This window comes from Chromobacterium haemolyticum, assembly GCF_002081825.1.
Taxonomy (GTDB): domain Bacteria; phylum Pseudomonadota; class Gammaproteobacteria; order Burkholderiales; family Chromobacteriaceae; genus Chromobacterium; species Chromobacterium fluminis.
The window spans coordinates 1-54,097 of sequence record NZ_MUKU01000013.1 but is presented as its reverse complement, the minus strand read 5'-3'; the positions used below and the strand labels follow the sequence as shown (position 1 = coordinate 54,097).

Annotated in this window: 55 protein-coding genes, 3 tRNA genes and 1 riboswitch (1 of these 59 cut by a window edge); of the genes, 35 read left to right on the top strand and 23 right to left on the bottom strand. The window is 62.3% G+C overall.

The window, feature by feature from the left end:
- From gshA to B0T39_RS12015, 6 genes are all read left to right on the top strand, one after another.
- On the top strand, nt 1-562 hold the end of the coding sequence (gene gshA / locus B0T39_RS12040; RefSeq protein WP_019103989.1) for a glutamate--cysteine ligase. It extends 728 nt beyond the left edge of the window; 562 of the gene's 1,290 nt are visible here — the last part of the coding sequence; the start codon falls outside the window, past its left edge; the stop codon is at nt 560-562.
- Nucleotides 559-1,176 (top strand): hypothetical protein, encoded by a 618-nt coding sequence (locus B0T39_RS12035; protein ID WP_019103988.1) that lies wholly within the window; start codon nt 559-561, stop codon nt 1,174-1,176. Before gshA ends, B0T39_RS12035 begins: the two co-directional genes overlap by 4 nt.
- A 2-nt stretch (nt 1,177-1,178) precedes the next feature.
- Entirely contained in the window at nt 1,179-2,138 is a 960-nt protein-coding gene (gene gshB / locus B0T39_RS12030) for a glutathione synthase (RefSeq protein ID WP_081546886.1), read from the top strand.
- 122 nt (nt 2,139-2,260) lie between these two features.
- On the top strand, nt 2,261-2,632 hold the full coding sequence (locus B0T39_RS12025) for a diacylglycerol kinase (RefSeq protein ID WP_081546884.1): 372 nt from the start codon (nt 2,261-2,263) through the stop codon (nt 2,630-2,632).
- A 42-nt stretch (nt 2,633-2,674) separates the two neighbouring features.
- Nucleotides 2,675-3,058 carry a DUF1622 domain-containing protein gene (locus tag B0T39_RS12020; RefSeq protein WP_019102176.1) on the top strand — a complete coding sequence of 128 codons (384 nt, stop codon included), beginning with the start codon at nt 2,675-2,677 and terminating at the stop codon, nt 3,056-3,058.
- Between the two features lie 263 nt (nt 3,059-3,321).
- A complete protein-coding gene (locus B0T39_RS12015; protein ID WP_043592349.1) occupies nt 3,322-4,608 on the top strand; it encodes a hypothetical protein in 1,287 nt (428 codons plus the stop codon).
- A 68-nt stretch (nt 4,609-4,676) separates the two neighbouring features.
- Here the strand turns inward: B0T39_RS12015 and topA are convergent, their stop codons facing one another.
- The 4 genes from topA to B0T39_RS11995 form a co-directional block, all read right to left on the bottom strand.
- On the bottom strand, nt 4,677-6,977 hold the full coding sequence (topA, locus tag B0T39_RS12010) for a type I DNA topoisomerase (RefSeq protein ID WP_081546882.1): 2,301 nt from the start codon (nt 6,975-6,977) through the stop codon (nt 4,677-4,679).
- Nucleotides 6,978-7,241: 264 nt separating this feature from the next.
- On the bottom strand, nt 7,242-7,700 hold the full coding sequence (locus B0T39_RS12005; protein ID WP_019103374.1) for a DUF494 family protein: 459 nt from the start codon (nt 7,698-7,700) through the stop codon (nt 7,242-7,244).
- 34 nt (nt 7,701-7,734) lie between these two features.
- Nucleotides 7,735-8,814, bottom strand: a complete 1,080-nt coding sequence (dprA, locus tag B0T39_RS12000) for a DNA-processing protein DprA (RefSeq protein ID WP_081546880.1) — start codon at nt 8,812-8,814, stop codon at nt 7,735-7,737.
- Nucleotides 8,811-9,845, bottom strand: coding sequence for a LysM peptidoglycan-binding domain-containing protein (locus B0T39_RS11995; protein WP_081546878.1), 1,035 nt, complete (start codon nt 9,843-9,845; stop codon nt 8,811-8,813). Before B0T39_RS11995 ends, dprA begins: the two co-directional genes overlap by 4 nt.
- Nucleotides 9,846-9,994: 149 nt before the next feature.
- Between B0T39_RS11995 and def the strand changes: the two genes are divergently transcribed.
- The 8 genes from def (at nt 9,995) to B0T39_RS11955 (ending at nt 18,486) form a co-directional block, all read left to right on the top strand.
- Nucleotides 9,995-10,498 carry a peptide deformylase gene (gene def / locus B0T39_RS11990; RefSeq protein WP_081546876.1) on the top strand — a complete coding sequence of 168 codons (504 nt, stop codon included), beginning with the start codon at nt 9,995-9,997 and terminating at the stop codon, nt 10,496-10,498.
- 37 nt (nt 10,499-10,535) lie between these two features.
- Nucleotides 10,536-11,456 carry a methionyl-tRNA formyltransferase gene (fmt, locus tag B0T39_RS11985; protein WP_081546874.1) on the top strand — a complete coding sequence of 307 codons (921 nt, stop codon included), beginning with the start codon at nt 10,536-10,538 and terminating at the stop codon, nt 11,454-11,456.
- 34 nt (nt 11,457-11,490) lie between these two features.
- Nucleotides 11,491-12,348: a zinc metalloprotease HtpX gene (htpX, locus tag B0T39_RS11980; RefSeq protein ID WP_081546872.1), complete on the top strand. Its 858-nt coding sequence runs from the start codon at nt 11,491-11,493 to the stop codon at nt 12,346-12,348.
- A gap of 97 nt (nt 12,349-12,445) precedes the next feature.
- On the top strand, nt 12,446-13,696 hold the full coding sequence (gene rsmB / locus B0T39_RS11975) for a 16S rRNA (cytosine(967)-C(5))-methyltransferase RsmB (protein WP_081546870.1): 1,251 nt from the start codon (nt 12,446-12,448) through the stop codon (nt 13,694-13,696).
- The gene (locus B0T39_RS11970) at nt 13,659-14,255 is read left to right on the top strand and encodes a DUF4390 domain-containing protein (protein WP_141111200.1); all 597 of its coding nucleotides are present in this window, start codon (nt 13,659-13,661) and stop codon (nt 14,253-14,255) included. The genes rsmB and B0T39_RS11970 overlap by 38 nt, the downstream gene beginning before the upstream one ends.
- Entirely contained in the window at nt 14,255-16,363 is a 2,109-nt protein-coding gene (locus tag B0T39_RS11965; RefSeq protein WP_081546868.1) for a sensor histidine kinase, read from the top strand. Before B0T39_RS11970 ends, B0T39_RS11965 begins: the two co-directional genes overlap by 1 nt.
- Nucleotides 16,363-17,631, top strand: a complete 1,269-nt coding sequence (locus tag B0T39_RS11960) for a sigma-54-dependent transcriptional regulator (RefSeq protein WP_019100015.1) — start codon at nt 16,363-16,365, stop codon at nt 17,629-17,631. The genes B0T39_RS11965 and B0T39_RS11960 overlap by 1 nt, the downstream gene beginning before the upstream one ends.
- Before the next feature lie 99 nt (nt 17,632-17,730).
- Nucleotides 17,731-18,486, top strand: coding sequence for a HesA/MoeB/ThiF family protein (locus B0T39_RS11955; protein WP_081546866.1), 756 nt, complete (start codon nt 17,731-17,733; stop codon nt 18,484-18,486).
- A 45-nt stretch (nt 18,487-18,531) separates the two neighbouring features.
- Here B0T39_RS11955 and B0T39_RS11950 read toward each other — a convergent pair whose 3' ends face one another.
- From B0T39_RS11950 to B0T39_RS11930, 5 genes are all read right to left on the bottom strand, one after another.
- Nucleotides 18,532-19,017: a TlpA disulfide reductase family protein gene (locus tag B0T39_RS11950; protein ID WP_081547007.1), complete on the bottom strand. Its 486-nt coding sequence runs from the start codon at nt 19,015-19,017 to the stop codon at nt 18,532-18,534.
- Between the two features lie 55 nt (nt 19,018-19,072).
- Entirely contained in the window at nt 19,073-19,486 is a 414-nt protein-coding gene (locus tag B0T39_RS11945) for an acyl-CoA thioesterase (protein ID WP_081546864.1), read from the bottom strand.
- A 68-nt stretch (nt 19,487-19,554) separates the two neighbouring features.
- Entirely contained in the window at nt 19,555-19,923 is a 369-nt protein-coding gene (locus tag B0T39_RS11940; protein WP_081546862.1) for a VacJ, read from the bottom strand.
- Between the two features lie 20 nt (nt 19,924-19,943).
- Entirely contained in the window at nt 19,944-20,807 is an 864-nt protein-coding gene (locus B0T39_RS11935; protein ID WP_081546860.1) for an energy transducer TonB, read from the bottom strand.
- Nucleotides 20,808-20,954: 147 nt separating this feature from the next.
- Nucleotides 20,955-21,422 carry a Dps family protein gene (locus B0T39_RS11930; RefSeq protein WP_081546858.1) on the bottom strand — a complete coding sequence of 156 codons (468 nt, stop codon included), beginning with the start codon at nt 21,420-21,422 and terminating at the stop codon, nt 20,955-20,957.
- 100 nt (nt 21,423-21,522) lie between these two features.
- Between B0T39_RS11930 and B0T39_RS11925 the strand changes: the two genes are divergently transcribed.
- Nucleotides 21,523-21,816 (top strand): DUF167 domain-containing protein, encoded by a 294-nt coding sequence (locus tag B0T39_RS11925; RefSeq protein WP_081546856.1) that lies wholly within the window; start codon nt 21,523-21,525, stop codon nt 21,814-21,816.
- Here B0T39_RS11925 and B0T39_RS11920 read toward each other — a convergent pair.
- The gene (locus tag B0T39_RS11920) at nt 21,813-22,250 is read right to left on the bottom strand and encodes an FxsA family protein (RefSeq protein WP_081546854.1); all 438 of its coding nucleotides are present in this window, start codon (nt 22,248-22,250) and stop codon (nt 21,813-21,815) included. The genes B0T39_RS11925 and B0T39_RS11920 overlap by 4 nt on opposite strands.
- Before the next feature lie 257 nt (nt 22,251-22,507).
- On the opposite strand from B0T39_RS11920, the gene B0T39_RS11915 reads away from it, so the two are divergent.
- From B0T39_RS11915 to B0T39_RS11890, 6 genes are all read left to right on the top strand, one after another.
- A tRNA-Lys gene (locus B0T39_RS11915) sits at nt 22,508-22,583 on the top strand.
- 37 nt (nt 22,584-22,620) lie between these two features.
- Nucleotides 22,621-22,696 (top strand) — tRNA-Lys (locus B0T39_RS11910).
- A 25-nt stretch (nt 22,697-22,721) separates the two neighbouring features.
- Nucleotides 22,722-22,797: transfer RNA gene (locus B0T39_RS11905), tRNA-Lys, on the top strand.
- Between the two features lie 254 nt (nt 22,798-23,051).
- Entirely contained in the window at nt 23,052-23,633 is a 582-nt protein-coding gene (locus tag B0T39_RS11900; protein WP_081546852.1) for a biliverdin-producing heme oxygenase, read from the top strand.
- On the top strand, nt 23,630-24,067 hold the full coding sequence (locus B0T39_RS11895) for a YbaN family protein (protein WP_254894544.1): 438 nt from the start codon (nt 23,630-23,632) through the stop codon (nt 24,065-24,067). The genes B0T39_RS11900 and B0T39_RS11895 overlap by 4 nt, the downstream gene beginning before the upstream one ends.
- A gap of 35 nt (nt 24,068-24,102) precedes the next feature.
- Nucleotides 24,103-24,432 (top strand): hypothetical protein, encoded by a 330-nt coding sequence (locus tag B0T39_RS11890; protein ID WP_081546850.1) that lies wholly within the window; start codon nt 24,103-24,105, stop codon nt 24,430-24,432.
- Between the two features lie 14 nt (nt 24,433-24,446).
- On the opposite strand, the gene B0T39_RS11885 is transcribed toward B0T39_RS11890, so the two are convergent.
- Both B0T39_RS11885 and pyrE read right to left on the bottom strand, forming a co-directional pair.
- Nucleotides 24,447-25,040, bottom strand: a complete 594-nt coding sequence (locus B0T39_RS11885; RefSeq protein WP_081546848.1) for a DUF4124 domain-containing protein — start codon at nt 25,038-25,040, stop codon at nt 24,447-24,449.
- The gene (pyrE, locus tag B0T39_RS11880; RefSeq protein WP_081546846.1) at nt 25,040-25,684 is read right to left on the bottom strand and encodes an orotate phosphoribosyltransferase; all 645 of its coding nucleotides are present in this window, start codon (nt 25,682-25,684) and stop codon (nt 25,040-25,042) included. The genes B0T39_RS11885 and pyrE overlap by 1 nt, the downstream gene beginning before the upstream one ends.
- Before the next feature lie 74 nt (nt 25,685-25,758).
- On the opposite strand from pyrE, the gene B0T39_RS11875 reads away from it, so the two are divergent.
- Together B0T39_RS11875 and B0T39_RS11870 are read left to right on the top strand one after the other, a co-directional pair.
- Nucleotides 25,759-26,535, top strand: a complete 777-nt coding sequence (locus B0T39_RS11875) for an exodeoxyribonuclease III (protein WP_081546844.1) — start codon at nt 25,759-25,761, stop codon at nt 26,533-26,535.
- Nucleotides 26,535-27,128: an RBBP9/YdeN family alpha/beta hydrolase gene (locus B0T39_RS11870; protein WP_081546842.1), complete on the top strand. Its 594-nt coding sequence runs from the start codon at nt 26,535-26,537 to the stop codon at nt 27,126-27,128. Before B0T39_RS11875 ends, B0T39_RS11870 begins: the two co-directional genes overlap by 1 nt.
- 2 nt (nt 27,129-27,130) lie before the next feature.
- Here B0T39_RS11870 and B0T39_RS11865 read toward each other — a convergent pair whose 3' ends face one another.
- Nucleotides 27,131-27,967 (bottom strand): sulfurtransferase, encoded by an 837-nt coding sequence (locus B0T39_RS11865; protein ID WP_081546840.1) that lies wholly within the window; start codon nt 27,965-27,967, stop codon nt 27,131-27,133.
- 125 nt (nt 27,968-28,092) lie between these two features.
- On the bottom strand, nt 28,093-28,758 hold the full coding sequence (locus B0T39_RS26485) for an HIT family protein (protein WP_081547003.1): 666 nt from the start codon (nt 28,756-28,758) through the stop codon (nt 28,093-28,095).
- 179 nt (nt 28,759-28,937) lie between these two features.
- On the opposite strand from B0T39_RS26485, the gene B0T39_RS11855 reads away from it, so the two are divergent.
- The 3 genes from B0T39_RS11855 to B0T39_RS11845 all read left to right on the top strand — a co-directional run bounded on the left by B0T39_RS11855 (nt 28,938) and on the right by B0T39_RS11845 (nt 32,770).
- On the top strand, nt 28,938-30,236 hold the full coding sequence (locus B0T39_RS11855; RefSeq protein ID WP_254894543.1) for a hemolysin family protein: 1,299 nt from the start codon (nt 28,938-28,940) through the stop codon (nt 30,234-30,236).
- 135 nt (nt 30,237-30,371) lie between these two features.
- Complete coding sequence (locus tag B0T39_RS11850) at nt 30,372-30,629, top strand: hypothetical protein (RefSeq protein WP_081546838.1); 258 nt, start codon at nt 30,372-30,374, stop codon at nt 30,627-30,629.
- Nucleotides 30,630-31,159: 530 nt separating this feature from the next.
- Nucleotides 31,160-32,770, top strand: coding sequence for a glycosyl hydrolase family 18 protein (locus tag B0T39_RS11845; protein ID WP_081546836.1), 1,611 nt, complete (start codon nt 31,160-31,162; stop codon nt 32,768-32,770).
- 98 nt (nt 32,771-32,868) lie between these two features.
- On the opposite strand, the gene B0T39_RS11840 is transcribed toward B0T39_RS11845, so the two are convergent.
- Complete coding sequence (locus tag B0T39_RS11840; protein ID WP_081546834.1) at nt 32,869-36,720, bottom strand: DUF3683 domain-containing protein; 3,852 nt, start codon at nt 36,718-36,720, stop codon at nt 32,869-32,871.
- A 306-nt stretch (nt 36,721-37,026) separates the two neighbouring features.
- Between B0T39_RS11840 and B0T39_RS11835 the strand changes: the two genes are divergently transcribed.
- The 3 genes from B0T39_RS11835 to B0T39_RS11825 are packed head-to-tail and all read left to right on the top strand — an operon-like array spanning nt 37,027 to nt 38,985.
- Nucleotides 37,027-37,629, top strand: a complete 603-nt coding sequence (locus tag B0T39_RS11835; RefSeq protein WP_141111203.1) for a LemA family protein — start codon at nt 37,027-37,029, stop codon at nt 37,627-37,629.
- Nucleotide 37,630: 1 nt separating this feature from the next.
- A complete protein-coding gene (locus B0T39_RS11830; RefSeq protein ID WP_081546830.1) occupies nt 37,631-38,479 on the top strand; it encodes a TPM domain-containing protein in 849 nt (282 codons plus the stop codon).
- Nucleotides 38,479-38,985, top strand: a complete 507-nt coding sequence (locus B0T39_RS11825; protein ID WP_081546828.1) for a TPM domain-containing protein — start codon at nt 38,479-38,481, stop codon at nt 38,983-38,985. The genes B0T39_RS11830 and B0T39_RS11825 overlap by 1 nt, the downstream gene beginning before the upstream one ends.
- A gap of 1 nt (nt 38,986) precedes the next feature.
- On the opposite strand, the gene pdxA is transcribed toward B0T39_RS11825, so the two are convergent.
- From pdxA to B0T39_RS11810, 3 genes are read right to left on the bottom strand one after another with little or no spacing between them, the layout of a single operon-like run.
- On the bottom strand, nt 38,987-39,967 hold the full coding sequence (pdxA, locus tag B0T39_RS11820) for a 4-hydroxythreonine-4-phosphate dehydrogenase PdxA (protein WP_081546826.1): 981 nt from the start codon (nt 39,965-39,967) through the stop codon (nt 38,987-38,989).
- A gap of 2 nt (nt 39,968-39,969) precedes the next feature.
- Nucleotides 39,970-41,259 carry a peptidylprolyl isomerase gene (locus B0T39_RS11815; protein WP_176219544.1) on the bottom strand — a complete coding sequence of 430 codons (1,290 nt, stop codon included), beginning with the start codon at nt 41,257-41,259 and terminating at the stop codon, nt 39,970-39,972.
- A 9-nt stretch (nt 41,260-41,268) separates the two neighbouring features.
- Nucleotides 41,269-43,542 carry an LPS-assembly protein LptD gene (locus B0T39_RS11810; protein ID WP_081546999.1) on the bottom strand — a complete coding sequence of 758 codons (2,274 nt, stop codon included), beginning with the start codon at nt 43,540-43,542 and terminating at the stop codon, nt 41,269-41,271.
- 74 nt (nt 43,543-43,616) lie between these two features.
- On the opposite strand from B0T39_RS11810, the gene amgK reads away from it, so the two are divergent.
- From amgK to ruvA, 4 genes are read left to right on the top strand one after another with little or no spacing between them, the layout of a single operon-like run.
- A complete protein-coding gene (gene amgK / locus B0T39_RS11805) occupies nt 43,617-44,648 on the top strand; it encodes an N-acetylmuramate/N-acetylglucosamine kinase AmgK (RefSeq protein WP_081546822.1) in 1,032 nt (343 codons plus the stop codon).
- 2 nt (nt 44,649-44,650) lie between these two features.
- Complete coding sequence (murU, locus tag B0T39_RS11800; RefSeq protein ID WP_217806227.1) at nt 44,651-45,358, top strand: N-acetylmuramate alpha-1-phosphate uridylyltransferase MurU; 708 nt, start codon at nt 44,651-44,653, stop codon at nt 45,356-45,358.
- Nucleotides 45,359-45,362: 4 nt separating this feature from the next.
- Complete coding sequence (ruvC, locus tag B0T39_RS11795) at nt 45,363-45,914, top strand: crossover junction endodeoxyribonuclease RuvC (protein WP_081546820.1); 552 nt, start codon at nt 45,363-45,365, stop codon at nt 45,912-45,914.
- A 38-nt stretch (nt 45,915-45,952) separates the two neighbouring features.
- Complete coding sequence (gene ruvA, locus B0T39_RS11790; RefSeq protein WP_081546818.1) at nt 45,953-46,546, top strand: Holliday junction branch migration protein RuvA; 594 nt, start codon at nt 45,953-45,955, stop codon at nt 46,544-46,546.
- A 495-nt stretch (nt 46,547-47,041) separates the two neighbouring features.
- Here ruvA and B0T39_RS11785 read toward each other — a convergent pair whose 3' ends face one another.
- The 5 genes from B0T39_RS11785 to ribB form a co-directional block, all read right to left on the bottom strand.
- Entirely contained in the window at nt 47,042-47,677 is a 636-nt protein-coding gene (locus B0T39_RS11785; protein ID WP_141111199.1) for a BON domain-containing protein, read from the bottom strand.
- 300 nt (nt 47,678-47,977) lie between these two features.
- Nucleotides 47,978-49,327: a sigma 54-interacting transcriptional regulator gene (locus B0T39_RS11780; RefSeq protein WP_081546814.1), complete on the bottom strand. Its 1,350-nt coding sequence runs from the start codon at nt 49,325-49,327 to the stop codon at nt 47,978-47,980.
- Nucleotides 49,324-49,854: a hypothetical protein gene (locus B0T39_RS11775; RefSeq protein ID WP_081546812.1), complete on the bottom strand. Its 531-nt coding sequence runs from the start codon at nt 49,852-49,854 to the stop codon at nt 49,324-49,326. The genes B0T39_RS11780 and B0T39_RS11775 overlap by 4 nt, the downstream gene beginning before the upstream one ends.
- Nucleotides 49,851-51,260, bottom strand: coding sequence for an ATP-binding protein (locus B0T39_RS11770; RefSeq protein WP_081546810.1), 1,410 nt, complete (start codon nt 51,258-51,260; stop codon nt 49,851-49,853). Before B0T39_RS11770 ends, B0T39_RS11775 begins: the two co-directional genes overlap by 4 nt.
- 52 nt (nt 51,261-51,312) lie before the next feature.
- Nucleotides 51,313-51,972 (bottom strand): 3,4-dihydroxy-2-butanone-4-phosphate synthase, encoded by a 660-nt coding sequence (gene ribB / locus B0T39_RS11765; RefSeq protein ID WP_176219543.1) that lies wholly within the window; start codon nt 51,970-51,972, stop codon nt 51,313-51,315.
- Nucleotides 51,973-52,097: 125 nt separating this feature from the next.
- Nucleotides 52,098-52,244: riboswitch (FMN riboswitch) on the bottom strand.
- A gap of 88 nt (nt 52,245-52,332) precedes the next feature.
- Between ribB and ruvB the strand changes: the two genes are divergently transcribed.
- Together ruvB and B0T39_RS11755 are read left to right on the top strand one after the other, a co-directional pair.
- Complete coding sequence (ruvB, locus tag B0T39_RS11760; RefSeq protein WP_081546808.1) at nt 52,333-53,367, top strand: Holliday junction branch migration DNA helicase RuvB; 1,035 nt, start codon at nt 52,333-52,335, stop codon at nt 53,365-53,367.
- 120 nt (nt 53,368-53,487) lie between these two features.
- Nucleotides 53,488-53,895 (top strand): hypothetical protein, encoded by a 408-nt coding sequence (locus B0T39_RS11755; protein ID WP_081546806.1) that lies wholly within the window; start codon nt 53,488-53,490, stop codon nt 53,893-53,895.
- The last annotated feature ends 202 nt before the right edge of the window (nt 53,896-54,097 follow it).

Genomic DNA, 54,097 nt, shown 5'->3' with positions numbered 1-54,097 from the left:
CCTGGACTTCCACGCCCGCACCGGCGAAGAGCAATTGGCGGACGAGGTGTCGCGGATGCTGGACAAGATCCGCGTCAAATACCGCGAGTACGGCATAGACAACGATCCCTTCGTCATCGTCAAGGCCGACGCCGGTACCTACGGCATGGGCGTGATGAGCGTGAAGAGCCCGGACGAAGTGCTGGGCCTGAACCGCAAGGCGCGCAACAAGATGTCGGTGGTCAAGGAGGGCCTGGAGGTGTCCGAGGTCATCGTGCAAGAGGGTGTGTACACCTTCGAGACGGTGGAGGACGCGGTGGCCGAGCCGGTGGTCTACATGATGGACCGCTATGTGACCGGCGGCTTCTACCGTGTGCACACCGGCCGCGGCATCGACGAAAACCTGAACGCGCCCGGCATGCATTTCGTGCCGCTGTCGTTCGAAACCGCCTGCCTGCCGGACAAGCAGGGCACGCCGGACTGCGCGCCCAACCGTTTCTACTCCTACGGCGTGATTTCGCGGCTGGCGCTGCTGGCTGCCTCGCTGGAGCTGGAAGCCACCGATCCGGACGCCGAGGAATGAAAGCCTGGCTGAGCATGGCGCTGCTGGCGGCTACGGCCCCCGCGCTCGCCGACGAAGCCTTGACGCCGCAGGCGCTGGAGGAACTGGTGCAGTGCGCATCCTTCGAGCGCTACCAGGCGCTGCAACCGGCCTTGCTGGACGTGGTGTTCGACAAGGGGCCGGACTGGATACGCAAGAACGAGCGGGCCAGCACCCTGGGGGTTTACGCCTACGATCTGAAGCGGCCGATCCGGGTGTTCGGCGCGGAGACGACGCGGCTGGCGCTGCACAAGGAGTACGTGTCGGTGCCGCTGCCGTCTGGCTGGACGATGGCCGAGGCCGCGTCGCGGTTGCGGCTCAAGCGGGCGCCGATCAAGGCGGCGGAGCAGCATTACCGCTTTGTCGGTAATGACGGCCCGATGTTGTCCGCCTACGAGATGCCGGCCAATCCTCTGGCGGCGCTGCTGGGCGCGCCGCAGGGCGAGCCGCTGCGCTATCTGGGCTGTTCCTATAATGGGGCCAGCGAAGAAACCTTTCTTTCCGTTGCCGCCCAGGCCGACGAGATGATGCAAAAAGCGCGCGGCGACATGGAGCGCATGTTGCGCGACGTCGCCAAGCCTAGCGAGGACCAATAAACATGCGCATCCTGTTCATTGCCGATCCCCTGGATCACTTCAAGCTTTACAAGGACACCACCTTTGCGATGATGCAGGAGGCCGCCGCGCGCGGCCACGCCTTGAGCTTCGCTCAGGCTCATCAACTGTCGGTGGAGGGCGGGCGCGTGTTGGTGGACGCGCGCGATCTAAGCCTGACTGGCCAGTACGAGGGCGAGCACCCGGCCTGGTTCAAGCTGGGCGAGGTGCATCGCCAGCCTTTGCAGTCTTTCAGCGCAACCGTGATGCGCAAGGATCCGCCGTTCGACATGGAATACCTGTACGCCTCGCAGCTGTTCACGCTGGCGGAGGCGCAGGGGGCCAAGGTGTTCACCAGCGGTCAGGCCCTGCGCGATTTCAACGAGAAGCTGGCTATCTTGCAGTTTCCGGAGTTGACCGCGCCCACGCTGATCACCGGCGAATCGCATCGCTTGCGCGCCTTCGTCAATCAGCATCAGGACGTGATCCTGAAGCCGCTGGACAGCATGGGCGGGGACAGCATCTTCCGGGTGCGTCCGGACGACGCCAACCTGTCGGTGATTATCGAAACCATCACGCTGCGCGGCAAGCGAACGGTGATGGCGCAGCGCTACATTCCGGAAATCCGCGACGGCGACAAACGCATTCTGGTGATAGACGGGGTGCCGGTGGACTGGTGCCTGGCGCGCATTCCGGCGGCGGGCGAGACGCGCGGCAATCTGGCCGCAGGCGGTCGCGGCGAGGCGCGGCCGCTGACCGAGCGCGATCGCGAAATCGCCGAGACGGTGGGGCCGGAGTTGAAGAAGCGCGGCATCCTGCTGGCGGGCCTGGACGTGATCGGCAATTATCTGACCGAGGTTAACGTTACCAGCCCGACCTGCTTCCGCGAAATCATGGACCAGACCGAGATCAACGTCGCCGGTCTATACATCGACGCGCTGGAGCGGCGCTGCCAGCCGCACTGACGCCGCTGTTTCTCCATTTCGTCACGGCCGGCCGCGTTGCCGGCCGTTTTGTTTTTTATTGGCGTCATCTTGGGCTGGCATGCTGAGGCGCCGGCCGCCGCGCCAATCTTACGGACTCCCCCATGAAAGAAAGTCCATTCAAAGGCAAAACCGGGATTACCCGCCTGATCAACGCTTTCAGCTATTCGCTGGACGGCCTCAAGGCGGCATTCCGGCATGAGGACGCCTTCCGCCAACTGGTGTTGCTGGCGGCGGTGCTGATCCCGCTGGCCTTCGTCATCCACGCTCAGCCGCTGGAGCGTGCCTTGCTGGTGGCCAGCTCGCTGGCGACCCTGATCATCGAATTGCTGAATTCCGCGATCGAGGCGGCGGTGGACCATACCTCGCTGGAGAGACACCCGCTAGCCAAGCGCGCCAAGGACATGGGCAGCGCCGCCCAGTTGCTGGGCCTGATCAATCTGACCGCGGTGTGGTGTCTGGTGTTGTTTGGCTGAAGCGGGTAAGGTGACGGCTGCCTGAAACAAGAGGAAGCCGTCATGATGATGTCGCCAGTAGAGTCCGGAGTCGAGGAGTGGGTGTTGAACATCGTGCTCTGGCTCAAGCTGGGCGTGGAGGCGCTGGGCGCGCTGGTGATAGGCGTAGGCATCCTGGCCCTGGGCGTTCGCTATGTTCGCCGCTGCCTCAGCGCCAACCATGACGATTACAACCAGGTGCGGCTTAGCTTTGCCCGCTTCCTGGCGCTGGCGCTGGAGTTGCAACTGGCGGCGGATATTCTGTCCACAGCGGTGGCGCCCAGTTGGGACCAGATCGGCAAGCTGGGTGCCATCGCGGTGCTGCGCACCGCGCTCAATTACTTTCTGGGCAGGGAAATTCGCGAAGCCGAGGCTGCGCGTCAGACTAGTGATCTCCCTATCCACTGAGTCAATCCCGGTTTGGTGGCGTCTGCTGCGTGCCTGGCGCTTCTGCGTTTCCCTAATGTCTTTCCTGATCGTTCGGTCAGTTTGATCTAAGCACAGTCAATTCTTGCTGGTGATATGTGGCGTAAGGTATATGCTTATGCCATACAAAAGCGAGGTCAAGGATGCCGCGGCTGGCTGGCGTGGTGAATCTACTTTGCCCGCGTGCCATGCCTGTTATCGGGTGAGTGTTTTCTCTTAAATCCGTGTGAATAGGAGTTTAACTCATGAACGATAAAGTAAACGAGGCAATAGTTTCTCCCCCCAATATCGGTGATATCGACGGGCTGTGGCAGGCGGCAATCAACTATCGCTTGAATGGCGTCAATGATGTTCAGGCGATGGATCATATCTATGATGCGCTGCCGGCAAGCCTAGGATTTCAGGATATGGCAAACGTCTTCAGCGGTGTTTACTGTGATGCTTACTGGGAAACCGACCGCGAGAAACCGGCCATCCTTGCTCAGCATATGACCCAGGCTTTGTCTATTGCCCTGACTTCGTCCACCCAGTACGCCAATAAGGCGATGCAACAGTGGCGAGGTGTTTTATGCCGTAAGAACTTTGGCGATAACGGGGTGATCCCAACCATAGGGGCTTATACCGACTCCCCTGATATTATTTGTAATCAGGACGTGGAGCTACCGCCGGCCAAGTTGATTGATAATTGGAATACTGAATTCTGGAAAGTGCCCAAGGTTGGGAAGAACTATATCTACACGCGGTGCCAGAATAAGTCATTCTTCGGCAAGATCAATGACTCCAAGGTGAGGATGTACTACGCCAATGGCGGCTTCAACCAGCCGCCGTCGTCTTGGATACAGTGTTTGACCGTGAGCGGCAAAAACAAGGATGGCAAGGTGTTGAACCGGGATGGTCGGAATGCGATTCTGACTGTGGGCGAGCGCGGCGCCTCTGAAGCCTTCATGCTGGATTTGAAGTCTACGCAGCATATTTGCCTGATTGCTACCGTCAGCTACCCCTTTTTCACTGAAAATAATCCCTTGCAATTTTCTGAGGGCAACTGGAATTCCGTGCAATGGATTCTTTATAACGGCGCCGGGGCATGGCGTAATGTGACACCTGTATCCAAGAGCGGGGGGGAGGAATCCCTGACGTTCCATAACCAGGATTCCACGCCTGAGCAGTTCAGCTTCAGCATGAGGTGTCGCCGGGTGCCGGAAGGCTCCACCTTGCGGATGTATTCCGACGATCCTGTGGCTTCTTTTGACACCCGACGAGTGAAAGTGCTGAGAAGCAGCCAGGAGCTCAATATTGCGGTTCAGTTGCCGCCGCACTACGCCGGTCATATCAAGGTGCAGTTGGAGGGGCCGGATGGCAAGCCATTGCCCAGCAGCGCTGCGGTGCAGATTTGCATGCATTGGTGCGTGCCGCATTCGAGTCCCCATTATCTGCGGGCGGCAGCGATGTTGGGGGCCTTGGAGGCGGTGCCGACCTTGCAGAGCCTGCAGTTGCCGGTGGGCTACTTCACGTTTGTCGGCGCAGGAGACTAGACTCGCGCAATAAACAACAGCCCTGCACGGAAAACCGTGCAGGGCTGTTGTCGCAAGCGCGGGCCGTGTTAGCCCGGTTCGGCTTCCTTGCCTTCCGGCGGCGCGATCACCTCGCTATAGCCGCATTCCTTCTGCGGGCAGACTTTTTCAGTGCCGCGGCGCTTGGTGGTCTTGATGGTCAGGATGGGCCAATTGCATTTCGGGCAGGGCTCGGCCACCGGCGGGTTCCAGGTGGCGTATTTGCACTTGGGATAGGTATTGCAGCTGTAGAAGAGCTTGCCGTAGCGGCTCTTGCGTTCGATCAGCTGGCCAGCCTTGCATTCCGGGCACTCCACGCCGGTTTCGCGAGGCTTTTCCAGCGGTTCGATGTGCTTGCACTTCGGATAGTTGGCGCAGCCGATGAACTTGCCGTAGCGGCCCTTCTTGATGTGCAGTTCGCCGCCGCATTCCGGGCAGCTGCGGCCCTCGATCACCGTCGGCGCTTCCGCTTCCTCCGCAGCCTGCTCGGCGGTTTCACCCATATTGCGGGTGTAATCGCAGTCCGGATAGCCGGTGCAGGCGATGAAGCGGCCGCGTTTGCCGAACTTGATGGACAGCGGCTTGCTGCATTTTGGACAGGCTTCGTCCAGGCTCTCGGTAGTGACTTCGGCGCGGGAAATGCTTTCCTTCTCGGCGATCTGCTTGGAGAAGTTTTTCCAGAAGCTGTCCATCACCGGGACCCACTCGCGTTGGCCATTGGCCACTTCATCCAGCTGGTTTTCCAGCTTGGCGGTGAAGTTGTAGTCCACGTATTGCGCGAAGTGTTCGGTCAGGAATTTATTGACGATGTCGCCGGTATCGGTGGGCTGGAAGCGCTTCTTGTCCAGCACCACGTATTCGCGGTCTTTCAGCGTCGAGATGATGCTGGCGTAGGTGGACGGACGGCCGATGCCGAACTCTTCCAAAGCCTTCACCAGCGAGGCTTCCGAGTAACGCGGCGGCGGCTGGGTGAAGTGCTGGGTGCCGTAGAGCTTGTCCACCGGCAGGGTCTCGCCCTCTTCCAGCAGCGGCAGCTTGGCGTTGTCCTCGTCCTCGGCGTCGTCGACGTCTTCTTCATACACGGCGAGGAAGCCGGCAAAGGTCTGCACCTGGCCGGTGGCGCGGAACACGCCTTCGCCGACGGCGATGTCGATGCTGGTGGTGTCGAACTTGGCCGGGGCCATCTGGCAGGCCAGCGTCCGCTTCCAGACCATGTCGTAGAGCTTGAACTGGTCCGAGGTCAGGAAGGGCTTGACCATGTCAGGGGTGCGCAGAATGGACGTGGGGCGGATCGCCTCGTGCGCCTCCTGGGCGTTCTTGGACTTGTTCTTGTAGGCCACAGGGTTCTTCGGCAGATAATCTCCGTCGAATTTAAGGCCGATATAGCCGCGGATTTCCTCCACCGCCTCGTTCGCCAGCGCCACCGAGTCGGTACGCATATAGGTGATCAGGCCGACGGTACCCTGGCCGATATCAATGCCCTCGTACAGCTGTTGCGCGGTGCGCATGGTGCGGTCGGTGGTCATCCCCAGCTTGCGCACGGCTTCCTGTTGCAGCGTGGAGGTGGTGAACGGCGCGGCCGGGCTGCGCGATTTCTTTTTCTTCTCGATGCTGCTGACCACCGCCGGGTGGCCTTCCAGCCTCGTCAGGATGCTGGCCTGTTCGGCTTCATTGGGGATGTCGAACTGTTCCAGCTTCTTGCCGGCCATCGTGGTCAGCTTGGCGCCGAACTTGGTGCGGCCCTTGTGGCTGTCCAGATGCACCGACCAGTATTCCTGCTCGACGAAGGCGCGGATCTCGTTCTCGCGCTCGCAGATCAGCCGCAAAGCCGGGCTCTGCACCCGGCCGGCGGACAGGCCGCGGCGGATTTTCTTCCACAGCAGCGGCGACAGGTTGAAGCCCACCAGATAGTCCAGCGCGCGGCGGGTCTGCTGCGCGTCCACCAGGTTTTGCGCGATCTCGCGCGGGTTCTGGATCGCTTCCAGCACCGCGTTCTTGGTGATTTCGTGGAACACCACGCGCTGAGCGGTCTTGTTTTTCAGCAGCTTCTTGCCGTTGAGGATCTGCACCAGATGCCAGGAAATGGCCTCGCCTTCGCGGTCCGGGTCAGTTGCCAGGTAGATGTGCTGGGCGTCGCCCACCGCTTTGACGATGGCGTCGACGTGCTTGCTGTTGCGCGCGATCAGCTGGTATTTCATCGCGAACCCTTTTTCAGGGTCCACTGCGCCGTTCTTGGGCACCAGGTCGCGCACATGGCCGTAGGAGGCCAGGACTTCAAAGTCCGGGCCTAGGTATTTCTTTAGCGTTTTCGCCTTGGAGGGCGATTCGACGATCAAGAGACTGGTGGGCATATTATCTTTTCGTATGTGCAATCGCCGGCGTGCCGGCCGGTCCGTCCGGACCGGGCGCTTCTGCGAAGCGGCAGAATGGCGCCTGGCCCGTGCGTGGGCTGCTGCGTTCCCGTCGACAAGGGGATGAGGGCTTCATCCTAAAATTTCGCGCCGACAGAAAATATATTCGTCAAATAAAACAAGAGCGCAAGAGCGCTCTTGGATTGGACGCCGGCAGCGGCGTCCAAGGGCGGCATGTTAAGCCCGCTCCATGAGGCTGACAAGTCATTGCATGGTGGGTTCGCCATGCACGGCATCCAACAGCGCCTCGCCCAGCAGAATGGGCAGTTCCGCCTGTTGCGCCCACAACACCATCAAGGCCACCAGCTTGGCGCTGCCGACGTTGATGTCGTCGCTGTGCAGTTCCATCAGGCGATCAATGACCATTTCGCGCTGCGCGGGCGTCAAGGCGCCGTGGTCCTCCAGAAACTGAAGCAGGCCGCGCACGTCGGCGGGCAGGTGCTCCAGTTCGTCTTCGGCGTAAACGCGCATGCCGCTGGCTTCGTTGGCGCCGACGTAGACGCTGTCGTCCAGGCCGCTGATGCCGTCCAGCCAATCCAGCGCGTCGTTGATCTCTTCGTCCTCGAAACCGGCGGCCTCCAATTGGCGCATCAGCACGCCGCGGTCGCCGAAAGCGTCCGGATCGCGGAATTGTTCAAATAGGAAGGCGAGTACGTCAAACATCAATCTATCTTCTTAAAGTGCGGGTTAGCGCGGTTCAGCCCGGATTCAGGCGCTGAAAAAGCCCGCCAGGATGGCTGGCCACCAGGCCGGCCAGCTCAAGTTCGAGCAGCATCGCGTAAAGCTCCCCCACAGTCAACCCGAGCGTGGTCGAAAGCGCATCCATACTGATGGGGTCAAATCCCATGGCTTCAAGCAGCGGCGATTCCGCGGTGGGGGCCGCCGGTTTGGCGCGGGGGCGTTTGCGTTGCAGTCTGCCGACTTCGTCCAGCACGTCATCCACGGTTTCCACCAGCTTGGCGCCGTCCTTGATCAGCCGGTGACAGCCGCGAGACTGGGGGTTGTGGATGGAGCCGGGGATGGCCATCACCTCTCTATTGTTCTCCATCGCCAGCCGCGCGGTGATCAGCGAGCCGGATCCGGTGTTGGCCTCCGCCACCAGGCAGCCGCGGCTGAGGCCGGCGATGATGCGGTTGCGGCGCGGAAAATGAGCGGCCAGCGGTCCCATGCCCAGTGCGAACTCGGACAGAATCAGTCCTTCCTCGGCGATGCGGTGCGCCAACTGGCGGTTGCTGGCCGGGTAGACGCGGTCTATGCCGGTGCCGACCACGGCGACGGTGGCGGATGGTTGTCCGAGTGCGCCGTGATGAGCCGCAGCGTCTATGCCGCTGGCCAGGCCGCTGACGATGCAATAGCCGTGTTCGGCCAAGTCGCGGGAGAAGTTTTCCGCGTTCTGCTTGCCCTGAGGCGTGGCGGCGCGGCTGCCTACGATGGCGAGCATGGGTTCGGCCAGCAGTTCGCGTCTCCCGCGGGCAAACAGCAACGGCGGCGGCGCGTTGGATTCGGCCAGTTGCGGCGGGTAGTCGTCGTCCAGCAGCGACACCAATTGGCAACCCGGCGCCTGCGTCCACTCCAACGCCGCTTCGGCGGAGGCGGCGGCCTCGCGGCGCTGCAGGGCTTCGGCCGCTTCCTTGCCGATCAGGGGCTCCGTTTGGCGGCTGTTGGCGTTCAGAGCGGCGTCCGCGCCGCCGAAGGCGTCGATCAACCGGAGAAAGCCGGCCGGGCCGATGCCGGGGGTCAGCGCCAGTAGCAGCCAGTCGTGCGGCGGAGCTTTCATTCTTGCTCGGGGCTGGCCACGCCGTCGCCCACGTAGATCGGACCGCGGCTGTCCAGCACCAGCGCGTAGGAGACTTTATCGAATACGCGGTAAACAAAGGCGTTGCCGGATCGTTCCGCGGGCAGCGTCACGGTGCGCTTGCCCTGTTCGTCCTTGATTTCCAACGGGCGTCCTTTTTTGAACAGGCCGAACACGTGGCCGTTTTCGACGCCCTGCGACTGCCCCAGATTGAGTACAATAGTGGAGTATTGGGCCGCGCCGTCCACGCCGTTGTAGACTGAGACCACCTTGCCGCTCAAATAAGAGTCGGCGGGGTGCGGAGCGTAGTTGTTGAAGCTCTGCAGAGGCGCCCGCATCAGGTGGTCGCCCACCAGGATTTCCTCGCTGACGTTTCTGACTTTCAGAGTCTGAACTTCGCCTTGGGGTTTGTCTGCGGTCAGGTCGCCGCTGTAAGTCGCCTCTACGCCCAGCACCTTCTTGGTGTCCGGATCCAACAGGGGTTTGCCCAGCCGGTAAGCTTGCCAGGTGCCGGCCTCGTTGACGCCGGTGGCGTAAACCCGGTCTCCGGTGGCTAGGGTGAGATGCTCTTCCGGTCCGGCGATCAGCTTGGGCGATTGCAGGAACTGCGCCATGTCCACCACCAGCGGCCGTTTGAGGAAGGGCTCGATCGCCGAGGCGGGGATGCTGGCCACCGCCTGGTCCAGCATCTCGACGCGGGCCTGCGGCGACAGCTTGACTTCGCGCTGAGCGCCGCGCGCCAGCGACAATCGAGGTTGACCGTCTACGTAGTCCAGCGCCAATACATCGCCCGGGTAGATCCAGTGCGGGTTTTTGATTTCGCCCTGGTTCATCCGCCACAAGCGGGGCCACTTCCAGGGGCTGCTCAGGTAGCGCCCGGAAATGCTCCACAGCGTGTCGCCGCGCTTCACGGTGTAGCGGCTGGGCGCATCCGCTTTCAGTTGCAGGTCTGCTGCGAAACCGGGTGCGGCGAACCCGAGGGCCAAGGCGAAGGATATAATGCTTTTACGCATGGGAAATGCCCCAATATGAAGGTGGACGGACACCTGCGGGGGTGGCCCGCATGCAACGAATCGCGTTTCGAACATGTCTATTATCGGCGTGCCGATTGCGATACGACAACTTGATGAGTGATTGAAACGATGGGGAGTCATTAAATCCGATGGCATTGTTGAATATTTTGCATTACCCGGATGAACGGCTGCACACCGTGGCCAAGCCGGTGGAGGTCTTCGACGAGGCCTTGCAGACTCAGATCGACAATATGTTCGAGACCATGTACGAAGCCAAAGGCATCGGCCTGGCCGCGACTCAGGTCGATTTTCACCGCCGCCTGGTGGTGATGGATATTTCCGAGGAAAGAAATGAACGCCGAGTGTTCATCAACCCGGAAATCCTGAGCAAGGACGGCGAGACGGTGTATGAAGAGGGCTGTTTGTCCGTGCCCGGCATTTACGACAAAGTGACCCGCGCCGAGCACGTCAAGGTGCGCGCGCTGGACCGCAACGGCAAACCGTTCGAACTGGAAGCCGACGGCCTGTTGGCGATCTGCATCCAGCACGAGATCGATCATCTGGACGGTAAGGTGTTTGTCGAATACCTGTCGCAGATGAAGCAGACCCGTATCAAGAACAAGCTGAAAAAGCGTGAAAAACAGAATATGTGACGGCGGCGCCGTGGGCGCCCTGTCCGGAATGGTTTGAATGAAATTGATCTTTGCCGGTACGCCGGAGTTTGCCGCCGCCGCGCTGCGCGAGTTGATCGCCGCCGGCCATGAAATCGCCCTGGTGCTGACCCAGCCGGACCGACCGGCCGGCCGCGGCATGAAATTGAAGCCCAGCCCGGTCAAGGAAGTCGCGCTGGAGCACGGTCTGCGCGTGGAGCAGCCGGCGTCCTTGCGCAATGACCAAGCGCAGCAGATGCTGCGCGACATCGGCGCCGAACTGATGGTGGTGGCCGCTTATGGGCTGATCCTGCCGCAGGCGGTGTTGGACATTCCCGCGCGCGGCTGTCTGAACATCCACGCCTCGCTGCTGCCCCGCTGGCGCGGCGCGGCGCCGATACAGCGCGCCATCTTGGCGGGCGACGCCGAAACCGGCATCACCATCATGCAAATGGACGTGGGTCTGGACACCGGCGACATGCTGTCCATCCATCCGGTGGCCATCGCCGCCGACGAGACCGCCGCCACGCTGCACGATAAGCTGGCCGCGGAGGGCGCGCGCGCCATCGTGTCCACGCTGGCCGGATTGGCGACGATTCAGCCGGTCAAGCAGCCTGAGGCGGGCGTCACTTACGCGCAGAAGCTGAGCAAGGCCGAGGCCTTGGTGGACTGGAGCTTGCCGGCGGAGGACGTTGCGCGGGCCATCCGCGCCTACAATCCGGCGCCCGGCGCGCATACGCTGCTGGCCGGCGAAGCCCTGAAACTGTGGATGGCCGTCGCGGAAGCCGGCCAGGCCGAGCCGGGGCTGGTCATCGTTGCGGATGCAGACGGCGTGTTGGTGGGCTGTGGCTCCGGTCTGGTTCGGTTGATGGTGTTGCAGGCTGCCGGCGGCAAGCGATTGGCCGCGCGCGACTTTGTCGCCGGCAGAAACCAACTGACGGGCACGCGTTTGGGCGAGTGATCGGATCGACTGAGGCGAGAGGAAAGGGTAGGCGATGACGGATAACTGGTTCAAGACCACCTTGCTGATGGCGGCGATTCTGGCTTTGTTCGCCGTGATCGGCGGCATGATAGGCGGCAAGAGCGGCATGATTCTGGCGCTGATCTTCGGCGGGGCGATGAATGTGTTCGCTTGGTGGAATTCCGACCAGATGGTGCTGCGCATGTACAACGCGCAGGAGGTGGACGCCCAGAGCGCGCCGGAGTTCTACGGCATGGTGGCGGAGCTGGCGCAGCGCGCCGGCCTGCCGATGCCGCGCGTCTACGTGATCCACGAAGAGCAACCCAACGCCTTCGCCACCGGCCGCAATCCCGAGCACGCGGCGGTGGCCGCCACCAGCGGCATCATGCGCATGCTGGACTATCGCGAATTGCGCGGGGTGATGGCGCACGAGCTGGCCCACGTCCAGCACCGCGACACCTTGATCTCCACCCTCTCCGCCACCATGGCCGGCGCGATTTCCGCGCTGGCCAACTTCGCCATGTTCTTTGGCGGCCGCGACGAGAACGGTCAGCCGGTGGGTTGGCTGCCGCGCCTGGCCATCGCTCTGCTGGCGCCGTTGGCGGCCAGCCTGATACAGATGGCGATTTCCCGCGCGCGCGAATTTGAAGCCGACCGCGGCGGCGCCGAAATTTCCGGCGATCCGCTGGCCTTGGCTTCCGCATTGCAGAAGATCGAGTACTATGCGCAGGGCATTGTGATGCCCACCGCCGAGGCGCACCCGGAAACCGCGCAGATGATGATCATCAATCCGCTGTCCGGTGGCGGCGGGATGGGCGATCTGTTCCGCACCCATCCGCAAACCGCGGACCGCATAGAACGGCTGCAAGCGATGGCGCGCAGCGTATATTAATTTAAAGAGCGTCGGGCGGCCGCCGCGCCGCCTGGATCGCGCAAGGCCAATGCCGGAGGGCATTGGCCTGTTTGTTATGGTTTGATAGAAAGCACCCATGCATCATATTCAGCAATTGGCCGCCAATATTCTGTTGCGCGTTGAATCCGGAACCAATCTGACCGAGGCGCTGGCCGAGGCTCAACGCAAGGCGCCCGACCTGAGCCCGTCCGAGCGCGGCGCTTTGCAGGATTTGGCCTACGGCAGCTTGCGTCATTTGGCGCGACTGCGTTTTTATCTGCGCCAATTGGTGGCCAAACCCTTGCCAGAGCCGGTGTTGGAGCGGGTGTTGATTGTGGCTTTCTATCAATTGCTGCACACCCGCGCCGCCGAGTACGCGGTGGTGAACGAGGCGGTGATCCTGGCCAGCCGGCTGGCCAAGGGCAATTTCAAGGGACTGGTCAACGGCGTGTTGCGCAACTTCCTACGGCAGCGCGCGGCCTTGGAGCGCGCTGCGGAAAGAGACATCGAAGCCAGCTTTAACCACCCGCTGTGGTGGATAAAGGGTTTGCAGCGCGCTTATCCCGACGCCTGGCAAGCCATTCTGGACGCCGACAACGGCCATCCGCCGATGACTTTGCGCGTCAATCGCCGCCATGGCGACGCCGCGGCCTATCTGGAGCGGCTGCGGGCCGCCGGACTGGAGGGGGAGACGCTGGACGGCGGTTCGATCAAGCTGGCGCGGCCGGTCAATGTGCGCGAGCTGCCCGGCTTCGCCGACGGCGAAGTGTCGGTGCAGGACTGGGGCGCGCAGCAGGCCGCGCATTGGCTGGACCTGCGCGCCGGCCTGCGGGTGCTGGACGCTTGCGCGGCGCCCGGCGGCAAGACCGGCCATATCTTGGAGAGCGCCAATGTCGAAGTCATCGCGCTGGACATCGACGAGCAGCGCTTGCAGCGCGTGGCGGACAATCTGGAGCGCATCGGCGCCACCGCGCGGCTGCATGTGGCCGACGCCGGTCAGCCGGCCGGCTGGTGGGACGGCCAGCCCTTCGACCGCATCCTCGCCGACGTGCCTTGCTCCGCCAGCGGCGTGGTGCGTCGCCATCCGGACATCAAGTGGCTGCGCCGCCCGGGCGATTTCGCCGCGCTGGGCGTGCAGCAGGCGGCGATGGCCGACGCGCTGTGGCCTTTGCTCGCCTCCGGCGGAAAAATGCTTTACGCTACGTGCTCCATTTTCCCTGAAGAGAATCAGCAACAGCTAGACTCCTTTCTGAAACGCCATGCGGATGCCGCGTGCCTGAGACAGGAGCAGTTGCTTCCTTGTGAGCGTCATGACGGCTTTTATTACGCGTTGCTTGAAAAACGTTAGCCTGCTGCTGTGTTTGCTGGCCGGCCTCGCCATGGCGGCGCAGGCGGAGACCATCGGCTCGCGTCGCGCTGAAGCCGAGGTGACGACGGACGGCCAACTGTCCGTCAGCACCCGTTTTCAGACGCGACTGACGCCCAGCCTCAGCGACGCGCTGGAGCAGGGCGTGGTGTTGCCGTTCCGGCTGGAGTTCCAGCTGACCAAACCGCGGCTGACCGCTTACTATCTTAACTTCAGCGAGTGGTTCGATCCGCACGCCCAACTGGGCTTCAAGCTGTCCTATCAGTCTTTGACCAATCGCTATCGCGTCACCATCGGCGGCCTCTCCAATTACTATCCCACCCTGCGCGAGGCGCTGGGCGCGGTGGGCGCGATCCAGGGCTGGCGCGTGCTCAATAACGGCACTCTGGACCCGCGAGCGCCGGGCCGCGTGGCAGGCCAGGTGCGTTTGTTGCTGGATATCGGCGAACTGCCTAAACCGTTTCAGCTGAATGCGCTGGGCTCGGCGGATTGGTCGCTATCGTCCGACTGGGTCAAGCTGGATGTAAAGGATGGCAACTGATGCGCTACGCTGGGGTCGCGCTGGCGACGCTGGGCGCCATCCTGCTTTATCTGCTGGCCCTGGCCACCGGTAACGCCTCCAAACTGAACGAATACTACTGGTGGGTGTTCGGCCTGAATAGCCTCCTGCTCGCCACGCTGCTGGGCGTGGTGGCGCGCCAGTTGCTGCGCCTGCGTCAGCGGGTGCGGCAACGGGTGTTCGGCGCCAAACTGACCCAGAAGCTGGTGATGATGTTCGCGGTAGTGGCCTTGGTGCCGGGTATTCTGGTGTTCACCGTTTCCGCCCAGTTCCTGACCCGCAGCATCGAAAGCTGGTTCGACGTTCGAGTCGAGTCGGCGCTGGAGCGCAGCCTGGGCCTGGCGCGCAACTCGCTGCAGTACGTGCAGGAGGATCTGGGCCGCCGCGCGCGCTCGGTCCAGGACGATATCGAATCCTTGCCGGAAGGCCTGCTGCCGGCGCGGTTGGAGCGCTTGCGCGAGCAATTGGGATTGCGCGAGCTTGCTGTCTATAGCCGCAGCGGCCAGCTGCTGGCCTTCGCCGGCGGGCTCAGCGAGCGAGTGCCTCCTCCATTGTCGCGCGAGAGCATAGGCAAGCTCAAACCGCGTCAGACGCTGGACAGTTTCGAGAATGACGGCGGCAGCGGGCTAGTGCTGAAATCGCTGTTGATTTACCGCAATCTGGACAGCCAGCAGCGTGTGTTGCAGGCCCTGCAATCCGCGCCCGGACGCATCGCTCAGGACGCGGAGCAGATCGAGACCGCGCGGGCGGAGTATCGCCAGCTGTTGTTGGGCCGCGAAGGCCTGACGACCTTCTACATGCTGACGCTGGCCTTGTCGGCGCTGCTGGCTTTGACCGCGGCGCTGGCTTTCGCCTTATTCCTGTCCGAGCGACTTTCCGCACCCTTGTCCGAATTGGCCGCCGGCACCCGGGCAGTGGCGCAGGGCGACTTTTCCAAGCGCCACCCGGTGTACCGGCGCGACGAACTGGGCATGCTGACCACCTTGTTCAACCGGATGACGCAGCAGCTTGAGGACGCGCGCCACGCCGCGGACCTCAGCCGCAGCGAACTGGAAAGCAGCAAACTTTATCTGGAAAGCATTCTGGCCAACCTGAGCGCCGGGGTGATCGCCTTCGGCGCCGATTGGCAGCTGCGCGCCGCCAATACCAGCGCTTCGCGCATTCTGGGCGTGGATTTCGCGGAAGTATCCGATCAGGACTTCCCGCATTGGGCCACGTCGATTCCGGCGGTGGCGCCGCTGGTGGAGTGCGTGCTGGAGTACGCGTCCAAGAACAGCGACAGCGACTGGAAAACTCAGCTCAATTATTTGACGGTGCAGGGCGAGCGCACTTTGTTGGTGCGCGGCGCCCATCTGCCGGAAGCGTCCGCCGTGGGGTATGTGGTGGTGTTCGACGACATCACCGAACTGGCGCGCGCCCAGCGTGACGCGGCCTGGGGCGAGGTGGCCAAGCGGCTGGCGCACGAGATCCGCAACCCGCTGACGCCTATCCAGCTGTCGGCCGAACGCCTGGCGATGAAGCTGCAGGACAAGCTGGCGGGTACCGACGCCGACATGCTGCGCCGCTCCACGGACACCATCATCAAACAGGTGGGCGCGCTCAAGGCCATGGTGGACGCCTTCCGCGATTACGCGCGCGCGCCGCGCACCAAGTTGACCGAATTGGACCTGAATCAAGTGGTGCGGGAGGTGATGGCTCTTTACGAATCCAACTCTGCTGTTAAGATGGCGCTTGATGAAAGGCCGTTGATGATCATGGCGGATGCGGCATTGTTGCGGCAGGTTTTACATAACCTGATTCAGAACGCGCAAGATGCGGTCCTTGACGTTGACATCCCGATGATTCAAATTAGCAGCCGAAAAGAAGAAGGCTATGCGCTCGTTTGCGTGGAGGATAACGGTCCGGGCTTTGCTCCGGAGATCCTGCAACGCGTGTTCGAACCCTATGTGACCAGCAAGACCAAAGGTACCGGTCTTGGCCTGGCGGTGGTCAAGAAGATTCTTGAAGACCATCACGGGCAGATCAAAGTGGGTAATCTCGAACCAAACGGCGCGCGCATCCTTCTCTCCCTGCCATTGCTGGAGGCCTAATGCGTAGCAGCGATATTTTGATTGTTGACGACGAGATCGGTATCCGTGAATTGCTCTCCGAGATACTGCAGGACGAGGGGTACACCGTCGCGCTGGCGGAAAACGCCGAGGTAGCCAGACAGTTGCGCAACCAGACGCGTCCGGCGTTGGTGTTGCTGGACATTTGGATGCCGGATTGCGACGGCGTGACTTTGCTCAAGGAATGGGCCAAGTCCGGTCAGCTGAACATGCCGGTGGTAATGATGTCCGGCCACGCCAGCATAGACACCGCGGTGGAGGCGACTCGCATCGGCGCTTTCGACTTCCTCGAGAAGCCGATTGCGCTGCAAAAGCTGCTGACCACAGTGCAGCGAGCGCTGAAGTACGGCGACATGCAGGCCAACACTTCGTTGAACCTGGACAAGCTGGGCCGCAGCGAGCCGATCCAGGAACTGAAGCGGCAACTGGAGCGCGTGGCCAAGGTCAAGTCGCCGGTGTTGCTGACCGGCGAGCCCGGTTCCGGCTTCGAACTGGTGGCGCGTTTCTTCCATCAGGGGAATACCCCGTGGGTGACGCCGGCCAAGCAGGAGCAATTGGCGGACGCCCCGCTGGAGTTGCTGCAAAAAGCCAATAACGGCGTGCTGTTCCTGCCGGAGATCGGCCAGTACGGCCGTCGCGTACAGCAAGGACTGCTGTTCCTGTTGTCCAAACTGGACCGCTTCAATGTGAGGTTGCTGTGTTCCTGCAGCCGTCCATTGCAGGAATTGCTGGTGGATCCCGAGTGCGACAACCGGTTGTTGACGGCCTTGTCCAGCGTGATCGTGCCGATTCCGCCGTTGCGCGAGCACTCCGAAGACATCATCTTCATCGCCGAGCAGATTCTGACCGAGCTGGTGGAGTCCAAGCAGGTGCCGGCGCGCAAGCTGACCACGGCGGCGCTCAACGCGCTGCGACAGTACGACTGGCCGGGCAACCTTGAGCAGTTGCGCAGCATCATCAAGAGCTTGGCGCTGACTTCCGAGTCGGACGAAGTGGACGCGGGCGAGGTCAACAAGGTGTTGGCTCAGTTCCGCCACGAGAAGCCGGTGGAGGAGTCCGGTTTCGATTTCAACATGCCGTTGCGCGAGTTGCGCGAGCAGTTGGAGCGCCGTTACTTCGAGTACCATATCTCGCTGGAGAACGGCAATATGAGCCGGGTGGCGCAGAAGGTGGGCCTGGAACGTACCCATCTGTACCGCAAACTCAAGCAGTTGGGCATCAAGTTCGCCCGCAAGACGGTGGAAGAATAGTCCGCTTCGCTGTTTGATGCATAAGGCCAGCCGGCATACGGCTGGCCTTATGCTTTTGGGCGATGGCGCGGTGGCGATGTTCGGATTAGGCTAGCAATCATGATTGAACTCAACGATGAGGCGCTATTGCGCTACAGCCGGCACATTCTGCTGCCGGAGATCGATATTGTCGGCCAACAACGGCTGAGCCGGTCACGAGTGCTTATCGTCGGCGCCGGCGGGCTGGGCTCGCCAGTGGCGCTTTATCTGGCCAGCGCCGGCGTAGGGCAGATCAGCATCGCCGACGACGATGTGGTGGAGCTGTCCAATCTGCAGCGTCAGATCGTTCACGACAGCGACAGCCTGGGGCGTTTGAAAGCGGAGTCCGCCGCCGAGCGGATGCGCCGCATCAACCCCGAGGTGGACGCGCGGCCGCTGGCGCGGCGGCTGGACCAAGCGGCTTTGGACGAGCTGGCGGCCGGGCATGATCTGGTGCTGGATTGCAGCGACAATTTCACCACCCGCCACGCGGTGAACCGCGCTTGTGTGGCAGCCGGGAGGCCGCTGGTGTCGGGCGCAGCGGTGCGTTTTGCCGGCCAACTGGCTGTGTTCGATCCTCGTGACGCGGCCTCTCCTTGCTATCACTGCCTGTTTCCGGACGAGGGGGAGGCCGGCGACGGACCATGCGCGACTTTCGGCGTGTTGTCGCCGTTGGTTGGAGTGATAGGAAGCCTGCAGGCGGTGGAAGCGGTCAAGCTTTTGACGGGCATCGCGCCGCATTTGGGGCGGCTGACCCTGTATGACGGGCTGAGCGGAGAGTTCCGCCAGATCAAGGTGCCGCGGGACCCGGCTTGCGCGGTGTGCTCCGCGCGATGAGAAACGCCCCGGCGGACCGGGGCGTTTATTGTTGAGGGAGCGAGCTCACAGGTGCTGCTGCACCAGCTTGCGCACTTCCTTGAAGTCCATCACGCCGACATAGCGTTTGATGATCTTGCCCTGTTTGTCGATCAGGAAAGTGGTCGGCGCCAACTGGATGTCGCCGAAAGCCTTGGCGATCTCGCCGTTGCCGTCCAGCGCCACGAAGAAGGGCAGCTGGTATTTTTCCACGAAGCTCTTCACGTAATTGGGCGGGTCGTAGCTCAGCGCCACCGCGATGGTTTCATAGCCCTTGCCGGCGAACTCCTGATGCATCTTCTTGATTTCCGGCATTTCCTCCACGCAGCCCGGGCAGCTGGTGGCCCAGAAATTGACCAGCACCACCTTGCCTTTCAGCGACTCGGTGCTGGCGGACTGGCCGTTGAGCGACGTGTAATTAACCTGGGGAGCCGGCGAGCCGGCAAACAGCGTCATGTAGGCGACAACGGCGACCAGAGCGACGCCCAGCAGCGCGAGCAGACCTTTCTTCATTTTCTTGTCCTGCGGTAAAGTCCGGGCGCGGCCCGGACGGTTCATGCCATGACGATCAAGCCTGTTCGGCCAGCATTTGTTCCAGTAGTTCCTTCAGCTTGCCGTCCAGCGCCACCGCCTTGCCTTGCTTGGCGTCAAACACAGCGAAAGTGACGTCGGCCTCGGCCACCAGCTTGCCGCTGCCGGCCAGGCTCACGCGCTGATGCATCACCGCGCTGCGGGTGCCTATGCTCTTGACCCCGGTTTCGATCACGAGCTCGTCGCCCATGGTGGCTGGGTAGCGGTAGTCGATATTGATGTTGACGACCACCAGCGCCAGGCCGGACTGCAGGAACCAGGGTAGATCCCCGCGGCTCTCGAAGTAGTTCCAGCGCGCTTCTTCCAGAAACTCCAGGTAACGCGCGTTGTTGACGTGGCCGTACAGGTCCAGATGGTAGCCGCGCACTTTGATCTTGGTATTGTGCTGCATGATGGTGTTTCCCCCTTTGCTCGTGATGGCACACGGCGCCGCCATGGGCGACGCCACGGCGCGTATGCTTATTCGCCCAGTTCCAGCGGCGCGAAGGCCTCGCGTTCCAGCGCCTCATCGACCAGGTCGGTGACGATGGAATGGATCTCCAGCGAGAACCATTGCTGGAACAGTTCCAGCGAGAGTTCTTCCGGCCACAGGGCGTCGTCGTCGCACCAGTCGGCCAGCTCGGCCTGGAACAATTGTTGGTAGCGTTCGAAAACGAAGGCCTGGGCGTCGGCGTAATCTTCCGCCGCCGGGATCAGCAGGGCGTTGCAGTCCTGGCCCAGATGCGCCAGAGAGATCTCCTCGTCCAAGCCGCCGGGCAATGCTTGCAGCCAGGCGTGGAAGGGGGCGAGGGGGCGGATCAGGGCGATGCTGCGATTGACTTCGTACATAGAGATTCCTTGATGATGTGTCAGCGACTGGACAGTTGGTTGTCGCGAGTGAAAACGAATTTTTGACGGATGCGTTGCGAGCTGTATTGTTCGGCGAGCGAGGCCGGAAACGGCGGGTAGGGCGCGGCCAGTTCCACGATGCGGCGCGCGGCTTCGTCCAGCACGCCAAAGCCGGAACTGCGCAGCACGCGCACCTCGCGTAGGCCGCCGTCGGCGGCGATCAGCACTTCCAGGGTCACCGCGCCGTGAATGTTTTGGCGGCGAGCGGCTTCCGGGTAGTTGAGGTTGCCGATGCGCTCCACTTTCAGCCGCCAGTCTTCCTGATAACGCGCCCAGGGATAACCGCGGGCGCTTTCGGCCAGCTTGCCCTGTTTGCCGCCACTTTCCTGTTCGTTGTCGGCGAGACCGCTGTCGCCCAATTGCCTGCTCAGCTCCCCGACCTGGGCCAGCAAGCTGCCGGCGCTGACATGCCCGACCACGCCGGATTGCGAGGGCGGCAGTGCTGGCTTGTTGCCGGCATCCGGCGGGCGGGCGATGGTTTGTTGCCGCGGGGAGGCGTCGGCGGGCTCTGGCGTGCCGGGTTCCACCGGCGCGGCGACCGGCTTCGCGCGATGGCTGGCCAGCTTGTCGGTCTGAGCGCTATTGCCGGCCCCCAGATTGTTCTGCTCCGCCAGCCGGCGGGTTTTGGGCGTCAGGCGGCTGGGCATCTGGTTCAACTGAACATTGATGATTTGGGCGGAGGCGGGCGCGGGCGGGCTGGAGCGCGGGCGCATCTCCAGGCTGAACAGCAGCGCATGGACCAGCAGCGAGGCGAGCAGCGTCAAGCCCAGCGGCAGCATGGTGGTGGCGCTGGAGGATGAGGGCGAGGATGGGCTAGTGGACATGGATGGCTGTTGGCTTTCACCGGGTAAGCGGAGTTCGCCGCGGCTGCCGCCGTAGGCGGAACCGAGTGCAGCTGAAAGTGTAGCACGATGGCCAGCAAAAACGCCGCGCTGAGCGCGGCGTGGCGGATGCTTCGGGATCTGCGGGGATTATTTTTCCAGCAGGCTGCGCAGCATCCAGGCGGTCTTCTCGTGAACCTGCAGGCGCTGGGTCAGCAGGTCGGCGCTGGGCTCGTCCGAAGCGCGCTCAACCACGGTGAAAATGCTGCGCGCGGTGCGGCACACGGTTTCATGGCCGTCCACCAACTGGCGGATCATTTCCTCCGCCTTGGGCGGGGCGCCGGCGGCTTCCTGGATTGCGGTCAGCTTGGCGTAGTCGGCGTAGCTGCCCGGCGCGTGGTGGCCCAGCGCGCGGATGCGTTCGGCCACGGCGTCCACCGCCAGAGCCAGTTCGTTGTACTGAGTTTCGAACATCAGGTGCAGGGTGTTGAACATCGGCCCGGTGACGTTCCAGTGGAAGTTGTGGGTTTTCAGGTACAGGGTGTAAGTGTCGGCCAGCAGGCGGGACAAGCCATGGGCGATTTCCTGGCGGTCTTGTTCGTTGATTCCAATATCCATCGCGATATCCTCATAAGTGAAGGGAGAGCCGACGCCCCGTCGGCTGACGCCGGCGCAGGGGCTTTTGCACTACACTCTCCCGATTTGCGGGAAAAAAATCATGAAACCTTGGCTGGACTGCCGCAACGGCACCATCCGTCTTACTCTGCACGTGCAGCCCGGCGCCAAGAAAACCGAGGCGGCGGGAGAGCATGGAGACTGCCTGAAAATACGCTTGGCGGCACCGCCGGTGGATGGCAAGGCCAACGCGGCCCTGCTGGCCTGGCTGGCGCAACGCTTCTCCGTCGCGAAACGTGATGTCCAACTATTGTCCGGCGACAAGAGCCGGCGCAAGGTGGTTTTGCTCCAGTCCGAGGCCTCCGAGGAGGACGCTCTGCTGCGGCTGGACCTTTAGTGAAGGCGCCGGTCGGGCGGCGTGGTTTTGTCCACCCGGGTATATTCTCCATCGATAATATCGGGGTCGGCGGCGGAGCCGGGTTCCGCCGCCGAGCGAGTATTGACGGCGATGCTGGGGCCTTTGAAAGGCAGCAGCAATAGTACCGCGGCCAGGTCGCTGATGACGCCTGGTATCAGGAACAGCACGCCGGCCAGCAAATAACGCAGCGGCCAGAGCAAGGAATACAGCGATACGCGGTCGCCTTGGCGCATCACGCTGCCCAGGGTGAACAAGGCACCGATCTGCTGATTGCGAAGCATCCACAGGCCCAGCAATGAAGACAGCACGACGAACAGGAAAACGGCCAGACCTCCGAAGCGATCCGCCAAAGCCACGAGGGCGGCGATTTCTGCGAAGGGGTACAGCAACAGCAGGATGAGGAAGGTGCGCATGGGCAACTGAATCCGATAAGTGGGTGTCGCGATCAGGCGACGGAGGCGTCAATCTGATCCCTTGTTGTACACATGGGTATGGCTTGACGGCTTTCAAGGCCGGCTTGGAATTATCGTTCGGGCTTAGATGATATCTCGACGCTTCAGTTCCCGTTTCAATCCGGCTTTTCCTAGCGTGCCAGCGTCATTCTCATGAAAAAAAATACAAAAACCCGTTGACGACCCTGAACTGTTTCATTATAGTTGCGCTCTCTCTTGGGTCGTTAGCTCAGCTGGTAGAGCAGCGGACTTTTAATCCGTTGGTCGCAGGTTCGAATCCCGCACGACCCACCAGTTTCCGATGCCGGAAATTGCCAAGAGTTTTGTTAGGGGGTCGTTAGCTCAGCTGGTAGAGCAGCGGACTTTTAATCCGTTGGTCGCAGGTTCGAATCCCGCACGACCCACCACGACAATCTCTTAGCGCCCAGGATCGGGTCGTTAGCTCAGCTGGTAGAGCAGCGGACTTTTAATCCGTTGGTCGCAGGTTCGAATCCCGCACGACCCACCAAATTTATAGCAATCAGGCCAGTTCGCGAGAACTGGCCTTTTTGTTTTCGCTTTACTTCCCCGTTCCTGTGTCTCCTCTCCCCGCGTTTGCCGGTCGTCTTGGCGCGTCTCCATACGGCAATGCCATAGACATGGTAAATTTGATAATGATTGTAAGAATCATTCGCATTATAATGGCGAGTTAATCGTATCTTCCCGCCATCCGCGCCGCTGCGCACGGAGCGTCGGTTTCGCATCAAACAGGAAACGCAGAGCATGACTACCGTTGTCGAGAACACCCGCACCCAGGATCTGAAAGCCCGCACCCACGAAACGCACGACGCGTTGGACCAACGCATCATGGCGAATCAGCCGTTCGCCACCCGTGAAAACTACGCGCGCTTCTTGCTGGCGCAATACCGCTTCCTGCGAGACGCCGACGCGCTTTACGACAATCCCGAGTTGGCTTGCCTGTTCCCGGATCTGGCCGAGCGCCGTCGTTACGACAGCATCGCCGCCGATCTGCGGGATCTGGACCGGCCGCTGCCGGAATTGCGCGAAGCGCCGATCAGCAGCACGCTAGACGTGGCCAGTGCAATGGGCTGGCTCTACGTGGTCGAGGGCTCCAAACTGGGTGCGGCGATTCTGTACAAGCTGGCCGGTAAGTTGGGCCTGGATGAGAACTGCGGCGCTCGCCATCTGGCCGGCCATCCGGACGGCCGCGCTCGTCACTGGCGCGCGTTCACCGCCGCGTTGGACGGCTTGCAACTGGACGAGGCGGCGGAGCAGCGCGTTACCGCCGGCGCGGTGGCGGCATTCGCCTGCATGAACAGCCATCTGGACCAGGTGTACGCTTGAGTCATCGCGCGCGGCATCCCGCGGTGCGCTGGCTCTACTTGTGCGCCGGCGTGGCGATGCTGGTCTTGGGCATCATCGGCGCTCTGCTGCCGGTGATGCCCACCACGATCTTCCTGATTTTGGCGCTGGCCTGTTTCAGCAAATCCTCCCCGCGGCTGGAGCAGCGGCTGTTGGCGCATCCGCGTTACGGGCCGGGCCTGCGCCGCTGGCGCGAGCAGCGGGTGGTGCCGGTCAAGGCCAAGTGTTTTGCCGCGCTGGGCATGGGCGCGGGCTTCATCGCCTTGCTGCTGGCTCGGCCGCCGCATTGGGTGCCGTGGCTGGTTGGAGCGATTGAGTTGAGCGTCTTGCTTTACTTGTTGTCGCGGCCTTCGCATGCGGCGGAGCCGGCCCTGGCTCCGCAGCCGGATTTAGCCAAAACTCTGCCGCCGCGTTAAGCTTGCGCCTCTACACCGAAAACGGGAGCTGTGTGATGAAGGTAAACGGAATCGTCGCGGCCTTGACCGCCTTGGCGTTGCCGGCGCTGGTTTTGGCGCAGACGGCGGATGAACAGTTGTTGGCGGCGCAGATGTACTACCAGCAAGTGCGTGGCACGCAGCAAAAAGCGGACGCGCGTTTGGCGCAGGCCGAGTCCGACAAGGTCAAGGCGGAACAGCGTTTGACGGAAGCGCAGGCGGGTTTGAGCGGGGCCAACGCGGAGTTGGAGGCGGCCAAGTCGGCTCAAGCCGCCGCGGCGCAGACCAGCGAGGCGGCCACCAAGGCCTTGAACGAGGCTTGGCAGCGCAAGGACGGAGGACAGTAAGACTGTCCGGCGCGCTATTCGCCGCGCAATTGCCGGTAACGGTTCAGATCGTTCTGGGTTTTTTGGCGGAACGCGGTCAGCTCCTGCTGCTTAGCGGCGATTTGCCTGGCCAGTTCAGCTTGCTCCGCCTGCAGCACGTTCAGATTGCGCTGACTGTTTTGCGGAGGCGCTTGTTTGTTGCGCAGGCTCTGGGCTATGTCCTGCTGAATGCCTTGAACTTGCAGCGTCAGGCCGCGGGCGCGTTGCTGTAGCGCGTCCAGCGCGCTTTGCAGCACAGCCTGCTGTTTGGCTCGCTCGGCTTGCAGTTGCTGCAGGTTGGCGTAGCTTTCCACCAGCGCGTTGTCGCGGCGGGTATTTTCCAGTTGATGGGCGTCGCGTTGTTTTTGAGCCGCTTCGGCGGCCTCGCGCGCTTGGCGCGCGGCGGGGCTTTCCGCCGGTTTGGTGACGGAGCCCTGCTTGGAAAGCTCGGCAACGCCCTGCTGCTGACTCTGGAGCGGAGGAGAGTCGCTGTAATGCACTTTGCCGGACTCGTCCACCCACTTGTAGAGGCCGCCGGCATAGGCGACGGTTCCCAGCATCAGCAGCGCGAGTCCGGCAAGCGGTTTCATTAGTCGTTGACTCCGTATTGCGCCCGGTAGGCGCGCACTGCGTCCAGGTGCGCAGCCAGTTCCGGACTATGTTCCAGGAAGCCGAGCAGGTCTTTCAGCGTGGCGATGGCGATGACCGGCAGGCCGTGTTGCTGGGCGACTTCCTGCACCGCCGACAATTCGCCGCTGCCGCGCTCCATGCGGTCCAGCGCGATAGCCACCCCAGCCGGTTCGGCGCCGGCGGCGCGGATCAACTGCACGGATTCGCGCACCGAGGTGCCGGCCGAGATCACGTCGTCGATGATCAGGACCTTGCCTTGCAGCGGGGCGCCCACCAGGGTGCCACCTTCGCCGTGATCCTTGGCTTCCTTGCGGTTGTAGGCGAAGGGCGCGTTGCGGCCTTGTTCCGCCATGGCCATGCACGCGCCGGCTGCCAGGATGATGCCTTTATAGGCCGGACCGAACAGCATGTCGAATTGCACGCGGCTCTCCAGTATCGACTTGGCGTAGAAGCGGGACAAGTGCAAAGTGGACAGGCCGTCGTTGAACAGGCCGGCGTTGAAGAAGTAGGGTGACTTGCGGCCGGCCTTGGTGATGAACTCGCCAAACTTCAAAACCTGCTTGTCGAGCGCAAAACGAATAAAATCCTGACGGAAATCGCTCATCTTTACTCCTTATTAACTGTTAACTGTTTGAACGGCTGAAAAAATTGCCGGCAAGCATATCACGGGAGAGTCTCTTGCTTCGAATCGTTTCCGCCAATTTGAACGGCATCCGCTCCGCCGATAAAAAAGGTTTCTTCGACTGGTTGGCCGGCATAGACGCCGACTTCGTCTGCGTGCAGGAACTGAAGGCCCAGGCGGCGGATCTGTCCGAACGCATGCGACAGCCGGACGGGATGACCGGTTATTTCCACTATGCGGAAAAGAAAGGTTATAGCGGCGTGGGTCTATACACCCGCCATCAGCCGGACGCGGTGGTGGAAGGGCTGGGTGTTGACTGGATCGACGCCGAAGGCCGCTTTCTGCAACTGGATTTCGGCAATCTCAGCGTAATTTCGCTGTATCTGCCCTCAGGCTCCAGTAGCGATGAGCGCCAGCAAGTGAAGTTCGATTTTCTGGACGTGTTCATGCCGCATCTGGAAACGCTGCGCGCGGCCGGCCGCGACATCGTGATCTGCGGCGACTGGAACATCGCCCACAACGAGATCGATCTGAAAAACTGGAAGGGCAATCTGAAGAACTCCGGCTTCCTGCCGGAAGAACGCGCCTGGATGACGGACTTGCTGGGCCGGGTGGGCTGGTGCGACGCGTGGCGTCGTCTGTATCCGGACACGCCGGGCTACACCTGGTGGAGCAACCGCGGCCAGGCTTACGCCAAGGACGTGGGTTGGCGCATCGATTACCACATTGTGACTCCGTCGTTGATGGCGTTGGCGCGCAGCGCCTCGGTATACAAGGACGAGAAGTTTTCCGACCATGCGCCGCTGATCGTCGATTACGAGCGGAGCCTGTGATGTTGGACGAGGACGACGTCACCTTGATCACGGTGCCGGGTTGGGGCAATTCCGGCGCCGAGCACTGGCAGACCAGCTGGGAGCGCTGCTATCCGTTGGCGCGCCGGGTGGAGCAGGACGATTGGCTGTACCCGGAATGCGAGGCCTGGGTGGCCGGTATCCGGCGCACGCTGGAGCAGGTGCCGGGCCGCTGGATGCTGGCGGCGCACAGCTTGGGCTGCCATGCGGCGGCGGCCTGGCTGCGGACCTTGTCCCTGCGCGAACAGAAGCGCTTGCAAGGGCTGTTGCTGGTGGCGCCGCCGGCCTTGCCCATCAGCGAGGCGCGGGCGCGCGCCAGCGGTGAACTGCCGGACGACGCGCCCTTGCCTGCGTTCTCCGGCTTCAGCGCGCCCACCCTGCGCTTGCCCGCTCCAGCCTTGCTGGTGGCCAGCCGCGACGACCTGTTCTGCAACATGGCCGAAGCCGAAGCGATGGCGCAAGCCTGGGGCTGTCCCTTGGTCGACGCCGGCGCCCATGGACATCTGGGCAGCGCCGCGCGCCTTGGGCATTGGCGGTTCGGCCAGGATTTGCTGCAGGAACTGATACTGGCTTGAGTCTAGCGCGCTACCGGCCGCGTTGGATCGCTGCTCCACTCGCTCCAGGAGCCGGGGTAGAGCCGACTGCCTTCGAAACCGGCGTGACGCATCGCCAGCAGGTTGTGGCAGGCGGTGACGCCGGAGCCGCATTGATGAACGATGCGCGTCGGATCGACGTCGCCAAGCACGGCCAGCCACTCGGCGCGTAGTTGCTCCGCTGGCTTGAAGCGGTTGTCGGCGTCGACGTTGTGCATGAAGAAGCGGTTGGCCGCGCCGGGGATATGGCCGCCCACGGGGTCCAGTGTTTCGCCTTCGCCGCGGTAGCGTTCGGCGGAGCGGGCGTCCACCACGGTGAAAGCCGGCTGATCGATATTGGCCAGCACGGCGGAGGCGTCGACGGTGTCTTCAAGCGCTGGCTTGATCGAGAAACGGCAGGGGCGGCGTTCCGCGGCCTGGGCGTCCAGGGCGTAGCCTGCCTGGGTCCAGGCCTGGATGCCGCCATCCAGCACCGCAACTGCGGGATGTCCCAGCCAGCGCAGCAACCACCAGGCGCGGGCCGCGTATTGCCCGGCGGCATCGTCGTAAGCGACGACCTGGGTGTCCGGCGTGATGCCGATTGCGCCAAAGTCCACTGCCAAGCGGCTGCCGTCGGGCAAGGGGTGACGACCATTGTCGCCGGTCTTGCTGCCGGAAAGGTGGTACTCCAGGTTCAGGTAATGCGCGTTTGGCAGATGGCCGGTTTCATAGACGGTCAAGCCATAATCGGGCTGTTCCAGCCGGAAGCGGCAATCCAGAATCACAAGGCGGTCGGTCGGCAGAGCCGTCAGTTGTTCCGCGGAGATCAAGGTTTGGTGCATGGCATTCCTCTTTCAGATTGGGGAGTTGGGGCCGCTGGTCCGGCGCTTGCCGAATTCGCAGCGTAATGGGCGGGGTTGAACGTCTTGATCCGGGCCTTTACGATGCGGAAGACAGCAAGCGAGCCTCAGCGCAGGAATTCGGCTTGATAAAGGCGCGGACAGGGCCGTTGCCGGTAGCTGCCGGGCTCCAGGCGCAAGGTTTCCACATGTTCGGAACCATCCAGACCGTAGCGACGCAGGGCCAGCCAGTGACGTCCGTCGGCGTCAATGCCGTCGACAGGCCAAGCCAGGCCGGATTCCGCGAAGAAGCGGTAGCAGGCCAGATCGGCGCCTTCGAGTCCGTCTGGAACCTGATCGACCTGGATCTGATAGTCCAGCCAGCAATGGGTCTGGGCGGAGGCGAGCTGCCGGCGCAATTGCTCCGCCAACTGCGGCCAGGCGCGCGAGGCGCCTGGGCGGCGGGCGGCGGCCCAGATCGGTGCGGGGAAGTGAGCGTCGTCGGCGAAGCGGGGGATCACGTGCCAATGCAGGTGCGGCACCATATTGCCGAGGCTGGCGAGGTTGATCTTGTCGGCTTGCGTGCAGCGGAGCAGCGCGGCTTCGACGTAATGGACCCAATCCAGCAGGTGCAAACGGTCGCAGGCGGACAGGTCCGTCATTTCCTTGGTGTGGGCCTTCCAGATCACCCGGCAGAAGCCGGGATAGCCCTCCTCGTCCACTAGTAAGACTTTGAGGCGGTCGTCTTCGTGCAATACTTGGCCGGACGGGTTCCGGCACAATTCACAATCCATGATGGCGGCCTTTTGAAATGCGGGAACCTTATTGTAACGGTTGCCGTGGGCTTCGGCTAAACCCCGGTTCGCTGCTATCATTACGGAAATTATGATTTGAACTATTTATCATGCCTTCTGCCGTATGCCGTCGCCTGTGCGGTGTTCAGGCGCTGCGGCGGGCAAAAATGGAGAGCTTGATGACGGATATGATGATTATTCTGGCGCTGATCCTGGCCAGCGCCTTTTTCTCTGTGTCGGAGATATCGCTGGCGGCTTCGCGCAAGATCCGTTTGCGTCAGATGTTGGACGAGGGCAACGCCAACGCCGGGAAAGTCTTGGCTTTGCAGGAGCATCCGGGCCATTTCTTCACCGTGGTGCAGATCGGTATCAATGCGGTGGCCATTCTCGGCGGCATCGTCGGCGAGGCCGCGTTCACGCCTTTTTTCGCCCGGGTGCTGGGCTTTTTCCTGTCTCCCGAGCTGGCGCAGAGCCTGGGTTTTCTGGCGTCCTTCCTGCTGGTGACCAGCCTGTTTATCCTGTTCGCCGACTTGACGCCCAAGCGCGTGGGCATGGTGGCGGCGGAGTCTGTGGCGGTTCGCATCGTGCGGCCGATGCTGTTCATGGTGCTGTTGTTCAAGCCGCTGGTGTGGTTGTTCAATGAAATGTCCGGCGTGTTGCTGCGCTTGGTGGGGATGCCCACCAGCCAACGCGACGAAATCACCAGCGACGATATCTCTGCGATGATGGACGCCGGCGCCGAAGCCGGCGTGCTGCACCGGCAGGAGCATCAGGTGATCGAGAACGTATTCGAGCTGGAGAGCCGGTTGGTGCCGTCGTCGATGACGCCGCGCGAGGGCATTATCTACTTCATGCTGGACGAGCTGGAGGACAGCATCAAGCAGAAAGTGGCCGAACAGCCGCATTCCAAGTTTCTGGTCTGCGACAACGGCATCGACAATGTGGTGGGCTATGTCGATTCCAAGGACTTGCTACGGCGGGTGTTGGCCGGGCGCGCGATTTCCTTGAAGGAGCCCGGCTTGTTGAAAACGGTGTTGATGATTCCGGACTCCTTGACCTTGTCGGAGTCCTTGGACCAGTTCAAAGGCACCCGAGAGGACTTCGCCGTCATCCTGAACGAATATGGCTTTGTGGTGGGCTTGATCACGCTGAACGATGTGATGTCCACGGTGATGGGAGATCTGGTGGGCCAGGGGCAGGAGGAACAGATCGTCAAGCGAGACGAGAACTCCTGGCTGGTGGACGGCATCACTCCGGTGGAGGATGTGCTGCGGGTGCTGGAGATCGACGAACTGCCGGACGACCAGAATTACGAGACAGTGGCGGGGTTCATGATGTATATGCTGCGCAAGATTCCGCGGCGCACTGATTGCGTGCAATACGCCGGTTACAAGTTCGAGGTGGTGGATATCGACAATCACAAGATCGACCAGATCCTGGTGACGCGGGTGGTGCCCAAGGAGCCGGCACAGGTTTGAGGTTTTTGTACGATCGGTTACATGATTTAACACAGGCCTCACAGACTGCGGCGAGGCGGCTTGCATATGATGAATACAAGGATGCACCAGGACGGTGCCCTGACAACCGCTAAGTCGCAGATTTGGAGAAACACCATGAAAAAGATCGTCGCACTGATCCTGGCTTCCGTACTCGGCCTGACTTCCGCCGCCACCTTCGCCGCCGACGCTTCCGCTCCGGCCGCCAAGGCCGCTGCCCCGGCACACGCCAAGAAGCATCACGCCAAGAAACACCATCACAAGAAGCACGCCAAGAAAGCGGCTTCCGCTCCGGCCGCGCAAAAAGCCCAGGCCGCCAAGAAACACGTTAAGAAGCAGCACCACAAAAAAGCGCACGTGAAAAAAGCGGCTTGATTCTGCGGCTACAGGCAGGGTATCGGGAGGAGGCCACGGCCTCCTCTTTACGTTTCCGAAGCGTGGCGGATTTCCCGTTCTGCATGATATTTAAAACATAATGGTTTTGTAGAGGCATGGTTTTATAAAGCCTATACGGCTGTGCTGCTGTTTCTGTCTCAAATTGCCAACAGGCATATCCCTCTTGTTCGCCTTCCCTTCTCTGCGCGGAAACGCTGCTCTCACAGTTCTCCTCTCAATCTGTTTTTGGGTGGTTAATGCCACTATTTCCGTCAAAATTCGCTCAAATTCAGCTTTTTTTCCATTCTTTGAGGCTCAGGGGGCCGCCAGTGACGTAAGGCAATCCTTTTGACCTGTTTTAACTGTTATTAAGGACAGGTTGGTGAAATTTGGGTTGGCAGCCATGGAGTGATTGCTCGAATCTGATACCACTGTAATACCACATGTCCGAACTAAAACGCCGGCTTGCGGTGCTGCAGCGGGGACAGCATGACGCTGCCGTGATCACTGACAGAATTGAGGAGGTCCGAATGTCGAAACTTTCGTTGACGTTGTCGGCGCTGTTTGGAGGGGCTGGCTTGTTGTTGAGCAGCGCGGCGGTGTTCGCCGCGCCGGCCTGCAGTGCGTGGAGCAATGCGCAGACCTATAACGGCGGCGATTACGCCTTGTACGCCAACAAGACCTGGCGCGCCAAGTGGTGGACGCAGAACAATCAGCCAGGGGCGGATCAATGGGGGCCGTGGGAAGAGCGGCCGGCAGCCGAATGCACGCCGGGCGGCGGCGATCCGGGGCCCGGTCCGGGCACCGGCGTGCCGCCGGAACCCACGCCGACGGTGGGCCGCCATGTTGGTTCCTATTTTGCGCAATGGAGCATTTACGGCCGCAATTACAAGCTACGCAATCTGGTGGACGCCGGCGGCGACAAGAAGTTGACCTTCCTGAATTACGCCTTCGGCAATGTCTACGCCGACGGCAAGTGCGGCATGGTGACCCGCGCGGAGAACGGCAACGGCGACGGCGGCGACGCTTGGGCCGATTACCAGAAATCCTTCGGCGCCAACGAGTCGGTGGACGGCAAGGCCGATGCCTGGAGCGACCCGCTGCGCGGCAACTTCAACCAATTGCGCAAGTTGAAGCTGGCCAACCCCTCGCTGAAAGTGCTGATTTCCTTGGGCGGCTGGACCTGGTCCAAGAATTTCGGCAAATTTGCCGCCACCGATGCCGGCCGCAAGACCATGGTCGCGTCCTGCATCGATCTGTACCTGAAAGGCAATCTGCCGGTGGGCGAGAATGCCGGCGGCGCCGGCGCGGCCAAGGGGGTGTTCGACGGCATCGACATCGACTGGGAATACCCGGGCGGCGGCGGTCTGCCAAGCAATAGCGTGGACCCTAACGACAAACAGAACTTCACCTTGCTGATGGCGGAATTCCGCAGCCAGCTGGACGCCTTGACCTCGCAGAATAAGCGTCGATACTACCTGACCGCGGCCATTGGCTCCGGCGTCGATAAAATCCGCCAGACCGAGCCGGCCAAGTACGCGGCCTATATGGACTGGATCAATGTGATGACCTACGACTTCAATGGCGGCTGGGACGCCAAGGGACCGACCAACTTCCAGTCCAATTTGTTCCGCGATCCGGCCGCCCCGGTGACCGGAGATCGCGTTTACTACAACGTGGACGACTCGATCCAGACCCTGGTCAAGGCCGGCGTGCCCAAGGTCAAACTGAACGTAGGCATCCCATTCTATGGACGCGGCTGGGCCGGCGTGGCCGCCGGACCCAAGGCCGACGGCTTGTACCAAGTGGCCACCGGTGCGGGCAAAGGCACGTACGAAGCCGGCATTGAGGACTACAAAGTGCTGAAAACCCGCTCCGCCAAACAGTTTGTGCACCCGGGGAGCAAGCAGCTGTGGACTTACGACGGCAACGAGTTCTGGAGCTATGACGATCCGGCCACCATCCGCACCAAGCTGGACTATGTGCGTCAGCAGCAGCTGGGCGGGGTGTTCAGCTGGTCCTTGGACGGCGACGACGCCCAGGGCACCTTGCTGAAGGCCACCAGTGAAGTGCGTCAGGACGCCGCCGCTGCCAAGAAGAAGGCGGCGGCCAAGGCCTCGGCCACGTCGCCGCTGAAGTAAGCCGCCTTACCCATAGACACCGCCGGGCATGCCCGGCGGTTTTTGTTTAAGCGTGTGTTTACGATCTCGCTCTTGCCCGTGAGGTCGTAAACAGGTTCTTACAACAGCACGCGCTCGATGCCGCCCTCGCGCGCTTGCTCCACGTACTGCTTCAACCAGTTCGGGCCCAGCACATGCTTGGCGATTTCCACCACGATGTAGTCGGCCTCGGTGCCGGTGTCCGGGCTGTAGCGCGACAGGCCTTGCAGGCAGGACGGGCAGGAGGTCAGGATCTTCACCGCTTGGGCCGGCTTGGCGCCGCCGGTCAGGGCTTGCAGATTCTTGTTGATTTCCTCCTCCTTGCGCGAACGCACCTGGGTGGCGATGTCCGGCCGGCTGGCGGCGAAGGTGCCGGATTCGCCGCAGCAGCGGTCCGATAGCGCCACGCCGCCGCCCAGCAGTTCATTGACCACTTTCATCGGCTGGTAGGCCTTCATCGGCGTATGGCAGGGGTCGTGGTACAGGTATTGTTGTCCGCCGACGTCGTCCAGCTTGACGCCTTTTTCCATCAAGTACTCGTGGATGTCGATAATGCGGCAGCCGGGGAAGATGTCCTCGAAGCGGTATTGCGACAACTGGTCATAGCAAGTGCCGCAGCTGACCACCACGGTCTTGATGTCCAGATAATTCAGCGTGGTGGCCACGCGGTGGAACAACACCCGGTTCTCGGTGGTGATGGCGTCGCCCTTGTCCTGATAGCCGGCGCTGGTCTGCGGATAGCCGCAGCACAAATAGCCGGGCGGCAACACCGTCTGCGCGCCGACATGCCACAGCATGGCTTGGGTGGCGAGGCCGACCTGGCTGAACAGGCGCTCCGAGCCGCAGCCGGGGAAATAGAATACCGCTTCCGCGTCTTCCGAGAGCTTGGGGTTGCGGATGATGGGCACGATGCTGGCGTCTTCCACGTCCAGCAGCGCCCGCGCGGTTTTTTTGGGCAGGCCGCCGGGCATGGGCTTGTTGATGAAGTGGATCACCTGTTCCTTGACTGGCGCTTTGCCGACGGTGGCCGGCGGTTGCCGGGTCTGGGAACCTATCAGCCCCAGGCGCTTGCCCACCGCGTTGCCCAGTCGCTGCGCCTTGTAGGCGACGCCAACCAAGCCTGTGCGTAGCGCTTTAATAGTGGCCGGGTCCTTGGCGGTGAGAAAAGCCATGCCGACGGCGGTGCCGGGATTGAAGCTTTTATTGCCGGTCTTGCGCAGGAAGTTGCGCATCGCCACCGAAACGTCGCCGAAGTCGATCTTGACCGGGCAGGGTTTGACGCAGCGGTGGCAGACGGTGCAATGGTCGGCCACGTCGGACAGCTCTTCGAAGTGTTTGAGGCTGACGCCGCGACGGGTCTGTTCTTCGTAGAGGAAGGCCTCGGTCAGCAGGCCGACGCCGAGGATCTTGTTGCGGGGCGAGTACAGCAGATTGGCGCGCGGCACATGGGTGGAGCACACCGGCTTGCACTTGCCGCAGCGCAGGCAGTCCTTGATCGAATCGCTGATGGCGCCGATGTCGGATTGTTCCAGAATCAGCGATTCCGCGCCCAGCAAGGAGAAGGACGGGGTATAGGCCATGGCCAGATCTGCGCCGGGCAGCAGCTTGCCGCGGTTGAAGTGGCCGTTGGGGTCCACCTGCTGTTTGTAGGCGCGGAAGGGGGCGATTTCCTCCTCGCTGAGGAATTCCAGCTTGGTGATGCCGATGCCGTGCTCGCCGGAAATCACGCCGCCCAGTGCGCGCGCCAGCGCCATGATGCGTTCCACCGCCTTGTGCGCGGTTTGCAGCATCTCGTAGTCGTCGGAGTTGACTGGCAGGTTGGTGTGGACGTTGCCGTCTCCGGCGTGCATGTGCAGGGCGACGAAGACGCGGCTGCGCAGCACTTTTTGCTGGATGGCGCGGATGGCGGCGAGGATGGGGCCGTCGGTGTTGCCGGAGAACAGTTGCTCCAGCTCGGCCTGCATTTCGCGTTTCCAGCTGACACGTACGACCATATCGCGCAGTGCGTGGAACACGGTGTCCGGAGCGGCTGCGGCGTCTTCCAGCGGCGCATGCGGCCAGCGTTCGCGGTATTCGTGAAAGGGTCGGTCAAGGTGTTCCAACAGCCATTGCCAGCGGTCGCGGGTGATGGCGAGCTGGGACAGCGCCGAGGCGCGGCGGTCGCCGATCAGCTCTTCCGACGGCAGATTGGTGTCCAGCTTGTCCACCGGCAGCCGGCCGTGAAAATATTCGGTCAGGGTGTCGAGCAGGCGCAGCTTGTTCTGGATCGACAATTCAATGTTGATGCGCTCGATGCCGTCGCTGTAGTCGCCCAGGCGCGGCAGCGGGATCACCACGTCTTCGTTGATCTTGAAGGCGTTGGTGTGCTTGGCGATGGCGGCGGTGCGGCTGCGATCCAGCCAGAAGCGCTTGCGCGTTTCCGGGGTGATGGCGATGAAGCCCTCGCCGTGGCGCGCGTTGGCCAGCCGAACCACTTGGCTGGCGGCCTCCGCCGCCGCGTCCTCGTGGTCCGATACGAGGTCCGCAATCAACACCATTTTGGGCCGGCCCTTGCTTTTGGCCTTGGTCACATAGGACACCGCGCGCACATAGCGCCAGTCCAGGTGTTCGAGGCCGGCCAGCTGTACGCCGGCCGCCAGCGCGGCGCCGCCGGGCTTGAACAAATCGGTGATTTCGACGATGGCCGGCGTGGCTTCGGCTACGGTGCCGAAGAATTCGAGGCAGACGGTGCGAATATGCTTGGGCATGCGATGCAGCACGAAGCGCGCGCTGGTGATGATGCCGTCGCAGCCTTCTTTTTGCACGCCGGGCAGGCCGGCCAGGAATTTGTCGGTGACGTCCTTGCCCAGGCCTACTTTGCGGAAGGCGCTGCCCGGGATGTCCAACTGGCGACTGGACAGGATAGTCTGACCGTCGTCCTTGAGCTGGCTGATACGGAAGCGGGCGATGTCGACGTCGTGGATCTTGCCGTAGTTGTGGCCCAGGCGCTCGATGAATTGCCATTGGCCGTCGGCATCCACCATTTTCCAGCTGGCGAGGTTGTCTAGGGTGGTGCCCCACAGCACGGCTTTCTTGCCGCCGGCGTTCATCGCGATATTGCCGCCGATACAGGAGGCTTCCGCCGAGGTGGGGTCCACCGCGAACACCAGGCCGGAGGCCGCCGCGGCCTCGGCGACACGGGCGGTGACCACGCCGGCGCCGCACTGTATGGTGGCGTGCCGGCCGTCTAGGCCGGGCAGTTCGATCTGTTCGACGTCGAGGTGGCGATCCAGCTTCTCGGTGTTGATCACCGCGCTCATGCGGTCCAGCGGCACTGCGCCGCCGGTGTAGCCGGTGCCGCCGCCGCGCGGGATGATGGTCAGGCCCTGCTCGATACAGGCGCGCACCAGCGGGGCGATTTCAGCCTCGTTGTCCGGACTCAGCACCACAAACGGATATTCGACCCGCCAGTCCGTGGCGTCGGTAACGTGGGCGACGCGGGACAGGCCATCGAACTGGATGTTGTCGCGGCGGGTGAGCCGGGACAGCTTCTTGAGAATCTTGGCGCGCAGCTCGCGGGTGTCTTCGAACTGTTCCGCGAAGCGCTCGACGGCGGCGCGCGCCGCCGTCAGCATTTTGCCCACCTTGTCATTGCCCTCGCGGCGTTTCTCCACCTCGGCCAGCCGGTGGCGCATCGCGTCCACCAAGGCCGCCAGCCGCTTGGGGTTGTCCAGCAGGTCGTCGACCAGATAGGGGTTGCGGTCCACCACCCAGATATCGCCCAAGACCTCGAACAGCATGCGGGCGGAGCGGCCGGTCTTGCGTTCGGCGCGCAGCTCCTCCAGCAGTTTCCACATCGGCGCGCCCAGCAGGCGGATGAAAATCTCGCGGTCGGAATACGAGGTGTAGTTGTACGGGATCTCCCGCACACGGGCTTGGGTGGTGGTGGTCATTGTCCGTGCAGCTGTCATTATTGGAAAAACGTCCACCAGTGTAGCCCAATTGTTGCGTTGCGAAAAACCCGCATTCACTAGGGATTTCCCTCTTTACTTCAAGATATTGGCGCGGATTGTATATTGTTGGGCAAGGAGGAGGGCGCCGGTCTTGGCGGCTTGGGCGCGTAGGGGAAGGAATGGTGTGCGCTATTCCATTTTCAGGGCGAAAGCTGCTGATTTTATGCTTTTTATGGGTAAACTGAGGCCTGAACGCGCCGCGCTCATCGGGATGGCGCGGCCACGACGGGAATGGAGAATGTGATGATGTGGAAGAAGTGGGCTATGGCCTTGCTGTTGGCGGCGTCGCTGAGCGGCTGCGGTTACAACGCGATGCAGACTCAGGACGAGGCGGCCAACGCGGCCTGGTCCGAAGTCATCAATCAATACCAGCGACGCGCGGATCTGATTCCCAATCTGGTCAAGACGGTGCAAGGCTATGCCAAACATGAGAAAGAAGTGTTGACCCAAGTGACCGCCGCGCGGGCGAGGGTGGGCAGCATCCAGGTGGATCCATCGATGGCGACGGATGAGAAAAAGCTCAATGACTTCGCCGCGGCGCAGAACCAGCTGGGATCGGCGCTGTCCCGCTTGCTGGTGGTGTCTGAGAACTATCCGCAGCTGAAGGCGGATCAATCCTTCCGCGATCTGCAGGCGCAGCTGGAGGGCACCGAAAACCGCATCGCGCTGGCGCGCAAGCGCTACATCGATTCGGTGCAGGCGTACAACAGCACGGTGCGCACCTTTCCCAATAATCTGACCGCGATGATGTTCAGTCTGAAGACCCGGCCGAATTTCACAGTGGAGAACGAGAAGGCCATCTCAGCCGCGCCTCAGGTCAACTTCGGCGAGCCGGAGGCGAGCAAATAAGATGATGGCGCTATGGCGTTGCTTGGGCTTCGCGCTGCTGCTGTGTGGGCACTTGGCGCGAGCGGAGTTGGCGGTGCCGCCGCCCAGTTCTCCGGTGGTGGACCTTGCCGGCTTCTTATCGGTGGATGAGCGAGGGCAATTGGAACAGCAATTGCTGGCGTTTCATCAGCGCAAGGGCAGCCAGCTGGGGGTGTTGATCGTGCCATCGGTGGAGCCAGAGACGCCGTTTGATTACGGCACCCGGGTGATGGACGCTTGGAAGTTGGGCCGCAAGGGGATAGACGACGGGGTGTTGTTGCTGATCGTCGCGGACCAGCGCAAGAGCCAACTGCTGGTGGGGCGCGGCCTGGAGGGGGCGATTCCCGATATTTACGCCAAGCGCATCCTGCAGGATACGCTGCGTCCGCTGTTTAAACAGGGGCTGCGCTTCCAGGGCATCCAGGCGGCGCTTGCTCAGTTGGAGGGCCTGATAGACGGTGAGAAACTGCCGTCGCCGCCGGCCCAGACACAGCAGCAGCAAGGCTGGGAGGATAGCTGGCCGGCGTTGGCGTTCGCGGTCTTGTTCGGCGCCGGCGTGCTTAGCCGTCTGTTCGGACGGCTGATCGGCAGTTTCATTATGGGCTGTCTAGGCATTGTCGCGGCCTTGCTGTTGGGCGCCGGCGTCTTGTTCGCCTTGCTGGCCGGCGCGGTGGCGGCGCTGCTTTGCCTGGTGATCGGCTCCCATGGCGTGTCGTTCGGTGGCGGAGGCGGCGGTTGGGGCGGCGGCGGATCTGGCGGTAGTCGCGGAGGCGGCGGCTGGTCCGGCGGCGGCGGCGGGTTTGGCGGCGGCGGCGCTTCGGGAGATTGGTGATGTGGAAATCATGGAATAGAGCGCTGCGTCACTTGGCCAGCACCGGCTGGTTGGCGCGGCGGCGGTTTCCCGCTTCGGAATTGGCGCGTTTGCAGCAGGGGATCGCGGCTTCGGAACGCGAGCATGCCGGCCAGCTGCGCTTTGTGGTGGAGTCGGCGCTGGACTGGCGAGACGCCTGGCGCGGCATGAGCGCGCGGGAACGTGCGCTGGAGTGGTTCGGTCTGTTGCGGGTATGGGACACCGAGGAAAACACCGGCGTGCTGGTGTATGTGTTGCTGGCGGAGCGTCGCATTGAAATCATCGCCGACCGCGGCATTGATCGGCGGGTGCCGCCCCAGGCCTGGGAGGAGATTTGCGCCGAAGTCGGCCGCGCGATGGCGGAGCGCAAGCGGGTGGCCGGCCTGGAAGCCGGCTTGTGGCGCATACACGCCTTGTTGATTGAGCATGCGCCGCTCCGAGGCGGGCCTAGCGTCAATGAGCTGCCGGACGAGGTGATCGTCCGCTGAGTCAGCCTGCGGCGGTGACGGCGAGCTGTGTCGCCAGTTGTACGGCCTCGAACAAGCTGCCGGGATGTGCCCGGCCGCTGCCGGCCAGATCCAGCGCAGTGCCGTGGTCGACGGAGGTGCGGATGATGGGTAGCCCCAGCGTGATATTGATGCCGGCCCCGAAGCTGGCGTGCTTGAGCACCGGCAAGCCTTGGTCGTGATACATCGCCAGCACCGCGTCGCAATGCCGTAGTTTGTCGGGGTTGAACAGGGTATCGGCGGGCAGGGGCCCGATCAGGTCCATGCCCTCCCCGCGCAGCCGCGTGAGCAAGGGTTCGATGATTTCGATTTCCTCGCGCCCCAGGTGACCGCCTTCGCCCGCGTGCGGATTCAGGCCCGCCACCAGCACCCGCGGCGCGGCGATGCCGAACTTGGCGCGCAGGTCCGCGAGCAGGATGCGGATGACCTGCTCCAGGCTGTCCGCGGTGATGGCGTCGGCGACGTCCCGCAGCGGCAGATGGGTGGTGGCCAGCGCCACGCGCATGCCGCCGCCGGCCAGCATCATCACTACCTTGGGCGTGTGCGTGCGTTCGGCCAGGTATTCGGTGTGACCGGAGAAGGCGACGCCGCCGTCGTTGATCACGCCCTTGTGCACCGGCGCGGTCACCATGGCGGCGAATTCGCCGCTAAGGCAGCCGTCGATGGCGCGGTCCAGCGTCGCCAGCACATAGCTGGCGTTGGCCGGGTCCAGCCGTCCGGGGACGGCGGGGGCCGCCAGCGGGACATGGCAAATTTCCAGCCACTGTGTTGGCGCCGGCGCGCTCGGGGCGTAATCATGAAGCGGAAGCGAGAGACCAAGCTGGCGCGCGCGCGCGGCCAGCATGGTCTTGTCGCCGATCAGCACGCAACGCGAGCCGGTTCCGGCTTCTGTCAGCCTCAGCGCCAGGTCAGGCCCCACGCCGGCCGGCTCTCCGGTGGTGACGGCCAATACGGGGACGTCCATGCTTACTTCTCGTCCAGCCGTTCTTCGACGAAGGCGGAGTCGCGCAGCTGGCGCACCCAGTCGGCGTATGCTTGTTCGATCTTGCGGGAGCGGATCTGCTGTTTGACCGCCAGTCGTTCGCGGTCGCCGGACACGTCCTGATTGCGCTTGCCTTCCACCAGGATCAAATGCCAGCCGAAGGGGGTGCGCACCGCTTGGGATAGTTGGCCGATTGGCAATTGCGTCATCGCGCTTTCAAAATCTGGCACCAGATCGCCCAGGTTGACCCAGCCCAGATCGCCGCCTTTGGCGTTGCTGCCGTCTTCGGAGTAGAGCTTGGCCATGTCGGCGAATTTGGCGCCGCGTTGGATGCGGTCGCGCACTTGTTCGATGCGGGTTTTGGCGTCGTTGGCCGACACCGCTTCGTTGGTGCGGATCAAAATGTGGCGCACATGGTATTGCTCCACCATCATCGGCGCGCCGCTGTCGCGCTTGTCCTGCAACTGGAAGATGAAGAAGCCTTGCTGGGTGCGGATCACATTGGTGTGCTGGCCGGTTTTCAGCTGTTCCAGCATCTGCACGAATTCAACCGGCAGCGACACCGCGCTGCGCCAGCCCATATCGCCGCCTTTCAGCGCATTGGGAGCGTCGGAGTAGCTGGCCGAGACTTTGGCGAAGGATTGACCCGATTCCAGCTCCGCCAACGCTTTTTCGGCTTTCTTCGACAGGGTGTCGATCTGCTTGGCGTCGGCGCGTTCGGGAACGTTGACTAGAATGCTGGCCAGATGGTATTCGGCGCGGTTGCCGCTCTGTGCGCTTTTCAGCACTTGATCGACTTCGGTTTCGTTGACGTTGACCTTGGCGGCGACCTCGCTGTCGCGCAAGCGAGCGATGGTCAGTTCCTTGCGCACTTCGGCGCGCAGCTTGTCGAAGGCCAGGCCTTCCTTGGCCAGCTGGGCTTTCAGGCCGGCCACGTCCATCTTGTTCTGCTTGGCCAGATTGGCCACCGCCTGATCCACCGCGGCGTCGTCTATGCGCAGGCCGCCGCTGGCGGCGTACTGCAGTTGAACGTCCTCGGTGATCATCTGTTCCAGCATTTGTTTTTCCAGCACGGCGCGGGCCGGCGGCGTGACTTTCTGAGCCTGAAGCTGCTTGATGGCCTCGTCGACGCGGGTTTGCAGGTCCAGCCAGGTGATCACATTCTTGTTGACCACCGCAACGATGCGGTCCACTTCTTTGACCGGGGTTGCGGGAGCGGCGACGGCGCCTTGCAGGGCGCCGGCCAGCAGCAGGGCGAGCAGAGTCTGTTTCATGGTCATCGCTTATAAATCGTTAGTCTTGCTATAGCCGGGAATCGCCAGCTTCAGCGTGTTGAGCGGATTGTTGCCGAAGCCGCCAAGTCCCTTGAATTCCAGCTGGAAATAAATGGCGTTCTTGGTGGTGGTCAGGTCGCTGACATAGCGCTGGCCGACTAGCCGCGCCGACCAGCAACCGTCGTTGTACTCGAATCCGGCCAGTTGTTCCAGCGGCTTGCGGTCGGCCAGCGAGTAGTTGTAGCGGCCCAGCGCATACCATTTCTTGGCGATCGGCCATTGCGCGCCGATGTCGACTTGGCGCAGCGGGCCGTATAGCGAGGAGTTGTCCAGTTGCTCGTAGCGGCCATAGCGATAGCGCGCGCTGAGTACTTTGCCGGGCGCTGGGTTATAGCGCAGTTGAGCATTGTAGCGTTCGGTGGTTTTCAGCGCCTCGTTCCATTCGTAGGAGCTGTCCAGCCGCCAGCCCTTGGCCAGGTCGCCGCTGGCGCCCAGCAGCAGATTGGAGCCGCTGACGGTGCGCTGTTGCGGCACACCAGTCAGAGAGATGTCGTCCTGGTTGAAATAGTAACGTTTGCCCACGGTCAGCCGGATCCGTTCCAGACCGTTTTCCTGGCTGATCAGGCGGCTGGTCAGCGCTGTGGTCAGCTGATTGGCGCCGTTGATGCGGTCGGAGCCGGAGAAGCGGTTCTCGGTGAACAACTGCGCGAAGTTGAAATCATTCTCCGAGGTGTCGAAGTTGGGCAGATTGTTCTGGTTTCGGGTCGGGATATTGACGTAGAACAGCCGCGGCTCCAGCGTCAGCAGGTGATCCTCGCCCAGAAACTCGGTATCGCGGTCGAAGTAGAGGCCGGCGTCGGTACTGAAGATGGGCAGGCTGCGCGACACCGAACGGGCTTGCTGACCGGGGAGCGCGTCCAACTGGTATTCAGTCAGATGCATGCCGATTTTGGGCCGCAGAAAGCCCCAGCTCTTGTCCAGGCTCCACGTCAGGCTGGGATAAGCGACCAGGCGGTCGCCGTTTTGCAATGTCGGGTGGGAGAAGCGGGTCAACTCGCTCTGCAGGTTGGCGCTGAAGCCTTGAGGCAGTTTCTGGCTGGCGTTAAAAATCAGCTGAGGCAACCGCGCGTAGGGAATGTCGCCGGGAGCGGGGTTTTCCAGCAGCGTCTGATAGCGTTGCGCACGCAAGGTGGCGTTGGCCGAACCGCCCTGCCAGCCGAAACCGTAGCTGAGCCAGGCTTCGCGTACCAGGTTGACGTTGGCGGCGATGCTGAGACGATCGCCGAAATCCTTGAAGTAGTTGGGGTCCGAGACGTAGTTGGCGTTGTAGCCGAAAGTCAGACCCGGGGCCAACGTCTGGCTATGGGTTGCATACCAGGCGTAGCGGTTTTTATCGGTGACCTTGTCCTTGGGCAGTTGCTCAGTGTAGATCGAGCCGGAATAGTTGGGCTGCAGGTAGCGGAACTCCGCGCCCAGCATGGTGCCGTGCTTGTCGTTGAAATGCGGGGTGATGGTCGCGTCGTAGTTGGGCGCGATATTCCAGTAGTAGGGCAGCGCGATTTCAGTACCGTTGGTGCCGGTCTTGAAGGTGGGCGGCAAGAAGCCGCTTTTGCGGTTGCCGTTGAGCGGGAAATCCATCCACGGCGTGTACAGGATGGGCACGCCGTAGAAATTCAGCCGCGCGTTGCGGGCGGTGCCGACGCCGCTGTTGTAATCGAGGTCCAGCAGCGAGGAGTTCAGATACCAGGAGTCGTTGCCGGGTTCGCAGCTATTGATGCGGCTGTTGTAGACCCGGTACTCGTTCTGGCCGCGGAAGTCCACTTGCTGGCCGTCGCCGCGCATCGGCACCGTGCTCATAGGACGGGCGCCGGCCGGCGTGCCTTTGGCGGCCGGCGCGGGCTTGCCCATGGCGAATACTGGGTCCATGCCGGTGCCGCTGTAGTTGGCGACGTTGTAATCCAGCGTGGTGCCGGTCACCACATCGACGCCGCGCGTCATCTTGAAGTGGTCGCCGGCCTTGACCCGGTCCTTGTTCTGGTAATAGTTCAGCCAGTCGGACTCCAGCTTTTGGTCGTCGCGAGTGACCACCACGTTGCCGCGGGCTTTCAGCTCCACATTCATCTCTCCGTCCATATCGTCGGCGGTGACGTGGGTCTGGCCTTCGGCCTTGGGCGGTGTGGGTAGGGCGATCGGGGCGTCTTCATCAGCCAAGGCCAGCGCCGGCTGCAGTGAAAACGCGGCCGCCAGCGCCAAGGCTAGCGGATTGGGTTTGATTCTGGGCATGCACAAAGCCATATCTAAGGGGCGGCGGGGCAGTATAAAATCAGCCAATTCTATCAGCACCAAGACGAAGCGACATGCATAGACAGGAACTCATCAAAAAATGGCTGGCGAATTTGTACCCGGGGCAGGACATCGGGCTCGAATTCGCCGCCGCGGATGCCGACTTCCGGCGTTACTTCCGTGCGACCTGGCCGGATGGCGCGAGTTGCATCGTGATGGATGCGCCGCCGGAAAAAATGAGCACCGACGCCTATGTGCAAGTGCGCGACGTTTTCGCCATGGTCAATGTTCCCAAGCTGCTGGCGCGCGATCGCGAACAAGGTCTGCTGTTGTTGGAGGACCTGGGCCGGGTGACCTATTTGGCCGCCTTGGAGCATGATGGGCGCGAGCAGGTGCGGCGCCATCTGCTGCTGGAGGCGCTGGACACCCTGGTGGAGATTCAGTCCGCCAGCCAGCCGGGAGTGTTGCCGGAATACGACGAAGCGCTGCTGACGCGCGAGTTGAACCTGTTTCCGGAATGGTTCTGCGCCAAGGAATTGGGACAGCCGCTGAATTTTGCTCAACGTCAGTTGTGGGACGCTGGGGTCAAGGCCTTGCTGCCGGTGTTGCTGGCCCAATCCAAGGTGTTTGTGCATCGGGATTTCATTGTGCGCAATCTGATGCTGACCCCGGGAAAACCGGGGGTGTTGGACTTTCAGGACGCGGTGTACGGCCCTGTCAGCTACGACATTGTCAGCCTATTGCGCGACGCTTTCATTGAATGGGACGAGCCTTTTGTGCTCGATATCGCGATCCGCTATTGGGAAAAGGCGCGCGCGGCCGGTCTGCCGGTGCCGGCGGAGTTCGACGCTTTCTATCGTGATTTCGAGTGGATGGGGGTGCAGCGCCACTTGAAAGTGGCCGGCATTTTCGCGCGTTTGTTCCATCGCGACGGCAAGGACAAGTATCGCGCCGAGATTCCGCGTTTCATCAGATATCTGAAACGGACCACCCGTCGTTACCAGGAACTGGCGCCGTTCTATCAATTGCTGCTGCAGTTGGTGGGCAAGGATCAGACCGACGAAGAACTGCAGTCGGCCTATCCGGTAATGAGCTACAAGGGGTGAGCATGCCTAAAGCCATGATTCTGGCGGCCGGCCGCGGCGAGCGGATGCGGCCGCTGACCGACCATGCGCCCAAGCCCTTGTTGGCCGTGGGCGGCAAGCCCTTGATCGTTTGGCAGATCGAACGCCTGGTGGCCGCGGGTTTCGCCGATATCGTGATCAATCATGCCTGGCTTGGAGCGCAGATCGAACAGGAGCTGGGCGACGGCGGCCGCTTTGGCGCGCGTATCGCTTACTCCGCCGAGGGCGAGCCATTGGAGACAGCCGGCGGCATCGCCAAAGCCTTGCCCATGTTGCGGGAAGGGAGGGAGCGGGCCTTTCTATGCGTGGCGGCGGACATTTACACCGATTACGATTATGCCGGCCTGTTGCCCCGGCTGGCCGCGCTGGAGCGACGTGAGGAGCCTGGAATGCACCTAGTGATGACGGACAACCCAGTCTTCCACGCCGGCGGCGATTTCGCGCTGGCGCCGGATGGCGGCTTGCGCGCCGACGGCGAGCGCAAGCTGACTTTCTCCAGTATCGGTCTTTACGACACTCGCATGTTCTCCAGCCTTCCCGCAGGCCGCTTCGCGCCGATGCGCCCGTTCTACGACGCCGCGATCGCGGCGGGGCGGGCCAGCGGCGAGTATTTCAACGGTGTCTGGCACAATGTAGGCACGCCGCAGCAATTGCAGCAGTTGGATGCACAATTGCGCACCGGTCCGGGCTGAGGCGATGTCGGCTCCGTCTCTTCCCGGCGCGCGCCGCATCCTCGGCATCGATCCCGGCAGCCGCATTACCGGCTTCGGGGTGATCGACCTGGTTGGCCAGCAACGCCATTACGTGGCCTCCGGCTGCATCCGCACGCCGCAGGGCGCGCCTTTGAGCGAGCGCATCCGCGTGATCGTCGACGGCTTGTTCGGCGTGATCGATGCCTATCGGCCACAGGCGGCGGCGGTAGAGCAAGTGTTCGTCAACGTTAATCCCGCGGCCACATTGATGTTGGGCCAGGCTCGCGGCGCTTGTATTACTGCGCTGGTGTTGAGGGATTTGCCGGTGGCGGAATACACCGCGCTGCAGGTCAAACAGTCCGTCGCGGGTCACGGCAAGGCCGCCAAAGAGCAGGTGCAACACATGGTGGTGCGGATGCTGAATTTGTCTGGTACGCCCCAGGCCGATGCCGCCGATGCGTTGGCGGTGGCCTTGGCGCACGCCAATCTCAGCGCCGGTGCTTTGGGCCAGTTGGCGCAAAGCGGCTTGAAAATTCGAGGCGGCCGGCTGGTGTAGCCGGTGTGCCTGTAATCGCTTGATGAAAGAATCCGAACATGATTGGACGCCTGAGCGGCAACCTCATCGAAAAACTGCCCCCGCAAGTGGTGTTGGACGTCAACGGAGTCGGTTATGAAGTCGATGTGCCGATGACCACTTTTTACCAATTGCCGGCTTTGGGTCAAAAAACCACGCTGTTCACCCACCTAGTGGTGAGGGAAGACGCCCATTTGTTGTTCGGCTTCGCCAGCAAGGAGGATAGACAAACCTTCCGGCAACTGGTGAAGGTGACCGGCATCGGCGCCAAGATCGCCCTGGCCATCCTCTCCGGCATGACCACCGACGATTTGGCGGTGGCGGTGGCCAGCGAAGATATCAAACGCCTGTCCTCGGTGCCGGGTATTGGCAAGAAAACCGCGGAACGCCTAGTGCTGGAACTGCGTGGCAAGTTGGCCACCGGCAGCAATCTGACCGCCCCAGGAGGCCTTGCCTTTGCCGTCACGCCGGATGAGAAGGGTGACATCGTTAACGCCTTGCTGGCGCTGGGTTACAACGAGAAGGAAGCCGCCGCCGCCACCAAGGGCCTGCCGGCTGACGTGACGGTGAGCGAAGGCGTGCGCCTTGCCTTGAAGAGTCTGATGAAGTTTTAAAAACGTGTTTACGATCTCGCTAGCAAAGGAGAGGCAAAGCGAAAACCGCAGAGAAAGCGGACTATACGGGTGGTACTCGAAGGGCACTTACCGTGGCTACGCCTCACGAAACGCAGCAGACCTTAAGCAGATTCTTAGCGTTTTGCAATGGGTGGCGGTGTGGGCCAGGCGACTGCCACATCGTTAAGAGCCGCTAACAAAACCCCTGATGCTGCGTTGCGCCGACTTGCCGTACTCAATGTACTGTCTGCGTCGGCGCGCCTTGCCTCAGCCGTAAAACTGAGTTTTGTTAGCGGCTCTTAAGAGGGGCGGGGGCGGCCAAGAAAGGGCGGTGTGCGTTGGTCCTCCATAAAAAAAGCCACCCAGAAGGGCGGCGAATGGAGGCGGGCACACTTGCGTGTGTTCCTTGGGACGACTCCGGGTAAAGCAAGTGTCGGCGCGGCAGGTCATGACAAGCGAGCCAGGCGGGTTGCGCGCCGACGAATTAAAGCGGAATTAGCCAGCGGCTTTGAGGGTGACGTTGGTGCGCACCGAGGTCACGCCCGGTACGCGGGAGGCTTCTTCAGCTACGCGGCGCAGCGCTTCTTCGCTGGGCGCGGTGCCGTTCAGAGTGACTTCGCCCGCTTTCACGCTGGTCTGGATATTGGCGCCAACCTGAGCTGCGGCTTTGGCGACAGCTTCCTGGACAGCCTGGTTCAGACCGGTGGCTGCGCTTGGCGCGGCTTCGGCGATCAAAGCTTCGGCAGTGCTGGCGTCGCCCTTGGCGGCGGTGGCGCGTTGCGCTTGTTCGGCCGGAGCGCTGGCGTCGCCCTTGGCTGCGGTGGCGCGTTGAGCTTGTTCGGCCGGAGCGCTGGCGTCGCCTTTGGCTGCGGTGGCGCGTTGAGCTTGTTCGGCCGGAGCGCTGGCGTCGCCCTTGGCTGCGGTGGCGCGTTGCGCTTGTTCGGCCGGAGCGCTGGCGTCGCCCTTGGCTGCGGTGGCGCGTTGAGCTTGCTCGGCCGGAGCGCTGGCGTCGTCCTTGGCTGCGGTGGCGCGTTGAGCTTGTTCAGCCGGAGCGCTGGCGTCTTGAGCCGCCCAGCTGGCGCCGGCGAACAGGGAAGTCATCAGAGCAATGGCAAGAGTGGATTTCTTCATGGGATTAACCTTTTCGAGAGAGTGAGTCACATCGCTTGCGCTTGAGTCTGCCGCGCTTCGATCATTTGCGCTCTCCCTATGGCAAAAGGCGTGCCAGTTTTGGTTTTTTATTGTTTTTCAAAGACTTATGTTTTTTATGGCTTGAGTTGGTTTGCAGGAAGCTACCATTCTGTCGCCGTTTGGCGACAGAATGGTGGTGGAAATGGGCAGGACTTTGATTTGACTGGGATTTTACCTGTCGTCGATTAGCGACAGGCGTAGGGTGGCGCCGTTTTCGTCACGCCTGTCGCGTCGCTACGCTTATTCCAGCTTGAAGGCGGCTGGCGTCAGTTCGTGTTTTTGCAGCAAGCGGTAAAACTCGGTGCGGTTGCGGTCAGCCAGGCGCGCGGCGTCGCTGACATTGCCTCCGGTGAGCCGTAGCAAGCGTTCCAGGTAGTCGCGTTCGAATTGTCGCTTCGCTTCCGCCAGCGTCGGAATCGCGCTTTCTTCGCTGGCGACGGCTTTCTGTACTTGCGTCAGCGTCACCAGAGAGCCCGTGGTCAGCACGCAGCATTGTTCGACAACATTGGCCAATTGCCGGACATTGCCCGGCCAGGGCGCGGCGCTCAGGTATTCCAGCGCGTCGGCGGCGAAACCGCTAACGGCTTTCTGATAGCGGGTGGAGATTTTTTCCAGGAAATGCGCGGCTAGCAGACGAATGTCTTCGCGGCGTTCCGCCAGCGGCGGCAGGCGTAGCGAAACCACGTTTAGGCGGTAGAACAAGTCCTCTCGGAAGCTGCCTTCCTGGATCAAGGTTTCCAGCTCACGATGCGTGGCCGACACCAGACGAATATCCACCGGGGTCGCCCGCGTCGCGCCGACCGGTCGCACTTCTCGCTCCTGCAGCACGCGCAGCAATTTGACCTGAAGAGGCGGCGGCATGTCGCCAATCTCGTCCAGGAACAGGGTGCCGCCGTCCGCCTGCTGAATCAAGCCGGTCTGGCGCGCGTTGGCGCCGGTGAAGGAGCCTTTTTCATGGCCGAACAGCTCGCTTTCCAGCAGATTGTCCGGAATCGCTCCGCAGTTGACTGCGATGAAGGGCTGGCCCGCGCGCGGGCTGGCCAGGTGGATAGCTTTGGCCAGCACCTCCTTGCCGGTGCCGCTTTCGCCGCGCAACAGCACGCTGGCGCCGGTAGCGGCGACCATGCGGGCCTCGGCCAGTAGCTCCTCCATCGCCGGACTGCGGCTGACCAAGCCGGAGCGCCAGCCGGCGGCGGCCTGATCGACCGCGCGTCCGGGCCCCGCCAGCGATAGTCCTTGGGCCACCTTGTCCAGTAGCGCCTTGCCGTCGAAGGGTTTGACCAGGTAGCCGAACACGCCGCGGCTGACGGCCTCCACTGCGTCCGGCACTGTGCCGTGGGCGGTCAGCAGAATCACCGGCATCGCGGGGTAGCGCTGCCGGACTTGTTCAAACAGCTCCAGACCATCCATGCCGGGCAGGCGCCAGTCCGTCAGCAGCAAGTCGGCGCGGCGGGCCGCCAGCGCGTTCAAGGCCGCTTCGGCGCTGTCCAGCGCTTCAACCTCGTAGCCGGCGGCGCCGAGGCGAAGGCCGAGCAAGCGCAATAGGTCGGGATCATCGTCCACCAAGACGATGCGGGCGGTAGCGCTCATGGCTGACCTCCTTTGGTTTTGCTGGGCTTCAGCTGGAGTTCGCGCTCGACTTCGCGCAAAGCGTTGAGCTTGCCGTTCAAGTCGTCGTAGCGTTTCTGCAGATCACGGTTCTGAGCTTGTTGTCGCTCCAGCGCTTCCGCCAGTTTGCGTCTTTCCTGCAGCTGTTGAAGCTGTAGTCGCGTAAGACCCTGGCTGGCCGGGTCCAGATTGTCGGTTTTGGCGAGCAGGCTTTCCAATTGGGCCTGCAGTTTTTGAACATCGGCGCGGCTCTCCGCCGCCTGGGCCTGTTGTAGCAGAGTCAGCAAGCGGCTGCTGCCGCAGCTTTCCCGCCCTGCCAGGGCCAGAGCTTGGAGCTCCCGCGTCTGGCTTAGCAGTAGCAGGATTTGGTTGGCGTCTGGACATCGGATGATGGGCGCGGCGGGCATGGCAACCGGCTGACGCTGATGCGCGCAGGCGCTCAGGGCTAGCAGGCCGCACAGCCAGAGCAGCCGCCGCGCGTTGAGGGCCCAAAAGCGAGATGTTTTCATGTCTTGTTCTCCGGTTCCGGCCACTGCAGGCGGAAGCAGGCGCCGGTTTGGGGCTTGGGTTCCAGCGTCAGCTCGCCGCGCATCAATTGGGCGAAACCGCGCGCCATCGCCAGGCCCAGCCCGGTGCCGGGCAATTCATCCGGCGGCGGCGAGCCGCTCCAGAACGGCTCGAAAATCTTTTCTCGATAGGCTTCCGGCACGCCGGATCCTTGGTCGCTGATCTCCAGCCAGACGCCGCCGGCGTCGCGGCCGTGGCGGATGTTCAAGGTGCTGTCGACGGGACTGTGGCGAATGGCGTTGATTAATAGGTTGTCCAGGATGGTTTCCACTTTGGAGCGGTCGCCGTTGACCCGCTCCATGTCGCCTTGGACTTCGGCGGCGAGGCGTTTGGCTTGCAGCAGCGGACGACAGGCCTGCAACCGTTCCGCAATCAGCGCCGGCAGGTCGAAGGTCTCCACTGTCAGTGTCTCGGATAGCCATTGGCCGGCATCATAGCGCAATAAGGCCTCCACGCGTTGGCGCAGGGTCTGCGCATTGTTTTGCAAGATGGCTACGATTTCCTGCTGTTGGGCGGACAGCTGTCCTATCACTTCTTCACGCAATAGCGCGGCAGCCTCATGGATGGCGGCCAGCGGGGTTTTCAGTTCGTGGGACGCTTGGCGGAAGAAACGGCCTTTCTGTTCCTCCAGCGCCGCCAGCCGGCGGTCCAGCTGGGCCAACTCGCGGGCCAGGCGCTGCAGGTCGGCGGGGCCGGACTGGCGCCAGTCCTGCAGCCGCGCGCCGTCGCTCATCCGCGCGATCTTGGCTTGCAGCTTACGCAGCGGCCAACTGATCAATAAGGTCATCGTCAGAGCCAGCGCCAGAGCGGAGGCCAGCGACAGCCAGGCCAGGCGGTCGGCGGTACGGCGCATTTCCGTGATCGAGTCCTGCCATTGGCGCTGGCTTTGTTCCAGTTGGCGGTTGATCAATTGGCCTTGCGCGGTCAGGTGCAGGTCTAGCTGGCGGAACAAGCGGTCGCGTTGCGCGCCGGCGCGCGCCGGCAGGGCTTGGAGTTGCGGCTGGATCGCCAGAATGGCCCGGGCGCTGAGCGTCAACTCGTCGTCGTCGCCGCGTTGCAATTTGCGTTGCGCCAGCTCGATCTCCTGCCAGGCGCCGACGGCGGTGTTGGCCAGCGCGTGGTCTTTCAGGATTTGAGCCTGGCGGGTGGCGCGCTCGAATTGAATGGATTGCTCGCGCGACACGCGGTTGGCGTCCAGCCATTCCTTGGCTTGTTCCTGATGCGAGCGCAGCTTGGAGGCGGCGTGTCCTAACTCGTTGCGAAGCTGAATCAGCACGGCCGAGGGCACGACGGCGACGATCAGGAAGCTGGCTAGCAACAGGCTGCGGAAAGAAATAAAACGAAGCATGGAGGGGTCGGCGGCGTCGCCGCGGGCGTTAGCCCGCGGCTAAGGGCAAAGATCAAGCAGACAGCGGAGCGGCGGCTAAGTTCTGCGCGGAAATCCATTCGGCCAGTTCGGCCACGCTCAGAACGGGCAGCGCGTGCGTTTGAGCGTAGTCCGCGATTTGCGCGCCGCGCATCATGCTGCCGTCCGGGTTCATCAGCTCGCACAGCACGCCGGCGGGTTGGAAGCCGGCCAGTCGCGCCAGTTCCACCGCGGCTTCAGTGTGGCCGCGGCGGTTCTGCACGCCGCCTTCTGCCGCCACCAGCGGAAAGACATGGCCGGGGCTGACCACGTCGCCGGCCTGCGCTTGCGGATGGACGGCGGCCTGAATGGTGCGCACCCGGTCGGGGGCGGACACGCCGGTGGACACGCCCTGCGCGGCTTCGATGCTGACGGTGAAGGCGGTGCCGTAGCGGCTGCCGTTGCGTTGCGTCATCGGCGGCAATTGCAGCCGGGCGGCGTGCTCGGCGGTCAGGCACAAGCAGACGATGCCGCTGCAATCGCGGATCAGACGCGCCATTTCGGTTTCGCTCAGCGTGTCGGCGGCTAGAATCAGGTCGGCTTCGTTTTCGCGGTCGTGGTCGTCGGGAACGATGACCGGCAAGCCGCGGCGCAAGGCGCTGAGCGCCGTTTCGACGCGTTGAGACAAGGTGTCGGGATGTGTGGCGATACTCATGGAAACGGTCCTCGGGTCGTTTGAGAAACAGGTTCCAGGGCGTGAAAAGGGTCGGCGAAAGCCAACCCGCGCGCAAAAGCGCGCAGCGAACACGCCGCGGCCGCGCGTAGCGCGGCAGGCGGCCATGTCATCTTCTCTCATCCGGACTATTACCGTCGGCTCTGGCCTGTCACCAGATCTGCTGACCTTCCGCCGGGAAGCGGAAGCGCTCGCGGGCTCGATCTTGCGATCATACCGCCGGTGGGGAATTGCACCCCGCCCTGAAGACGTTGCGTCGGCCCGCGATGATGGGCGGGCCAGCGGCGATTATAGCGCGGTGGTAAGATTGGACATTCGTTTTTTTGGCCGACGGCTAACACCATGATTGAAACCGACAACCTGTACGGCGGAGCGCCCGAGCCGCGCATCGTCACCCAGCAAAGCCTGTCCAGCCAGGAGGAAGCGCTGGAGCGCGCTTTGCGGCCCAAGCTGCTGGACGAGTACGTCGGCCAGAAAAAGACGCGCGAACAGCTGGAAATCTTCATCGAGGCGGCCAAGCGCCGCAGCGAAGCGCTGGACCACGTGCTGCTGTTCGGCCCGCCCGGGTTGGGCAAGACCACGTTGGCGCATATCGTGGCCCGCGAAATGGGCGTCAATCTGCGGCAGACCTCGGGGCCGGTGCTGGAGCGAGCCGGGGATCTGGCCGCGCTGTTGACTAATCTGGAACCGCACGATGTGTTGTTCATCGACGAGATCCACCGGCTGAGCCCGGTGGTGGAGGAAATCCTCTATCCGGCGCTGGAGGATTACCAGATCGACATTATGATAGGCGAGGGGCCGGCGGCGCGTTCGGTCAAGATTGATCTGCCGCCATTCACCCTGGTGGGCGCTACCACCCGCGCCGGGATGCTGACCAACCCGCTGCGCGACCGCTTCGGCATTGTCGCGCGGCTGGAGTTCTACAACGCGGAGGAACTGACCCGCATCGTCAGCCGTTCCGCCGGTTTGTTGAACGTCAAATTGGTCGACGACGGCGCGTTCGAAGTGGCGCGTCGCAGCCGCGGCACGCCGCGCATCGCCAACCGGCTGCTGCGCCGGGTGCGGGATTACGCCGAAGTCAGGGCCGACGGCGTGGTCAGCTCCCAGGTGGCGGACGCCGCGCTGGCGATGCTGGACGTGGATCCGGCTGGCCTGGATGTAATGGACCGCAAGTTGCTGCAAGCCATTTTGGAGAAGTTTTCCGGCGGACCGGTGGGCCTGGACAATGTGGCGGCAGCCATTGGCGAATCCACCGACACCATAGAGGATGTGATCGAACCCTTCCTGATCCAGCAAGGCTATCTGCAGCGCACTCCGCGTGGCCGGATGGCGACGGCGCTGGCTTATCAGCACTTTGGCCTGCCGCTGAGAGATTGACGAGCAGAGTCCCGGCGTTGTCGCTTGCGCGCAGCAGCATGGCCATCCGCTGATCGCCTGCGCCGGCGCGCAGGCGTACAATTCTGGCTTTCACGCATTCCGCTGCGGCGGGGGATGATTATGTTTTACGCTTTGTTCGGTCTGACCTTGGCGGTGGCGATTGCCACTTCGATATTCACCGCGCGTTTTTTCGATCCGGCGGTAAACAAGATTCTGTCGCGGGTCCTGGGGCGTGATTTGACCGATGCCTGGCGCAAGTACATTTTCTTCGCCATCGTGGTCACCGGGGTTTCCGGCGGGGTGCGGCAGTGGTCGCTGGAGAAGTATTTGCCGCCGGCCGCGGGCAAGGGCAGCACCGTGATGGAACTGACCGGCGAACGATGGCTGCTGGAGTTGTTCAACACCTTCATCGACACGCTGCGCTCGATTGCCTGGGTCATGTTGTTGTTCTTCCTGTGCGCCATGCTGGCCTATGTGATCATGAAGGCGGTGGAGATGCGTAAAGGCGAGCAGCCTCCCGAAGAATGAAAAAATCCCGGTCGTTGGCCTAATGCCGTTCACTTAAGCAAGTGAACGGCATTTTTCATGGTGCGAATCTTGCTCATACTTCGCTCATGTTGACTCACTCATTTCCGTCCCTATGGTTGGCAAGGCTCACAAACACCCTGATTTCTCTGCTCTTTCTCAGAAAATTGATCCTCAATGGATCGTCCACGCCCTTGCAGTGACC

What these genes read in the sequence shown, in the direction of transcription:
- B0T39_RS12035 (WP_019103988.1), top strand. Translation starts at nt 559, where the DNA reads ATGAAAGCCTGGCTGAGCATGGCGCTGCTGGCGGCTACGGCCCCCGCG.
- gshB (WP_081546886.1), top strand. Translation starts at nt 1,179, where the DNA reads ATGCGCATCCTGTTCATTGCCGATCCCCTGGATCACTTCAAGCTTTAC.
- B0T39_RS12025 (WP_081546884.1), top strand. Translation starts at nt 2,261, where the DNA reads ATGAAAGAAAGTCCATTCAAAGGCAAAACCGGGATTACCCGCCTGATC.
- B0T39_RS12020 (WP_019102176.1), top strand. Translation starts at nt 2,675, where the DNA reads ATGATGATGTCGCCAGTAGAGTCCGGAGTCGAGGAGTGGGTGTTGAAC.
- B0T39_RS12015 (WP_043592349.1), top strand. Translation starts at nt 3,322, where the DNA reads ATGAACGATAAAGTAAACGAGGCAATAGTTTCTCCCCCCAATATCGGT.
- topA (WP_081546882.1), bottom strand. Translation starts at nt 6,977, where the DNA reads ATGCCCACCAGTCTCTTGATCGTCGAATCGCCCTCCAAGGCGAAAACG.
- B0T39_RS12005 (WP_019103374.1), bottom strand. Translation starts at nt 7,700, where the DNA reads ATGTTTGACGTACTCGCCTTCCTATTTGAACAATTCCGCGATCCGGAC.
- dprA (WP_081546880.1), bottom strand. Translation starts at nt 8,814, where the DNA reads ATGAAAGCTCCGCCGCACGACTGGCTGCTACTGGCGCTGACCCCCGGC.
- B0T39_RS11995 (WP_081546878.1), bottom strand. Translation starts at nt 9,845, where the DNA reads ATGCGTAAAAGCATTATATCCTTCGCCTTGGCCCTCGGGTTCGCCGCA.
- def (WP_081546876.1), top strand. Translation starts at nt 9,995, where the DNA reads ATGGCATTGTTGAATATTTTGCATTACCCGGATGAACGGCTGCACACC.
- fmt (WP_081546874.1), top strand. Translation starts at nt 10,536, where the DNA reads ATGAAATTGATCTTTGCCGGTACGCCGGAGTTTGCCGCCGCCGCGCTG.
- htpX (WP_081546872.1), top strand. Translation starts at nt 11,491, where the DNA reads ATGACGGATAACTGGTTCAAGACCACCTTGCTGATGGCGGCGATTCTG.
- rsmB (WP_081546870.1), top strand. Translation starts at nt 12,446, where the DNA reads ATGCATCATATTCAGCAATTGGCCGCCAATATTCTGTTGCGCGTTGAA.
- B0T39_RS11970 (WP_141111200.1), top strand. Translation starts at nt 13,659, where the DNA reads ATGACGGCTTTTATTACGCGTTGCTTGAAAAACGTTAGCCTGCTGCTG.
- B0T39_RS11965 (WP_081546868.1), top strand. Translation starts at nt 14,255, where the DNA reads ATGCGCTACGCTGGGGTCGCGCTGGCGACGCTGGGCGCCATCCTGCTT.
- B0T39_RS11960 (WP_019100015.1), top strand. Translation starts at nt 16,363, where the DNA reads ATGCGTAGCAGCGATATTTTGATTGTTGACGACGAGATCGGTATCCGT.
- B0T39_RS11955 (WP_081546866.1), top strand. Translation starts at nt 17,731, where the DNA reads ATGATTGAACTCAACGATGAGGCGCTATTGCGCTACAGCCGGCACATT.
- B0T39_RS11950 (WP_081547007.1), bottom strand. Translation starts at nt 19,017, where the DNA reads ATGAAGAAAGGTCTGCTCGCGCTGCTGGGCGTCGCTCTGGTCGCCGTT.
- B0T39_RS11945 (WP_081546864.1), bottom strand. Translation starts at nt 19,486, where the DNA reads ATGCAGCACAATACCAAGATCAAAGTGCGCGGCTACCATCTGGACCTG.
- B0T39_RS11940 (WP_081546862.1), bottom strand. Translation starts at nt 19,923, where the DNA reads ATGTACGAAGTCAATCGCAGCATCGCCCTGATCCGCCCCCTCGCCCCC.
- B0T39_RS11935 (WP_081546860.1), bottom strand. Translation starts at nt 20,807, where the DNA reads ATGTCCACTAGCCCATCCTCGCCCTCATCCTCCAGCGCCACCACCATG.
- B0T39_RS11930 (WP_081546858.1), bottom strand. Translation starts at nt 21,422, where the DNA reads ATGGATATTGGAATCAACGAACAAGACCGCCAGGAAATCGCCCATGGC.
- B0T39_RS11925 (WP_081546856.1), top strand. Translation starts at nt 21,523, where the DNA reads ATGAAACCTTGGCTGGACTGCCGCAACGGCACCATCCGTCTTACTCTG.
- B0T39_RS11920 (WP_081546854.1), bottom strand. Translation starts at nt 22,250, where the DNA reads ATGCGCACCTTCCTCATCCTGCTGTTGCTGTACCCCTTCGCAGAAATC.
- B0T39_RS11900 (WP_081546852.1), top strand. Translation starts at nt 23,052, where the DNA reads ATGACTACCGTTGTCGAGAACACCCGCACCCAGGATCTGAAAGCCCGC.
- B0T39_RS11890 (WP_081546850.1), top strand. Translation starts at nt 24,103, where the DNA reads ATGAAGGTAAACGGAATCGTCGCGGCCTTGACCGCCTTGGCGTTGCCG.
- B0T39_RS11885 (WP_081546848.1), bottom strand. Translation starts at nt 25,040, where the DNA reads ATGAAACCGCTTGCCGGACTCGCGCTGCTGATGCTGGGAACCGTCGCC.
- pyrE (WP_081546846.1), bottom strand. Translation starts at nt 25,684, where the DNA reads ATGAGCGATTTCCGTCAGGATTTTATTCGTTTTGCGCTCGACAAGCAG.
- B0T39_RS11870 (WP_081546842.1), top strand. Translation starts at nt 26,535, where the DNA reads ATGTTGGACGAGGACGACGTCACCTTGATCACGGTGCCGGGTTGGGGC.
- B0T39_RS11865 (WP_081546840.1), bottom strand. Translation starts at nt 27,967, where the DNA reads ATGCACCAAACCTTGATCTCCGCGGAACAACTGACGGCTCTGCCGACC.
- B0T39_RS26485 (WP_081547003.1), bottom strand. Translation starts at nt 28,758, where the DNA reads ATGGATTGTGAATTGTGCCGGAACCCGTCCGGCCAAGTATTGCACGAA.
- B0T39_RS11855 (WP_254894543.1), top strand. Translation starts at nt 28,938, where the DNA reads ATGACGGATATGATGATTATTCTGGCGCTGATCCTGGCCAGCGCCTTT.
- B0T39_RS11850 (WP_081546838.1), top strand. Translation starts at nt 30,372, where the DNA reads ATGAAAAAGATCGTCGCACTGATCCTGGCTTCCGTACTCGGCCTGACT.
- B0T39_RS11845 (WP_081546836.1), top strand. Translation starts at nt 31,160, where the DNA reads ATGTCGAAACTTTCGTTGACGTTGTCGGCGCTGTTTGGAGGGGCTGGC.
- B0T39_RS11840 (WP_081546834.1), bottom strand. Translation starts at nt 36,720, where the DNA reads ATGACCACCACCACCCAAGCCCGTGTGCGGGAGATCCCGTACAACTAC.
- B0T39_RS11835 (WP_141111203.1), top strand. Translation starts at nt 37,027, where the DNA reads ATGTGGAAGAAGTGGGCTATGGCCTTGCTGTTGGCGGCGTCGCTGAGC.
- B0T39_RS11830 (WP_081546830.1), top strand. Translation starts at nt 37,631, where the DNA reads ATGATGGCGCTATGGCGTTGCTTGGGCTTCGCGCTGCTGCTGTGTGGG.
- B0T39_RS11825 (WP_081546828.1), top strand. Translation starts at nt 38,479, where the DNA reads ATGTGGAAATCATGGAATAGAGCGCTGCGTCACTTGGCCAGCACCGGC.
- pdxA (WP_081546826.1), bottom strand. Translation starts at nt 39,967, where the DNA reads ATGGACGTCCCCGTATTGGCCGTCACCACCGGAGAGCCGGCCGGCGTG.
- B0T39_RS11815 (WP_176219544.1), bottom strand. Translation starts at nt 41,259, where the DNA reads ATGAAACAGACTCTGCTCGCCCTGCTGCTGGCCGGCGCCCTGCAAGGC.
- B0T39_RS11810 (WP_081546999.1), bottom strand. Translation starts at nt 43,542, where the DNA reads ATGCCCAGAATCAAACCCAATCCGCTAGCCTTGGCGCTGGCGGCCGCG.
- amgK (WP_081546822.1), top strand. Translation starts at nt 43,617, where the DNA reads ATGCATAGACAGGAACTCATCAAAAAATGGCTGGCGAATTTGTACCCG.
- murU (WP_217806227.1), top strand. Translation starts at nt 44,651, where the DNA reads ATGCCTAAAGCCATGATTCTGGCGGCCGGCCGCGGCGAGCGGATGCGG.
- ruvC (WP_081546820.1), top strand. Translation starts at nt 45,363, where the DNA reads ATGTCGGCTCCGTCTCTTCCCGGCGCGCGCCGCATCCTCGGCATCGAT.
- ruvA (WP_081546818.1), top strand. Translation starts at nt 45,953, where the DNA reads ATGATTGGACGCCTGAGCGGCAACCTCATCGAAAAACTGCCCCCGCAA.
- B0T39_RS11785 (WP_141111199.1), bottom strand. Translation starts at nt 47,677, where the DNA reads ATGAAGAAATCCACTCTTGCCATTGCTCTGATGACTTCCCTGTTCGCC.
- B0T39_RS11780 (WP_081546814.1), bottom strand. Translation starts at nt 49,327, where the DNA reads ATGAGCGCTACCGCCCGCATCGTCTTGGTGGACGATGATCCCGACCTA.
- B0T39_RS11775 (WP_081546812.1), bottom strand. Translation starts at nt 49,854, where the DNA reads ATGAAAACATCTCGCTTTTGGGCCCTCAACGCGCGGCGGCTGCTCTGG.
- B0T39_RS11770 (WP_081546810.1), bottom strand. Translation starts at nt 51,260, where the DNA reads ATGCTTCGTTTTATTTCTTTCCGCAGCCTGTTGCTAGCCAGCTTCCTG.
- ribB (WP_176219543.1), bottom strand. Translation starts at nt 51,972, where the DNA reads ATGAGTATCGCCACACATCCCGACACCTTGTCTCAACGCGTCGAAACG.
- ruvB (WP_081546808.1), top strand. Translation starts at nt 52,333, where the DNA reads ATGATTGAAACCGACAACCTGTACGGCGGAGCGCCCGAGCCGCGCATC.
- B0T39_RS11755 (WP_081546806.1), top strand. Translation starts at nt 53,488, where the DNA reads ATGTTTTACGCTTTGTTCGGTCTGACCTTGGCGGTGGCGATTGCCACT.